Source organism: Microbacterium rhizosphaerae, from assembly GCF_034120055.1.
Taxonomy (GTDB): domain Bacteria; phylum Actinomycetota; class Actinomycetes; order Actinomycetales; family Microbacteriaceae; genus Microbacterium; species Microbacterium rhizosphaerae.
Window position 1 is genome coordinate 344,063 of the sequence record NZ_CP139368.1, and the last position, 56,519, is coordinate 400,581.

At 71.2% G+C, this 56,519-nt stretch carries 54 protein-coding genes (2 of these 54 running past the window's edge); 38 read left to right on the forward strand and 16 right to left on the reverse strand.

Annotated elements, in window-relative coordinates; genetic code table 11:
- Positions 1-234: the beginning of an alkyl/aryl-sulfatase gene (locus SM116_RS01600; protein ID WP_320942721.1), read on the reverse strand. 1,641 nt of this gene lie to the left of the window's left edge; 234 of the gene's 1,875 nt are visible here — the first part of the coding sequence; the start codon lies at positions 232-234; its stop codon lies off the left edge, out of view.
- A 125-nt stretch (positions 235-359) separates the two neighbouring features.
- Positions 360-770, reverse strand: coding sequence for a glucose-6-phosphate dehydrogenase (locus SM116_RS01605; protein WP_320942722.1), 411 nt, complete (start codon positions 768-770; stop codon positions 360-362).
- 61 nt (positions 771-831) lie between these two features.
- Here SM116_RS01605 and SM116_RS01610 point away from each other — a divergent pair, with 61 nt between their 5' ends.
- The gene (locus SM116_RS01610; protein ID WP_320942723.1) at positions 832-1,845 is read left to right on the forward strand and encodes a TrmB family transcriptional regulator; all 1,014 of its coding nucleotides are present in this window, start codon (positions 832-834) and stop codon (positions 1,843-1,845) included.
- A gap of 64 nt (positions 1,846-1,909) precedes the next feature.
- Here the strand turns inward: SM116_RS01610 and SM116_RS01615 are convergent, their stop codons facing one another.
- Positions 1,910-6,286, reverse strand: a complete 4,377-nt coding sequence (locus SM116_RS01615; protein ID WP_320942724.1) for a S8 family serine peptidase — start codon at positions 6,284-6,286, stop codon at positions 1,910-1,912.
- A gap of 224 nt (positions 6,287-6,510) precedes the next feature.
- Between SM116_RS01615 and SM116_RS01620 the strand changes: the two genes are divergently transcribed.
- Positions 6,511-7,749: an amidohydrolase gene (locus tag SM116_RS01620; RefSeq protein ID WP_320942725.1), complete on the forward strand. Its 1,239-nt coding sequence runs from the start codon at positions 6,511-6,513 to the stop codon at positions 7,747-7,749.
- A gap of 6 nt (positions 7,750-7,755) precedes the next feature.
- Here the strand turns inward: SM116_RS01620 and SM116_RS01625 are convergent, their stop codons facing one another.
- Positions 7,756-8,334: a TetR/AcrR family transcriptional regulator gene (locus tag SM116_RS01625; RefSeq protein WP_320942726.1), complete on the reverse strand. Its 579-nt coding sequence runs from the start codon at positions 8,332-8,334 to the stop codon at positions 7,756-7,758.
- Between the two features lie 83 nt (positions 8,335-8,417).
- Between SM116_RS01625 and SM116_RS01630 the strand changes: the two genes are divergently transcribed.
- Positions 8,418-9,293 (forward strand): SDR family oxidoreductase, encoded by an 876-nt coding sequence (locus SM116_RS01630; RefSeq protein ID WP_320942727.1) that lies wholly within the window; start codon positions 8,418-8,420, stop codon positions 9,291-9,293.
- 19 nt (positions 9,294-9,312) lie between these two features.
- Here SM116_RS01630 and SM116_RS01635 read toward each other — a convergent pair whose 3' ends face one another.
- Positions 9,313-10,473: a low temperature requirement protein A gene (locus tag SM116_RS01635; RefSeq protein ID WP_320942728.1), complete on the reverse strand. Its 1,161-nt coding sequence runs from the start codon at positions 10,471-10,473 to the stop codon at positions 9,313-9,315.
- A 245-nt stretch (positions 10,474-10,718) separates the two neighbouring features.
- Here SM116_RS01635 and SM116_RS01640 point away from each other — a divergent pair, with 245 nt between their 5' ends.
- A complete protein-coding gene (locus SM116_RS01640) occupies positions 10,719-11,120 on the forward strand; it encodes a UBP-type zinc finger domain-containing protein (protein ID WP_320942729.1) in 402 nt (133 codons plus the stop codon).
- Between the two features lie 6 nt (positions 11,121-11,126).
- On the opposite strand, the gene SM116_RS01645 is transcribed toward SM116_RS01640, so the two are convergent.
- Genes SM116_RS01645 through SM116_RS01655 form a run of 3 tightly spaced genes read right to left on the reverse strand, consistent with a single transcriptional unit; the run spans position 11,127 to position 13,190 of the window.
- Complete coding sequence (locus SM116_RS01645; protein ID WP_320942730.1) at positions 11,127-11,666, reverse strand: YaeQ family protein; 540 nt, start codon at positions 11,664-11,666, stop codon at positions 11,127-11,129.
- 28 nt (positions 11,667-11,694) lie between these two features.
- A complete protein-coding gene (locus SM116_RS01650) occupies positions 11,695-12,663 on the reverse strand; it encodes an alpha/beta hydrolase family protein (protein ID WP_320942731.1) in 969 nt (322 codons plus the stop codon).
- Positions 12,660-13,190 (reverse strand): HutD/Ves family protein, encoded by a 531-nt coding sequence (locus tag SM116_RS01655; protein WP_320942732.1) that lies wholly within the window; start codon positions 13,188-13,190, stop codon positions 12,660-12,662. Before SM116_RS01655 ends, SM116_RS01650 begins: the two co-directional genes overlap by 4 nt.
- Before the next feature lie 53 nt (positions 13,191-13,243).
- On the opposite strand from SM116_RS01655, the gene SM116_RS01660 reads away from it, so the two are divergent.
- The 3 genes from SM116_RS01660 to SM116_RS01670 are packed head-to-tail and all read left to right on the forward strand — an operon-like array spanning position 13,244 to position 17,132.
- Entirely contained in the window at positions 13,244-15,244 is a 2,001-nt protein-coding gene (locus SM116_RS01660) for an oxidoreductase (RefSeq protein WP_320942733.1), read from the forward strand.
- A 9-nt stretch (positions 15,245-15,253) separates the two neighbouring features.
- Complete coding sequence (locus SM116_RS01665; RefSeq protein ID WP_320942734.1) at positions 15,254-16,501, forward strand: alpha/beta fold hydrolase; 1,248 nt, start codon at positions 15,254-15,256, stop codon at positions 16,499-16,501.
- A 4-nt stretch (positions 16,502-16,505) separates the two neighbouring features.
- Positions 16,506-17,132 carry a class I SAM-dependent methyltransferase gene (locus SM116_RS01670; protein ID WP_320942735.1) on the forward strand — a complete coding sequence of 209 codons (627 nt, stop codon included), beginning with the start codon at positions 16,506-16,508 and terminating at the stop codon, positions 17,130-17,132.
- 8 nt (positions 17,133-17,140) lie between these two features.
- Here the strand turns inward: SM116_RS01670 and SM116_RS01675 are convergent, their stop codons facing one another.
- From SM116_RS01675 to SM116_RS01690, 4 genes are all read right to left on the reverse strand, one after another.
- Positions 17,141-17,509 carry a DoxX family protein gene (locus SM116_RS01675; RefSeq protein ID WP_320942736.1) on the reverse strand — a complete coding sequence of 123 codons (369 nt, stop codon included), beginning with the start codon at positions 17,507-17,509 and terminating at the stop codon, positions 17,141-17,143.
- A complete protein-coding gene (locus SM116_RS01680; protein ID WP_320942737.1) occupies positions 17,506-18,306 on the reverse strand; it encodes a dienelactone hydrolase family protein in 801 nt (266 codons plus the stop codon). Before SM116_RS01680 ends, SM116_RS01675 begins: the two co-directional genes overlap by 4 nt.
- Positions 18,306-19,676, reverse strand: a complete 1,371-nt coding sequence (locus tag SM116_RS01685; protein WP_320942738.1) for an FAD-binding oxidoreductase — start codon at positions 19,674-19,676, stop codon at positions 18,306-18,308. The genes SM116_RS01680 and SM116_RS01685 overlap by 1 nt, the downstream gene beginning before the upstream one ends.
- 519 nt (positions 19,677-20,195) lie before the next feature.
- Positions 20,196-20,621, reverse strand: coding sequence for a hypothetical protein (locus tag SM116_RS01690; RefSeq protein WP_320942739.1), 426 nt, complete (start codon positions 20,619-20,621; stop codon positions 20,196-20,198).
- A gap of 201 nt (positions 20,622-20,822) precedes the next feature.
- On the opposite strand from SM116_RS01690, the gene SM116_RS01695 reads away from it, so the two are divergent.
- The 4 genes from SM116_RS01695 (at position 20,823) to SM116_RS01710 (ending at position 23,354) form a co-directional block, all read left to right on the forward strand.
- On the forward strand, positions 20,823-21,863 hold the full coding sequence (locus tag SM116_RS01695; protein ID WP_320942740.1) for an alcohol dehydrogenase catalytic domain-containing protein: 1,041 nt from the start codon (positions 20,823-20,825) through the stop codon (positions 21,861-21,863).
- Between the two features lie 33 nt (positions 21,864-21,896).
- A complete protein-coding gene (locus SM116_RS01700; RefSeq protein WP_320942741.1) occupies positions 21,897-22,205 on the forward strand; it encodes a hypothetical protein in 309 nt (102 codons plus the stop codon).
- Positions 22,206-22,278: 73 nt separating this feature from the next.
- Entirely contained in the window at positions 22,279-22,953 is a 675-nt protein-coding gene (locus SM116_RS01705) for an acyl-CoA synthetase (protein WP_320942742.1), read from the forward strand.
- Positions 22,950-23,354 carry an amino acid transporter gene (locus SM116_RS01710; protein ID WP_320942743.1) on the forward strand — a complete coding sequence of 135 codons (405 nt, stop codon included), beginning with the start codon at positions 22,950-22,952 and terminating at the stop codon, positions 23,352-23,354. Before SM116_RS01705 ends, SM116_RS01710 begins: the two co-directional genes overlap by 4 nt.
- Before the next feature lie 78 nt (positions 23,355-23,432).
- On the opposite strand, the gene purB is transcribed toward SM116_RS01710, so the two are convergent.
- Together purB and SM116_RS01720 are read right to left on the reverse strand one after the other, a co-directional pair.
- Positions 23,433-24,812 (reverse strand): adenylosuccinate lyase, encoded by a 1,380-nt coding sequence (gene purB, locus SM116_RS01715; RefSeq protein ID WP_320942744.1) that lies wholly within the window; start codon positions 24,810-24,812, stop codon positions 23,433-23,435.
- 32 nt (positions 24,813-24,844) lie between these two features.
- Positions 24,845-25,354, reverse strand: a complete 510-nt coding sequence (locus SM116_RS01720) for a low molecular weight protein-tyrosine-phosphatase (protein ID WP_320942745.1) — start codon at positions 25,352-25,354, stop codon at positions 24,845-24,847.
- A 112-nt stretch (positions 25,355-25,466) separates the two neighbouring features.
- Between SM116_RS01720 and SM116_RS01725 the strand changes: the two genes are divergently transcribed.
- Positions 25,467-25,733: a hypothetical protein gene (locus SM116_RS01725; protein ID WP_320942746.1), complete on the forward strand. Its 267-nt coding sequence runs from the start codon at positions 25,467-25,469 to the stop codon at positions 25,731-25,733.
- Positions 25,730-27,025 carry a hypothetical protein gene (locus tag SM116_RS01730; protein WP_320942747.1) on the forward strand — a complete coding sequence of 432 codons (1,296 nt, stop codon included), beginning with the start codon at positions 25,730-25,732 and terminating at the stop codon, positions 27,023-27,025. The genes SM116_RS01725 and SM116_RS01730 overlap by 4 nt, the downstream gene beginning before the upstream one ends.
- A 5-nt stretch (positions 27,026-27,030) precedes the next feature.
- Here SM116_RS01730 and SM116_RS01735 read toward each other — a convergent pair whose 3' ends face one another.
- Positions 27,031-27,426, reverse strand: a complete 396-nt coding sequence (locus tag SM116_RS01735; protein ID WP_320942748.1) for a phage holin family protein — start codon at positions 27,424-27,426, stop codon at positions 27,031-27,033.
- Between the two features lie 71 nt (positions 27,427-27,497).
- On the opposite strand from SM116_RS01735, the gene SM116_RS01740 reads away from it, so the two are divergent.
- From SM116_RS01740 to SM116_RS01830, 19 genes are all read left to right on the forward strand, one after another.
- Entirely contained in the window at positions 27,498-27,650 is a 153-nt protein-coding gene (locus tag SM116_RS01740; RefSeq protein ID WP_320942749.1) for a hypothetical protein, read from the forward strand.
- A 40-nt stretch (positions 27,651-27,690) separates the two neighbouring features.
- Positions 27,691-29,433: an alkaline phosphatase family protein gene (locus tag SM116_RS01745; RefSeq protein WP_320942750.1), complete on the forward strand. Its 1,743-nt coding sequence runs from the start codon at positions 27,691-27,693 to the stop codon at positions 29,431-29,433.
- A gap of 52 nt (positions 29,434-29,485) precedes the next feature.
- Positions 29,486-30,604, forward strand: a complete 1,119-nt coding sequence (locus SM116_RS01750) for a histidinol-phosphate transaminase (protein WP_320942751.1) — start codon at positions 29,486-29,488, stop codon at positions 30,602-30,604.
- Positions 30,605-30,608: 4 nt separating this feature from the next.
- Positions 30,609-31,736, forward strand: coding sequence for a thiamine pyrophosphate-dependent dehydrogenase E1 component subunit alpha (locus SM116_RS01755; protein ID WP_320942752.1), 1,128 nt, complete (start codon positions 30,609-30,611; stop codon positions 31,734-31,736).
- Positions 31,733-32,758 (forward strand): alpha-ketoacid dehydrogenase subunit beta, encoded by a 1,026-nt coding sequence (locus SM116_RS01760; protein WP_320942753.1) that lies wholly within the window; start codon positions 31,733-31,735, stop codon positions 32,756-32,758. Before SM116_RS01755 ends, SM116_RS01760 begins: the two co-directional genes overlap by 4 nt.
- A gap of 137 nt (positions 32,759-32,895) precedes the next feature.
- Complete coding sequence (locus SM116_RS01765) at positions 32,896-34,272, forward strand: dihydrolipoamide acetyltransferase family protein (RefSeq protein WP_320942754.1); 1,377 nt, start codon at positions 32,896-32,898, stop codon at positions 34,270-34,272.
- Positions 34,273-34,325: 53 nt separating this feature from the next.
- On the forward strand, positions 34,326-35,876 hold the full coding sequence (locus SM116_RS01770; protein ID WP_320942755.1) for an SDR family oxidoreductase: 1,551 nt from the start codon (positions 34,326-34,328) through the stop codon (positions 35,874-35,876).
- 14 nt (positions 35,877-35,890) lie between these two features.
- A complete protein-coding gene (locus SM116_RS01775) occupies positions 35,891-36,802 on the forward strand; it encodes a metal ABC transporter solute-binding protein, Zn/Mn family (protein ID WP_320942756.1) in 912 nt (303 codons plus the stop codon).
- Complete coding sequence (locus tag SM116_RS01780; RefSeq protein ID WP_320942757.1) at positions 36,799-37,671, forward strand: metal ABC transporter ATP-binding protein; 873 nt, start codon at positions 36,799-36,801, stop codon at positions 37,669-37,671. The genes SM116_RS01775 and SM116_RS01780 overlap by 4 nt, the downstream gene beginning before the upstream one ends.
- Positions 37,668-38,528, forward strand: a complete 861-nt coding sequence (locus tag SM116_RS01785) for a metal ABC transporter permease (RefSeq protein WP_320942758.1) — start codon at positions 37,668-37,670, stop codon at positions 38,526-38,528. The genes SM116_RS01780 and SM116_RS01785 overlap by 4 nt, the downstream gene beginning before the upstream one ends.
- A 40-nt stretch (positions 38,529-38,568) precedes the next feature.
- Entirely contained in the window at positions 38,569-41,580 is a 3,012-nt protein-coding gene (locus SM116_RS01790) for an FtsX-like permease family protein (RefSeq protein ID WP_320942759.1), read from the forward strand.
- Positions 41,577-44,288 carry an FtsX-like permease family protein gene (locus tag SM116_RS01795; protein ID WP_320942760.1) on the forward strand — a complete coding sequence of 904 codons (2,712 nt, stop codon included), beginning with the start codon at positions 41,577-41,579 and terminating at the stop codon, positions 44,286-44,288. The genes SM116_RS01790 and SM116_RS01795 overlap by 4 nt, the downstream gene beginning before the upstream one ends.
- A 5-nt stretch (positions 44,289-44,293) precedes the next feature.
- Positions 44,294-45,196 (forward strand): ABC transporter ATP-binding protein, encoded by a 903-nt coding sequence (locus tag SM116_RS01800; RefSeq protein ID WP_425563228.1) that lies wholly within the window; start codon positions 44,294-44,296, stop codon positions 45,194-45,196.
- Positions 45,189-46,211 carry an ABC transporter ATP-binding protein gene (locus SM116_RS18415; protein WP_430438691.1) on the forward strand — a complete coding sequence of 341 codons (1,023 nt, stop codon included), beginning with the start codon at positions 45,189-45,191 and terminating at the stop codon, positions 46,209-46,211. The genes SM116_RS01800 and SM116_RS18415 overlap by 8 nt, the downstream gene beginning before the upstream one ends.
- A 156-nt stretch (positions 46,212-46,367) precedes the next feature.
- On the forward strand, positions 46,368-46,781 hold the full coding sequence (locus SM116_RS01810; RefSeq protein ID WP_320942762.1) for a Fur family transcriptional regulator: 414 nt from the start codon (positions 46,368-46,370) through the stop codon (positions 46,779-46,781).
- A 163-nt stretch (positions 46,782-46,944) separates the two neighbouring features.
- Positions 46,945-47,931, forward strand: coding sequence for a permease (locus SM116_RS01815; RefSeq protein ID WP_425563244.1), 987 nt, complete (start codon positions 46,945-46,947; stop codon positions 47,929-47,931).
- Positions 47,932-47,953: 22 nt separating this feature from the next.
- The gene (locus SM116_RS01820; RefSeq protein ID WP_320942763.1) at positions 47,954-48,688 is read left to right on the forward strand and encodes a TIGR03943 family putative permease subunit; all 735 of its coding nucleotides are present in this window, start codon (positions 47,954-47,956) and stop codon (positions 48,686-48,688) included.
- Positions 48,678-50,135, forward strand: a complete 1,458-nt coding sequence (locus tag SM116_RS01825) for a hypothetical protein (protein WP_320942764.1) — start codon at positions 48,678-48,680, stop codon at positions 50,133-50,135. The genes SM116_RS01820 and SM116_RS01825 overlap by 11 nt, the downstream gene beginning before the upstream one ends.
- A 23-nt stretch (positions 50,136-50,158) precedes the next feature.
- Positions 50,159-50,791, forward strand: a complete 633-nt coding sequence (locus tag SM116_RS01830; protein ID WP_320944223.1) for a DNA-3-methyladenine glycosylase — start codon at positions 50,159-50,161, stop codon at positions 50,789-50,791.
- Between the two features lie 24 nt (positions 50,792-50,815).
- Here the strand turns inward: SM116_RS01830 and SM116_RS01835 are convergent, their stop codons facing one another.
- The gene (locus tag SM116_RS01835; protein WP_320942765.1) at positions 50,816-52,456 is read right to left on the reverse strand and encodes an MFS transporter; all 1,641 of its coding nucleotides are present in this window, start codon (positions 52,454-52,456) and stop codon (positions 50,816-50,818) included.
- Between the two features lie 312 nt (positions 52,457-52,768).
- On the opposite strand from SM116_RS01835, the gene SM116_RS01840 reads away from it, so the two are divergent.
- The 6 genes from SM116_RS01840 to SM116_RS01865 all read left to right on the forward strand — a co-directional run.
- Complete coding sequence (locus tag SM116_RS01840; RefSeq protein WP_320942766.1) at positions 52,769-54,103, forward strand: HNH endonuclease; 1,335 nt, start codon at positions 52,769-52,771, stop codon at positions 54,101-54,103.
- A 268-nt stretch (positions 54,104-54,371) separates the two neighbouring features.
- Positions 54,372-54,608: a 50S ribosomal protein L28 gene (gene rpmB / locus SM116_RS01845; protein WP_018187658.1), complete on the forward strand. Its 237-nt coding sequence runs from the start codon at positions 54,372-54,374 to the stop codon at positions 54,606-54,608.
- Complete coding sequence (gene rpmG, locus SM116_RS01850) at positions 54,608-54,778, forward strand: 50S ribosomal protein L33 (protein WP_320942767.1); 171 nt, start codon at positions 54,608-54,610, stop codon at positions 54,776-54,778. The genes rpmB and rpmG overlap by 1 nt, the downstream gene beginning before the upstream one ends.
- Before the next feature lie 3 nt (positions 54,779-54,781).
- Positions 54,782-55,087: a 30S ribosomal protein S14 gene (gene rpsN, locus SM116_RS01855; RefSeq protein ID WP_320942768.1), complete on the forward strand. Its 306-nt coding sequence runs from the start codon at positions 54,782-54,784 to the stop codon at positions 55,085-55,087.
- A gap of 137 nt (positions 55,088-55,224) precedes the next feature.
- Positions 55,225-56,313, forward strand: coding sequence for an alpha/beta hydrolase (locus SM116_RS01860; protein ID WP_320942769.1), 1,089 nt, complete (start codon positions 55,225-55,227; stop codon positions 56,311-56,313).
- Positions 56,314-56,502: 189 nt separating this feature from the next.
- On the forward strand, positions 56,503-56,519 hold the beginning of the coding sequence (locus tag SM116_RS01865; protein ID WP_320942770.1) for an HU family DNA-binding protein. The gene runs 271 nt beyond the window's last position; only the first 17 of its 288 coding nucleotides appear in the window; it begins with the start codon at positions 56,503-56,505; its stop codon lies off the right edge, out of view.

Genomic DNA, 56,519 nt, shown 5'->3' on the forward strand with positions numbered 1-56,519 from the left:
TGACTGCCGCCAGAGGCTCGGGTGGACGGTGTCGGGGGATTCGCCCGTGAGGAAGTCGAAGCTGTCGGCATCCCACACCGTCTTGCCCTCCGCGTCGCGGATGAGGCACGGGCTCAGTGTGCCGACGAATCCCCGCTCGACCGCCTCGATATCGCGCGCATCCGCGAAGGGCAGCGATGCACGCGCCGCCGCCTGCTGTTCCACGATCGTCGGGTGCGCGTCGTTCTGGCCCACGATGTCCTCCAGGATGAGAGGCCGATGGGCGAGAGCGGTCCGCCCGACTTCAGCGTGGCATAGGGCGACCCCGCTTGTTAAGCGTCGAAGGCGTCCGCGGACGTGAACATCCGGAGAGGGATGCCTCAGCCGGCGCTGACAGCCTGCCCGCAGATGCCGCACACTCCCGTGGGCGGGACCTCGACGAAGCAGTCCGGGCAGATCGCCCGCGGCCGCTCGACGCTCGGCGTGCGGCGCGGCGCGCGCTCGACCGACGAGCGCGGAGACGAGCGGCGTGCGGCCGTGGCCGGAGGAGCAGGAGTCGCCGCCGGGGCCTCGAACACAGGGACATGCTCGGCGCAGTAGAACCGCACATCACCGTCGTGGTGGTTCGGGTGGTGGCCCTTGACCGCCCACAGCTCGGTGCGGGGCCACGGATCCGAGCCGAACCCGCATCCCGAGCACCGGGCCGGGTCGCCGGGCAGGATGTCGGCCACCAGCACCGGCGTGTTGAACGGGAGGGAGCCGCGCCAGTCCGCGCTCGAAGTCACCTTCATGTGCCACCATCTCCGCGGGCGAACAAACCCGTCCCGTTAACGGTAACCGTATAGTTGTGCCATGGCCGACCCCCGTGGCGGTTCGGTGCCGGTGGGCTCTCTCGCAGGCCTCGACGTCGATCCGAGCGCGGAACAGGTCTACCGGGCCATCGTTTCGGGCGGGGCTGCCGACCGCGCCGGCATCGCCGCCCGACTGAGGATGTCGCCCGCCGAGACGGATGCCCGGATCGCAGCACTCGCTCACGCGGGACTCGTCGACGTCGACGTCGACGGCCGCATCGAGGCGCTGCCGCCGACTCTGGCCTTCGGCGGTCTGCTCGCGCGGCGTGAGCAGCAGATCCGAGACGCCCGGGTGGCGCTCGATGAACTGGCCGACGAATACCGCCGAGCCCGTGAGCTGAAGGTCTCCGACGGCATCGAGATCGTTCGAGGCCGCCGAGAGATCGCCAGCTGGATCAACTACCTCCTCCTGTCCGGTAGCGAACAATTCCGACTGTTCGCCAAGCCGCCGTTCGCGGTCTTCGGCCTCTCCGAGAGCGACACCGAGCGCGAAGTGGCGGGCCGCGGTCTGCGCGAGCGGATCATCATCGAACGCATCGTGCTCGACGAGCCGGCGGCGGAGAAGGACCTGCTCACCTCCCTCGATCGCGGGCAGGAGATCCGGATGGTGCAGTCGCTGCCGGGGAAGCTTCTCATCGTCGACGACTCGGCGGCCATCGTGCAACTCGACGAGGGCGGGCCGGCGCACTCCGAGATCGCGGTCGTGCGGTCCGGCGGGCTACTGGACTGCCTGACGTTCAGCTTCGAGAGCCTGTGGCGCTCGGCGATGCAGCTGCGGGAGGGCCCGGGCGGCACCGTTGATCCTTCTCTCGTGTCGCCGAATGACCTCGCCGACCCGGCGGACCGCGAAGTGCTCACACTGCTGCTGGCCGGGTACACCGACGCCGCGGTCGCCATGCGACTCGGGATCAGTCAGCGGACGGTGCAGCGACGCGTCCGACGACTCATGGACTTGGCCGGGACCGACTCCCGCGTGCTCCTCGGATGGCATGCACGGGACCGCGGCTGGCTGTAGACGACACAGAACACAGCGTCCCGCCGAACCCGGTGCCGGCCCGGCGGGACGCCGTGGTGCGGATCTACTTGCCCAGATCCGCCGGGATGCTGAGCATCACGGTGCTGGAGGTCGCGCGGTTCGCGCCGCCTTCGCCGTAGATCATCAGCTGGTGGTGGTTGTTGATGTCGAAGCTGTAGGTCGGCAGGAAGTAGCTGCCCTCATCGACCGGGACCATGCCCGACAGGTCCCACAGCCGGCCCTGCGGATCCCACAGCGCGGACACCGCGAAGTCGGGGTCGAGTTCGACCGTTCCGAGGACCCAGCCGTCGTCGGTGACCTTCTCACCGGTCGCGTTGTACCCGTAGTCGGCGAGGCGCTTCATGCCGCCGGCCTGGGTCCACACGAACGCGTCGTCACCGCTGGTTCCGACGACCGTGCCGGAGGCGTTGACGTCATTGGCCTGCGCCGACGACTGCCCGGGCAGCGTGCCGAGGTCGTGCACGGCGCCGGTCGAGGCATCCCACGTCACCGCGTGCGGGGCGTGATCCGCCGCGAGCGAGTTGCCCACGATCATCCCGGCATCGTTGATCGCGCGCGGCTGATCGCCCGAGAGATCGGTCGACAGGTGGTCCAGCTTGCTGAACGTCCCGTCCGCGCTCCGGACGAACCCGTCGCTGTAGTTGTGGTACTTGCCGTCGGACTCCTTGATCGTCAGTTCCGAGAAGCCGGTGACCACCCCGCCGCCGTTGATGCCCGTGGCATATCCGGTCGTGTACGGCCGCCAAGCCGGAACGCCCAGCATGGACAGCGAGCCGTCCTTCCCCCACTCGGCCGGGACGTAGTGCATCGCGCTGTCGGTCACGATGCCGACCGCCGTCTGACCCTCGTTCATGGCGAGAGCAGATCCGTACTTGCTCGTGCCGAGGGCGAGGTTGGTCAGGCCGTCCTGCGCCGTCCAGATCGCCGGGGTCATGCGGGCGTTGTACTGCCGATCGCCGGCGACCACACCGCTGTCGTTCATGGCCGCACCGACGAACGGCGCGCCCCACTTGACCACGTCGAGCTGAGGCACGACGACCTTCGTGACCGCCACATCGGCCGCTCCGATGATCGTGCCGTACTGGTTGGCGACACGCACCCGGCCGACCATGGGGTCGCTCGTCAGCTGCCGCGCGGTGGCGGTCAGCGCCCCGACGACGGGCATGGACTGGCCAGACGCCAGGCCGAATGTCGCGTCGGACTTCGGCGCGACCGTGCCCTGACCGGTCGAATACATCTCCTGGTGGTAGTCGAACGTGACGCTGTCTGCGGGCACGGTGACACCGGCGACGACGATGAAATAGGTTCCGGGCTGCGGATCGTCGATGACGACGTGCTCGGGCGTATCGCCGGTCGCGGTGCTCTGGCCGATCGGGGCTCCGTTGAAGTACACGTACAGGTCCAGATCCGCCGAGGTCCGTGGCGTCAGCGTCGCGTCCAGGCGCGTCGTCCCCCGCGGGACGAAGAGCTGGTTCGCCGTGATCTGACCCTGCGAGACGGTCGAGAAGAGGTTGCGGACCGCTCCGACCTCGCCGGTCGCCACATGCGCGTCGACCGGGCCGAAGGTGTTCGTGCCCGTCGAGGTGACGTCCGTCGGAGCATTCATGGTCACCGAGTCCAGCGTCGTCCTCCCCGGGTTGAAGGTCATTCCCTGCAGTGAGACCGCGGCCGTGAAGGTGTTGACGTCCGTACCCGAGGTGCGGCGCGCCTCGATGACGAACTCCCACACGCCGGCCTTGGGCCGATAGACCGGCCGGGCGGTGGCGGTGCAGTTCCCCGGGTCGGTGTATCCGGTGTAGCAGTGGTTGCTCGCATTCGAGTCCGCCGGCATCCCGTCAGGATCGATGGGAAGGATGCGGACCTGGCTTCCCGCCGCGACCCCGGTGAGCGTCATCTGAAGCGCCTCGACACCCTCCGGCACCGCCACCAGCAGCGACGTGGCTCCCGTGCGCGGCAGGGTGCCGGAGGCGGTGACCGCGTAGTCGGGCGCGGCGAGAGGTGTGGTCGCGAGGACGGTGACCTCGACGAACTGGTCGATGCCGACCGTGGCCGGATCGTCGATCGTCATGATCGCGCTGTGCACGCCCGGAGTCGTCGCGGTCGCGGTGATCGTGACGTCGGCGGACTTGCCGGTCTGCAGGGGCACGGCGGCGCGGGCGCTGAAGGTGCCGTCATTGCCGATCCAGCCGATCCGATGGACGACGCTTCCCGAGGCGCCGCTCGTGCGCGTGACTGCGACCTTGTACGTCTTCGGGACGCCGGTGACCTGGCCCCCTTCGGTCGGCAGGCATCGGTTGTAGACGCCCGGGCCGCTGCTCGGGTTTGCCAGCATGCCCGACAGTGAAGTGCACACGGGAGCGGAGACCGACAGCTCGTTCACGGACACCGTCCGGGCGAGCTGCTTCCACGCGGCGACGGTATCGATGACCCCGGCGCCCTGCGCGATGGTCGGCACTCCGGGAATGGCCCGCGCAGTGCCGGTGAGGGCGGTCTTCAGCGCAGCCGGGCTCACGGTGACCGAACCGGCCTTGGCGGCCGATAGCAGGAGTGCTGCGGATCCGGCGACCTCGGGGGCCGCCATGGAGGTGCCGTTGAGCATGCCGTAGCCGGCCGGAAGGGAGTAGCCGGCCTCGGGAACGGGCTCGCCCGCGAGCCACGTGGGGATCGACGAGACGGCGGCGCCCGGAGCGGACACCTCGGGGGCGAGTTCGCCGTTCTCGGCGGGACCGCGAGAGGAGAAGCCGAAGATGTTCTCCTTCAGAGACACCTTCGACCCGTAGTCGGCCCACCAGGTGTCGGAGCTGACGGATGCCGCAACCGAGATGGCCTTCGTGGCGACCGACGGGGAGCTCACCGTGTTGGTGCCGAGCCCCGAGTTGCCGGCGGCCACGATGATCTGCACGCCGTACGTGTCGATGAGCTGGTTGTACAGCTGGGCGATCACGTCTGAGCCGTCGTTGAGTGCCGGAAGTCCGCCGACCGACAGGTTGACGACGTCGACGTGGTGGTTCGTGACGAGGTCGATCATGCCTTCGGTGAGCGCGGCCTGCGTGCAGCCGCCTCCCCACGTGCAGGCGCGGGCGGAGACGATCTGCGCGCCGGGCGCGGCTCCACGCATCTCGCCGCCGAACATCGACGTGCCAGCGATGATGCCGGCCACGTGGGTGGCGTGCGAGGCGACCGGGAGACCGATGTTGACGTAGTTCGCCGTCTTGCCGACGTTGCTCCCGCCCAGCGGCGAGAGGTCCACGCTGTCGCGGTACTGCACGACGAACGGAATCCGCTCATTGACCGCGGTCGCGGGGTTGTCGGCGCCGAAGTGCCCGATCTGGTGGTCGACGGCGTACGGCGTCATCGCCGGCTCGTCGGTGAAGTCCTGGTTGTTGTTCGAATCGACCCAGATCCTGTGCGTGGAGGGCTCATAGAGGACCCCGAACCGGCCGTTGGTGCTGCCGTCGTGGTCGAGGTCGCCGTTGAAGTCGCTGCCCAGGGTCGAGCCCTCATAGAAGTAGCCGAACTGGAAGTCGCCGCTGGGTGCCTTCCAGGTCTTCCCTGAAGAGGTGAAGGATGGGCCGCTCTTCGCGATCGACATCCGGATCCAGGTGCCGTCGCCGTCGGTGACGGGATCGGTCTCGGTCACCCAATCGGCGATCTTGGGCTTGCCGTCGCTCGTCTTCTGGAGTGCGGGGTGGTCGATGTCGACACCGGTGTCCAGCACACCGACGACGGTCCCGCGGCCGTCCCAGGTCGGGTTCGCGTCGGTGAAGGCGGTGGCGCCGGTCTCGCTGATGGGGAGATAGGGGTTGTCCGCAGGGGTGCTCGCGTCCGGGGCTGCGGGCCCGGCGGACAGAGCCCGCACGCCCGGGGTGCCGAGGTCCGGAACCGGGATCTTGTAGGTGCGGTCGAGGTCGATGGCCTTCACGATCGACATGCCGGCCAGGCCACTCACGCTGTCCGTCGGCACCGTCGCCCTGATGTAGCCCAGGCTGGCCGTCACCGAGCCGACGGTACCACCGGCCTTGCGCACGGCGGCGACGACATCGTCGGTCGCGCCCTTGCGGGCCAGCATCAGGACGGTGACCGTCTTCTTCTTCGCGGCCTGCGCCTGCTGAAGGAGCTTGGTGTCCGAATCGCCGAGCTTCGCGGTGGCATCCGACGAGGAGCTGGTCGAGTCGATCGGCTTGAACCCGGATCCCTGGTCGGGCTGATACGGGTCCGAGGTGCCGACCGAGCGTCCGTCCACCGCGGCCGACAGATGCCCGGGCGCCGGGATGCTCTGCCGACCTGGTGCGCCGGGGCCGTACGGATCGGGGGATGCCGAGCCGGCCGCGCCGAATGCTCCCGTCGGGGAGATCACCAGCCCTGCCACGACCAGCGCCGCGCATGCGGTGCCGATCAGTGTTCTACGTGTCCTCATCATGCTCCTTGGGGATTGGCCGGGGGGATCGGGTGTCGACGTCGACGTCGCGGGCTGGGGTGCCGCGAGCATCCGGCGATCCTGACGGCGGGGAACTCGCGTCCGAATCTGTCAGCGTGGCGAAGACAGGGTCAATCGAATCGCTCGGCGGTTAGGCGACATGTCGTCAATCCGCCCAGCCCGACCATCGTGGGGATCCGTGTTCGGCAGCGGCGTAGGTTGAAGGGATGACCCGCATCCTCGCCGTCACGAACGGCTATGTCGTCCCTGTCAGCTCCGACCCCATCGACAACGGCACGGTCGTGGTGACCGACGGTGTCATCACCGCCATCGGCGGATCCGGCACACCGATCCCCGAGGGGGCCGAGGTGGTCGACGCGTCCGGGAGCTGGGTGGTGCCCGGGTTCGTCGAGTCGCACGGACACCTCGGGGTGCACGAGGACGGCGAAGGCTGGTCGGGCAACGACACGAACGAGATGACCGATCCGAACGGCTCGCGCTTCCGCGCGATCGACGGCATCGACATCGAGGAGGTCGGCTTCCGCGACGCGCTCCGCGGCGGCGTGACGACGGTCGTCATCAAGCCCGGATCGGGCAACCCGATCGGCGGCCGTACGGTCGCCGTCAAGACGTGGGGCGGACGCACGGTGGATGAGCAGGTGCTCGCCCACGACGTCTCCGTCAAATCCGCGCTCGGCGAGAACCCGAAGCGGGTCTGGGGCGACAAGAGCAAGACGCCGTCGACGCGGCTGGGCGTCGCCTCCGTCCTGCGCGACGCCTTCGTGGCCGCGCAGGCCTATTCGCAGAAGCGGGATGCGGCGGCCGCCAAGGACGAGCCGTTCGAGCGCGACCTCGGCAAGGAGACGCTCGCGGCAGTGCTGTCGGGCGAACTGCTGTGGGACCAGCACTGCCACCGGCACGACGACATCGCCACGGCGATCCGCATCTCCGAGGAGTTCGGTTACGGGCTGATCGTCAATCACGGCACCGAGGCGCACAAGATCGCCGATGTCCTCGCCGAGAAGAACATTCCCGTGATCTTCGGCCCGCTGCTCACCTCCCGCTCGAAGGTCGAGCTTCGCGACCGCGCCATCGGCAACCTCGCACTCATCGCCGAGGCGGGCGTCAAGGTCGCCATCACCACGGACCACCCGGTCGTGCCGATCGACCAGCTGCGTCTGCAGGCGATCCTGGCGGTGCGCGACGGACTGCCGGCATCCACCGCCCTCGACGCGCTCACCCGGAACCCCGCCGAGATCCTGCGTCTCGATGAGCGCGTCGGCGCACTCGAGGAGGGTCGCGACGGCGACATCGTGCTGTGGTCGGGCGACCCGCTCGAGGTGGACTCGCGCGTGCAGCGGGTCTTCATCGAGGGTCGCGCCGTCTACGAGCCGGCTGATGGGGGCGACGCCCCGCGTGTGGTCGAGCGCTGGTCCCGATTCGGCCGGTCGTCCTGGATGGGCTGACCGGGATCAGCCGAGCGAGGCGCTCGCGGTGCGCAGGTCGTCGAGGGCGGCCAGGATGAGCTCCGCGAGCGCCTCGCCGTCGTCGCGATCGCCGACGGACCACTGCGCGAAGCCGCGCTTGAACGCGAGGACGCCGAGCTCCGCCGCGACATGGGCCGGCAGATCGGGGATGCCGCGGGCCTCCAAGGCATCCGTCATCGCCGCCGAGAGGCCGACGGACTTGAGGGCGTCGCGCTCCTGCAGCTCGGCGCTCGCCGAGATGGCGGCTGCGAGACGAGGCGCGAGCTCGCGGTTGAAGCGTCCCATGGCGAGGGCCGCATTCCGCAGACCGCCCGCCACCGCCTCGAGCGGCGAGGCTCCGTCCGGAGCATCGGCGATGCCCTCGCCGAGGAGCCTGCTCAGGGTCTCCTGGCCGGCGACGAGCACCTCGCGCTTGTCCGAGAAGTGCCGGAAGAAGGTGCTGCGCGTGACGCCCGCGCGCTCGGCGATCTGCGCGACCGTCGTCTCGTCGTAGCCCTGCTCGGTGAACAGGTCGGCGGCGGCGAGCACGAGGCGTTCGCGCGCGCCGGGTTCCCATCGAGCCATACTGGGAGTCTAGTTGATGCGACACTTATCCCATCACTCTGCTACAGTGATGGGACAATAGTCTCATCACTGAGGGGAGCCCCATGCGCGTCTTCATCACCGGAGGTACCGGCCTGATCGGCTCGGCCGTCGTCGCCGAGCTGCTCGGCCACGGCCACACCGTGCTCGCACTGGCGCGATCAGACTCGGCGGCCGGGGCGCTCGAGGCGGCCGGAGCCGAGCCCCTGCGTGGCAGCCTGGCCGATCTCGACACCCTGCGCGCCGGAGCGCGCCGGTCCGAGGGCGTCATCCACCTCGCGTTCGGCCACGACTTCACGACTCCGGAGGCGATCGCCGCCGCCATCGCCGAAGAGAATGCCGCCGTCGGCGCGATGGGGCAGGAGCTGGGCGGCACCGACCGTCCCCTCGTGACCGTGGCCGGAACACCCGCTGTGCCCGGACGCCCCTCGACCGAAGCCGATCCGCAGCCGGCCTCGGGGCCCGTCGCCGGCCGTGCCATCACGGTGCAGTCGGTGCTCGACCTGGCGGGCGCTCGCGGCATCGCGGTCCGGATGCCCCGGACGGTCCACAACAACGGCGCCGGCGGGTTCGCCGGCATCCTCACGCGGATGGCGCGCGCCTCGGGCGTCGCGGGCTACCCGGGCGACGGCGCGCAGCGCTGGCCTGCCGTGCACGCGCTCGACGCCGCCGCGCTGTTCCGGCTCGCTCTCGAGAGTGCACCCGCCGGCACCGCGTGGCACGCGGTCGCCGACGAGGGCGTGGCGGTGGCCGACATGGCCGAGGTGATCGGCCGTCGCCTCGAGGTTCCGGTGCGGTCCCTTCCGGTGGAGGCGTTCGGGCCGCTCGGCGTCGCGTTCGCGACCGACCAGCCGTCGTCCAGCGCGTACACCCGGGAGACGCTCGGATGGACGCCGACGCATCCCGGCCTGCTCGAGGACCTCGAGAACATCCAGCGCTGATCCGGCCGGACCGGCGCACTCACCCCGGGAGCGCTCGTCGCGCGCGGATCTCCGAGAGGGTGACGATGCCGACGACGACCGCCGCCGTCGCCGCGATGGCCCAGATCGCCGGGATGACGAAGGCCGCCGCGCCCACGACGAGCGGCAGTGCGAGCGCGGGCACCGCCCATGGCCGCACGGTGCGCCAGGGTCTCCCGTAGCGCAGCGAGATGGCGGCGTTCGTGCCGTAGAAGAGGATGACCCCGGCGCCGAGCGAGACCGCCGACGCCGGCAGCAGGGGTGCCTGCGGCGCGTCGATGGCGAGCGACACCGCGCCCGCGAGCATCATGATCCCGGCCACCAGGAGGAAGGGCAGGAACGCGACCGTCTCCACGACACCTCGGGCGTCGCCACGGCCGACGAGCTGCTCGAGACCGCTGCGCATCGCATCGATGCCGAACATGAACATCGCCCAGGCGAGTCCGGCGGTGACGACGAAGGCGAGCACTCCGACGACGGCCGACAGCGGAGTGAACGACTCCGAGACGGCGACGACGATCGCCAGGACGGACTCGCCGAGCGCGATGATCACCAGCGTGCCGAAGCGGTCGGCGAGGTGCTCGATGTTGATGGTGCCGATGCGCCGCAGCAGGCCGGGGGCGGATGCCACGAGCAGCGAGATCTCGATTGCGATGGCGATGGCCCACAGCACGAAGCGCAGCGGCGACGGCGTGAACGCCGACGCGAGCCAGATCACGCCGGTGCCGCCGTTGTATGCGAGCACCCGCAGCCGCGAGACGACTCCTGTGCTCCAGCTGCGCCGCACCCACAGCAGCAGCATGACGGCCCGCAGCGCCGCATTGCCGAGCGCGAACAACCATGCCCGCTCGCCGACCGCCTCCGGCGCGGCGACGGCGATCACCCCGACGGCGGCCATCGCGGACAGCATGTAGCCGGCCAGTGTGCGCCGCGACAGGCCCTCCTGGATGTTGATCGTGAAGGTGAGGTTCACCCACGACCACCAGACGGATGCGAAGAGCCCGAGGAAGACGCCGAGCTCCGCGAACGTGGGCTCGCTGCGCAGACCCGCCGACAACTGCCCGATCAGCGCCACGAAGACGAGGTCGAAGAACAGCTCCATCCAGTCGGCGCGCGACGCATCCCGTTCCTGGATGCGCAACGGCGCCGACCGGCGAGGCATGCGACCATCATGCCGCCGCCCACCCGCGGACGGCGGTCAGTCGTCGTGCTTGCGGCCGTAGCGGCGGATGTACTGCACCACGAAGACGACGAGTGTGCCCGCCAGGATGATGGCGGTGCTCGCGTACAGGAGCGACTGCTCCAGAGGGCTCACGACGTCAGACTAACCCGCCGTCACGGGCACGCGGGCGAGTGGGGCTGCCACGACGCTGTCCCGCCCGGTGAGCGCGGCCTAGAGTGGGCGCCATGGTCGACAGCGGAGTGGACAGCGACGCGGGCGGCGTCATCCGGATCGACGTCGCGGACGCGCCGCCGCCCTCGGGTACCGGATGCGTCGAGTGCGACGCCGTGGACGGCTGGTGGGTCCACCTGCGCCGGTGCGTCGAGTGCGGGCACGTCGGATGCTGCGACGACTCCCTCGAACGCCACTCCCGGCGTCATTTCGCGTCGACGGGCCACCGGTACATCCAGACCTTCGAGCCGGGCGAGGAATGGTTCTGGGATTTCGAGGCCGATGCGTACGTCGAGGGCTCTTCGCTGCCCCCGCCGCAGAGCCACCCCGCGACGCAGACCGTACCGGGGCCGGCCGATCGCGTGCCCGAAGACTGGCAGCGCCTGCTGCTGCAGCGCCGGATCGACGAGGGCTGACGCCCGTCAGGCGATCGGCGCGTCGCGGATCTCGGATGTGAGGCTCGTGCCGTTGACTTCGAGGTACGCGCGACGCTCCGTGACCGACAGCGTCAGCGCGTTGCGCCGCTCGACAGCCGCGGCCGCGGCGTCGATGAAGCCCGGCTCGAAGCTGTGCAGCACGACGGCCTCGGCGTTGTGGATCTTCTTGCCGGACCACTGCGCCGCCACCTTCACGGGGTCGCGGTGGGTGTAGACGGCGGCGCGGCCGGCGAGCTTGCTGCCGTAGTGGAGGCGCGCAGCATCCGGCGCCCCGACCTCGATCCAGGCCGTGACCGCGCCCGTGAGATCGCGGATCAGCACGGCGGGCTCGTCGGTCGCGGCCACACCCTCGCTGAACTCGATGCCCTCCTCGTACTCGAGCAGGTAGGCGAGCACGCGCGTCATCATGAAGGCGTCGGTCTCGGAGGGATGCCGCGCCACGCGCAGCGTCAGCGTCTCGTAGACGCCGCGATCCACGTCCGCCAGCTCGACGTCGAACGTGAGCATCGTCGCACCGGCAGCCATGAGCACTGAGCCTACCCGGCGGCCACGGTCAGCCCAGCGTCTCGCCCAGCCACTCGAGGATGTCGGCCATCGCCTCCGGATCCAGCTCGGCGGAGTCGTCGTTGTACGGCGTGCCGCGGCCGGCGAGCACCTCCTCGCGCGTGTGCGGCTCGTGCTTGAGCACGTGGTTCGCGTCGACGGGGAAGGTGAATGCGACGTTCGCCATGCCGGTCGCGGCCTCCTGCAGCCGGGCGCCATCGGCGTGCACGTCGATCTGGACGTCCTTGCCCCCGATCAGGACGAGCGTCGGGACCGTCACGCGCGGCAGCGAGTGCGTGGCATCCTCCGTCCACAGCTCGCGTGCGAACGGGAGGTTGGCGGGAGTCTCGAAGCCGGCGAACACCATCCGCACCTGCTCGGGCAGCCGCTCGTCCGGAGCGATCGGCTCACCCGCGGCGTATCGCCCCGCCGCCTGCTCGACGAGGGGGATGAGCTCGGGCGACCCGGCGAGCTGCTGCGACAGCTGCGCGACGACCACCGTGCCGATGGAGCGACCGGGCGCGCCCGTCAGGACGAGGGCGGAGAACGGATGCGCCTGCTCCGACGTCGCGTAGTGCAGCACGTGGAGGCATCCCTCGCTGTTGCCGAGACCCGCGAGGCGGGCAGCATCCACATCGGGATCGGCCGTCAGCCGCGCTGTCGCGGCAACCAGCTCGTCGAGGTGCGACTGCATGCTGATGCGCCCGATCATGGCGGGGAGGTTCTCGCGCACGTGCGGGCCGGACGCCCGCTTGTCGTAGCGCAAGGTCGCATAGCCGGTCTCGGCCAGCGCCTCCGCGATGAGTCGTGCGCTTCCGTTGGTGCCCGGAAGGAGCGGGGAGTTCCAGTCGCGGTCGGTCGGCCCGCTGCCGGCGACCAGCACGACGCCCGGGAACGGGCCTTCTCCGCGCGGCTTCACGATCGTGCCGAACATCGTGATGCCGTCCAGCACCCATGACACCTCGGTCGCGATCGTCATGACGGCGATCCTGCCCCTGCGCGGCCCGCGCGCGCGTCGCCGCGCACAACGAAGAGCGCGGACGGGATGTCGGCATCCTCCGTCAGCAGATCGAAGCGGCGCCAGCCCTCCCCGTCCTCGAGCGCGATGGCGGCGATGACGTCGTCGCTCCGCTCGCGACTCAGGCGCGGCGACCACTCCGATCTCTCGTCGACCATGAGGTTGACCGCGTGACAGCGACCCGTGAGAGCGACGAGCTGCGTGCGCGCATCGCCTTCGAACTGGAACGGGCGGCACTCGGCGCATTCGCGCTGCTCGTCGTCGACGGAGAGCATGACCGCTCCGCCGACGGGCACGAAGGTGCGGCGCATCCCCGGCAGCGGTGAGAACGTGCCCGGCTGCTCGAGGTCGGCGACGCTCAGCCGCCACCGCGCGCCCGGACCGCCGACGCCCTCGCTCTCGTCGAAGGCGACGAGCTCGGTCGTCGCGCCTCCTCCGTTGGCCCACGGCGTCGGGGGCAGGTCTGCGAATCGCTTCAGGATCGGCATGCGCTCACCGTACCCGCAGCGGGGCGGTACCGTCGCAGAGGAGAGGTGAGGCGATGTCGCACGCGCGGGTCGTGGATGCCGGCGAGGGCAGCCGCATCCTGCGCGCACCCCTGCGGATCGGCGCGTTCGAGGTGCGGAACCGGATCATGCAGGCTGCGCACTCCAAGCAGTACTCCGACCGCGTCGAGTCCGACCGCGAGACCGCGTACTTCGTGCGTCGCGCGCTGGGCGGGTGCGCGCTGTTCGTCGCGGGCAACCAGCTCGTGCACCCCACCGGATCGATCCGCAACTTCGAGGACGCGTTCCGTCCCGAGGCGGTCGACGCGGATCGACGGATGACGGATGCCGTGCACGCCGCCGGCGCGAAGATGCTCGTCCAGCTGAACCACCACGGAGCGCAGGCGCAGCCCGACGGCCCGTTCGGGCCGCGCTCGGTGTACGCGCCGTCGCGGTCGATCTCGCCGTCGACGGGGCGCGCGACGCGGGAGATGAGCACCGGCGACATCGCGGAGTTCGTGGAGGCCTGGGCCACGAGCGCCGAGCTCGCGCGGCTCGGCGGCTTCGACGGCGTCGAGATCCACATGGCGCACAGCTACCTGCTCCACCAGTTCCTGTCCCCGCTGTACAACGAGCGCTCCGACGCATATGGCGGCGACCTCGAGGGCCGCACCCGGTTCCCCCGCGAGGTGCTGCGCGCGGTGCGCGCCCGCGTCGGTGACGACTTCACGGTGGGCGTGCGGATCGTCGCGAACGAGTTCCATGACGGCGGCCTGGATGCGGGCGCCTGCCGGGACGTCATCGCGGCCTTGCGCGCCGAGGCGCGCATCGACTTCCTCGACCTCGCCGCGGGCGGGTACCACGACGTCCACTACGTCTTCCCGTCGTCGCCGATGCCGATCGCCTGGCTGCGCGACGAGACAGCCGCGGTGAATACCGCGAACCCCGACATCCCGGTCTTCGGCGTGGGTGCCGCGCTCTCCGTGGAGGCGGCGGCGGAGGTCGTGGAAGCGGGCATCGCCGACATGGTGGCGCTCACCCGGGGCCAGCTCGCCGACCCCGACCTCGCGCACAAGCTCCTCTCGGGACGGACCGACGAGATCGAGCACTGCATCCGGCTGAATCAGGGATGCCTCGGCCGCGGCAGCCGCGGACTGCCGGTCACGTGCACCGTCAATCCGGTGGCCGGGCGCGAGAGCGTGCGGCCACCGCGCCCACGCGCCGAACGACCCGGGCACTGGGTCGTCGTCGGCGGGGGGCCCGCCGGCATGCGGGCCGCGGTCGAGCTCGCCCGGGACGGGCATCGCGTGCGGCTGGTGGAGCGCCGCGACCGACTCGGCGGTCAGCTGCTGTCCGCGATGCGGGTGCCCGGCCGCGAGAGCATCGGTCTGCTCCTCGACGATCTTCAGCGGGATCTGCACGTCCTCGGCGTCGAGGTGCTCCTCGGAGTCCCTGCGCACGCGGTGGCGGAGAAGATGGATGCCGCGGACGGCATTGTCGTGGCGACGGGAGCCGCGCCGGCTCGCTTCGCGGTGCTGGGCAGCACCTGGACGGGCGGGATGCCGGCATCCGTCGTCGATCCGTTCACGGCCCTCGACCTGCCGGACCCCGTCGGCCGACGGGTGGCGCTCGTGGACTCCGACGGCACGGCCTTCGCCGCGGGCGTCGCGCTCGCGGTGGCCGAGCACGTGCAGCGGCTCGATGTCGTCACCGGGTTCGAGACGCCGTTCCCGCACGTCGGTCCCGGCTACGACAGGCAGCTCCTGCTGCGGCGGCTGATCGCCTCGGGACGCGTCACGCGGCGGACCGGTCGGAGCGTCGAGGGGCTTCCGGATGGCCGGCTGCGCGTCCGGGACCGGTTGTCGGGCGAGATCGAGGAGCTCGACGACCTGGATGCGGTGGTCGCCGTGGAGCCGCGGAGGTCTGTGCTGCCCGAGCGCATTCCCGCCGGCGCATACATCATCGGAGACGCGCACTCGCCCCGCGACATCGACGCGGCGATCCATGAGGCGGTGGAGACGGCGTACGCCGTCGCCGGCGTCGGAGGGCCCGAATAGGCTCGACGCATGTCCGTCACCACCCGCCGCATGCAGGACCTCACCGTCGAGGATCACACCATCACCGTCCCGCTCGTCTGGGGCGATGCATCCGATTCGCGCACCATCGACGTCCACGCGGCCGTCGTCACGCGAGAGGGCGGCGAGAGCCTGCCGTTCCTCGTCTTCCTGCAGGGCGGCCCCGGCAACGAGTCGCCGACGCCGTTCCACTCGCCGTCCGCACCGTCGTGGCTGGATGACGCACTCGCGCACCACCGCGTCGTGCTGATCGACCAGCGCGGCACGGGCCGGTCGACGCCGCTCGGCGATGCCGACCTGTCCCTGGGAACCGACGCCGTCGTGGAGCGCATCACCCACCTGCGGGCCGATTCGATCGTGCGGGACTGCGAGGCGATGCGCGAGCACCTCGGAGCCGCGACCTGGAGCGTTCTGGGGCAGTCCTTCGGCGGCTTCACGACGCTGTCGTATCTGTCGACGGATGCCGCGTCCCTCGAGCACGCGTACATCACCGGCGGCCTCAGCGCGATCGGCCGCCACCCCGATGAGATCTACGCGCTCACCTACGACAAGATGCGCACCGAGTCCGAGCGGTACTACCGGCGGTTCCCGGAGCACCGGGATGCGATGCGCCGTCTCGCCGATCTCGCTTACTCCGGCGGCATCGTGCTGCCGAACGGCGAGGTCGTGTCGGTGTCGCGGCTGCGTTCGCTCGGCATGCTCCTCGGCGGCAACGACGGGTGGCAGACCCTGTGGTCGCTTCTCGAGCACGATCCTCGGACGAACGCGTTCCGGTACGACCTGGCGGCGGCCCTCCCGTACGGTGCGCGGAACCCGCTGTACTACGTGTTCCACGAGTCGAGCTACGCCGACGGCTTCGCCACCCGCTGGTCGGCGGAGCGCGTCGAGCCGGACGACTTCCGCGACGACCCGACGCTGCTGACCGGCGAGCACGTCCGCCGCGAGTGGGCCGACACCGTGCCCGGCCTGCAGCCGTGGCGCGAAGTGACCCTGGCCGTCGCCGACGTCGAGTGGCCGCAGCTCTACGACGCCGAGAGGATCGCCGGGTCCGGGGTGCGCGGGGCGGCCGCCGTCTACGTGCACGACGTCTTCGTGCCGTGGGAGTTCTCGATGGAGACCGCGACGCTGGTGCCCGGCATCCATCCGTGGATCACGAGCGAGCACGAGCACAACGGGCTGCGTGCCGGCGCCGTGCTGCCGCGGCTCGTCGACCTGGCCCACGGCCTCCGGGTGCGCTGAGGCCGTGGAGACGCGGGAGGCGTACGACCTCGCTGCCGCGAACTACGCCGAGGAGATCCCCGACACGACGTTCGAGTCCGAGATCGATCTCGCGATGATCGGGCTCTTCGTCGAGCTGCTCGGCGAGCGGGTGCAGGTGCTCGACGCGGGCTGCGGGACCGGCCGGATGACGACCCATCTCCGGGCGCTGCATCCCCCACTCGAGCTCACCGGCGTCGACCTCTCGCCCGGGATGCTCGCCCAGGCCCGGGTCGCCGTGCCGGACGTCGAGTTCGTCGAGGGCGATCTGAGGGCGATGCCCTTCGCGGACGCATCCTTCGACGGCGTGCTCGCGTGGTACTCGATCATCCACACCCGGGACGACGGCCTCCCGGCCGTGTTCGCCGAGCTGCGCCGCGCGCTGCGGCCGGCGGGCCCGCTGCTGGTGGGGTTCCAGGCGGGCTCCGGCGAGCGTCTCATCCAGCACGCCTACGGCCACGACCTCGACCTCCTCGCCTACCGGCACGACGTCGACGCGGTCGCCGACGCCCTCACACAGACCGGGTTCGAGGTGCACACCCGGCTCGACCGCAGCCCCCGCGGCGAGTTCGAGCGCAGCCACCAGGGCTTCGTCCTGGCTGTCGCGTCGTAGCGGCCCGGTCAGACGAGGAGGACGAGCAATCCGAGCACGGCGCTCGCGATCGACGCGACGAGCATCACCAGCGCCGGGGCGAAGTTCTCCTTGCGGCGGACATGCACCGAGATCGCTCCGATCATGAGGATCGCAAGGCACACGGCCGCGGTCGGTGCGAGCAGCGGAAGGATGCCGGTCGCCAGTGGCACGATCAACCCCACGGCACCGAGCAGCTCGGCGGCGCCGAGCAGGCGGATGACGGGCGCCGAGAAGTCGTCGGTCCACGCGAGACCCATCGCACGCAGCCGGGGCTTCGGTACGAACGCCTTGAGCGAGCCCGTGCCGAGGAAGCCGATCGCCGCGAAGACGTTGACGATCCAGAGCGCGAGAATCACGACGTCAGCCTGTCGCGCAGGAACTCGACGACGCGGTCGCGGGCCGCGGCGGCCGAGTTCGGCGGGTCGGTGCGCACCTCGGTCGTGAGCACCGAGTGGGCGTGCGCCGAATAGCCGTCGGGGTTGCCCGGCGACGAGTCGAGCTCGATGACCTCGAACGCGTCGCCCAGACTGCGCCGCAGCGTCTCGAAGCGGGCGGCAGGGGCTGCCGCATCCTGGCTGAATCGCAGCCCGAGTACGCAGAGGCCGTCCGTACGTGTGCGCTCCACCACCGTCTGCAGCTCCGCGGGCGACATGCCCGGATCCGTCCGGCGGCTCGCGCCCACGGAAAAGGGCACCGACGGCTCGGCCATCACCGGCGCGTTCACGGTCGGCTCGACAGCCGTCGCGAGGGCGAAGCCGCCGGTGAAGCACATCCCGAGCACCCCGACGCCCGTGCCCGGTGTGCGCCCCGCGAGGTCCGCGGCGAGCGCACGCAGGTAGTCGGTCACAGGGCGGTGCGCGTTGCGGGCGAACGCGCGCATCTCGGCGGAGACGCATATGCGCGCGACCGTGCCGAGGACGTAGCCCACCGAGTCGCCGCGTCCCGGCGTGCCGAACAGCGACGGGATCACCACCGTGAACCCCGACCCGACGAGGTGGTCGGCCAGCCCGAGGACTTCGGGTGTGATGCCGGGGATCTCCGGGATCACGACGACCCCGGGCCCGTCGCCCTTCTCGTAGCAGTCGTGATTCAGCCCGTGCGCGGCGAACGGATACCGCCGCCAGCCGTCGAGCGTCGATGTCGGCGCGCCCATCAGCGGGCCTCGAAGATCGCGCCGGGATTGAGGATGCCGTCCGGATCGAGCGCGAGCTTGATCCGCTCGGCGATCTCGAGGGCGTCGTCGCCGATCTGCTCGCGCAGCCACGGCCGCTTCATGCGTCCGACGCCGTGCTCGCCCGAGATCGTGCCGCCGAGCGAGATCGCAAGCGACATGATCTCGCCGTAGGCGAGCTCGGCGCGCTCGGCGGCCACCGCGTCCGTCGGGTCGAAGACGACGAGGGGATGCGTGTTCCCGTCGCCCGCGTGGGCCAGCATCGCGATGGTGACCTCGCGGTCGCGGGAGATGGCATCCACTCCCGCGATGAGGTCGCCGAGCCGAGGCAGCGGCACACCCACGTCGGATAGCAGCAGTCGTCCACGGCGCTCGACGGCCGGAATGGCGGCGCGACGGGCGGCGGCCAGGGCCTCTCCTTCCGCGCGCCCGGTTTCGGCCACCTCGCAGGCGCCGTGCCGGCGGAAGGCGTCGATCATGAACGCCACATCGCGACCGTCGGGATCGAGATCGTCAGAGCCGCCCAGCACGAGGGCGGCGGCATCCCGGTCCAGGCCCCTGCCGAGCAGATCCTCGACGGCGTCGATGCACGTGCGGTCCATGTACTCGAGCAGCGACGGGCGGATCGTCGTCGAGATCTCCGCGATCGCCGCTGCCGCGGCCTCGATGCTCGCGAACCACGCCGCGACGATCCGCGGCGCCGGCGCGGCGGGCAGAAGCCGCAGGGTGATCTCGGTGATGACGCCGAGGGTGCCCTCGCTGCCGACGAAGAGCTTCGTGAGCGACAGGCCGGCGACGTCCTTGATGAGCGGCCCGCCCAGGCGCAGCGCGCGGCCGTCGGCGAGGACGACCTCGAGACCCAGCACGTAGTCGACGGTGACCCCGTACTTCACGCAGCACAGGCCGCCGGCGTTGGTCGCGATGTTGCCGCCGATCGAGCAGATCTCGTACGAGGCCGGGTCGGGCGGGTACCACAGGCCCTCCGCGGCCGCTGCGGCCTTCAGCTCGGCGTTCAGCAGACCCGGCTGCACGGTGGCGGTGCGCGTCGTCCGGTCGATGCGCAGGTCGCGCATGCGCTCCGTCGACAGCACGATGCCGCCGTCGACGGCGGATGCTCCGCCCGAGAGGCCGGTGCCCGCTCCGCGCGGAACGATCGGGATGCCGTGGGCGGCCGCCCATCGCACCACCGCCTGCACCTCGGCCGTCGTGCGCGGCAGCGCGACCGCGAGCGGAACGCCTGCCGTCGGGTCCAGCGCGCGATCCCGCCGGTACGCCTCGACGGCGTCCGCGCCGACGAGGAGTGCGTCGCCGGGCAGCTGGGCCGAGAGTTCGGCCAGGGCATCGGAGCTCATGACCCGATCGTAGGGCGCGGCATCCATCGACCGTCTCTCGACGGTGACAGCTGAGGCACCGCGCGGGCCGCTCATCTGTCACGATCCTGGGCTCGGGGCCGTGATGGTGACAGTTGAGCGAGCAGGAAGGCTGCGTGCAGGCTGTGTGCAGGCCGCTCATCTGTCACGATCCTGGGCTCGGGGCCGTGATGGTGACAGTTGAGCGAGCAGGAAGGCTGTGTGCAGGCTGTGTGCGGGCCGCTCATCTGTCACGATCCTCGGCTCGGGGCCGTGATGGTGACAGTTGAGGCTGTGTGCGGGCCGCTCATCTGTCACGATCCTGGGCTCGGGGCCGTGATGGTGACAGTTGAGGCTGTGTGCGGGCCGCTCATCTGTCACGATCCTGGGCTCGGGGCCGTGATGGTGACAGGTGAGCGAGCAGTGAGGCTGCGTGCAGGCTGTGTGCGGGCCGCTCATCTGTCACGATCCTCGGCTCGGGGCCGTGATGGTGACAGTTGAGCGAGCAGGAAGGCGGACCGCTCAGGCCGCAGCCTTGCGCACCAGGTCGGCGATCCGCTTCTCGGTCTCGGGGGTGAGAGCCGTCAGGGCGAATGCGGTCGGCCACATGTCCCCGTCGTCGAGCGCGGCCGGCGCCTCGAACTCGAACGTCGCGTACCGGACCTTGAACTTGCTCGACGGCTTGAAGAAGCAGACGACCTTGCCGTCCGCGTTCGCGTAGGCGGCGAAGCCGTAGTACGTCTTCGGGGCCAGGTGCGGCGCGGTCTCCGTCACGATGCGGTGCACGCCGGCGGCGAGCTCCTTGTCGAGGCCGTCGAGCTTGGCGATCGCCTCCTCGACGGCGGCGAGGCCCGCCGCGCGGTCCTTGCCCGCCTTCTCCTGGGCGCGCAGCTCCTTCGCGCGGTTCTTCACGGCGTCGCGCTCGATCTGCGACAGTGTCTCGGCCATCTCGCCACTCTCCTTGTTTGCGGGGATGACTCGATGCTAAGAGGGACCTCAAGGCGGGCGCTTCTCCGATCCTGACCGATCGATCGGACCTCGACCAAGGGGGGCGGATGGGAGGCCCTGCCGATGCCCCGACCGCAAGGGCCTCCCCATCCATTCCGAAACACGGTTGGCTGGAGTCAGTCCGCACCCGAAGGAGAAGCGATGCGCGCCACCGTCATGTACGCCGCCGGAGACGTCCGCGTGGAGGAGTTCCTGGACCCCGTGATCGAGCAGCCGACCGATGCGGTCGTGCGGGTCGTGCGGTCGTGCATCTGCGGATCCGACCTGCATCCGTACCACAAGCGCACCGCGGCGGACGGCCGCACCACCATGGGCCACGAGTTCGTCGGCATCGTGGAGGACATCGGCGACGACGTGACGACCGTGAAGCCCGGCGACTTCGTCATCGGGCCGTTCGCCTGGTCCGACGGGACGTGCGAGTTCTGTCGTGAGGGGCTGCAGACCTCCTGCGTGCACGGCGGGTTCTGGAACAACGGCCGCGGAGTGCTCGGCGGTCAGGCCGAGGCGGTCCGCGTGCCGCAGGCCGATGGCACGCTGGTCGCGGTGCCGGGGGTCGACGAGTCCTCCCCCCTCCTGCCGTCGCTCCTCACCCTCTCGGACGTCTACGGCACGGGCTGGCATGCGGCAGTCCGCGCGGGCGTGACGGAGGGCGACACGGTCGTCGTGGTCGGCGACGGAGCCGTGGGTCTCCTCTGCGTGCTCTCGGCGCGTCGGCTCGGCGCCGAGCGGATCATCCTCATGGGCCGTCACGAGGACCGCACCGAGCTCGGCCGCCGGTTCGGGGCGACGGATGTCGTCTCCCAGCGCGGCGAGGAGGGCATCGCCGCCGTGCGCGAGCTGACCCCCGACGGCTACGGAGCGAAGCGCGTACTCGAGGCCGTCGGCTATGCGCCCGCCTTCGAGCAGGCGATCGGCGTCGTGCGGCCAGGCGGGGTCATCAGCCGCGTCGGCGTGCCGCAGTACGTGGAGGCGCCTGTCGGCGGTCCGGTCTTCTACCGGAATGTCACGGTGACCGGCGGTCCGGCGCCCGTGCGCGCCTATATCGAGCACCTGCTGCCGTCTGTGCTGGACGGATCGGTGGACCCCGGACTCGTGTTCGACCGGACGATCGCGCTCGAGGACGTCGCCGACGGCTACCGCGCGATGGACGGCCGTGAGGCGCTGAAGGTCATGATCGCCTGATCTCCGCTGTGGGACGCGTGGCACGATGAGGGCATGACCGACGTGCCCGAGATCTCGGCACTCGCGATCAATGTCGCGATCCCTGAGCAGCTGCAGTGGACCGACGAACGGCGGGGGGAGGCCTTCCGCCTGCTCACGATCACCGTGCGGATGCTTCCCGACGGCACGCTCGCGGCGAAGGCGTACGGCAGGCCGGTCGCCGGCGGACGGGGCGGTTACGTGTCTTTCCGCGTGCCCGACCGCCCCGAATTCACGGAGCTCATCGAGTCCGCGGCCACCCGCGCCGGGGCGTTGTGGTCCGCTCACGGCGGCCTCGGCCGCGCGGTGGCCGAAGGCACCTGAACGCCCGCCGAAGGGCCGTCGTCGCGCGCGACGTAGACTGGAGGCATCCCCTCTTTCCGAACGAGGAACTCCCGTGCCGTCACGCCCTGCCGCGCGCACCCTCGAGGTGCGCCACCTGCAGCTCATCCGCGCGCTGCTGGCAGCCGTCGCGGCGATCATGATCACCTTCAGCGCCGACCACGGCGCGGGCTACGGGCTGTCCGTGTTCAGCGGCTACGTGGTGACGCTCGGCCTGGTCCTGCTGCTGGGTGCGTGGATGATCTACCGCAAAGGCTCCCGCGCCGCGGTCCTCAGCATCGGCATCCTGTCCCTCGTCGCGGGAATGGTCACGGGCGTTCCCGTCTACCGCTCGATCACCTTGTTCTTCGTGGTCGTGATCGGCTGGGCTCTCGTGTCCGGACTCATCGAGGGCATCTCGGGACTGCGAGGGATGCGTCGCGCCGCGGCGTCCGGCGATCGGATCGCCCGTTCCGACGCTCGTGACGGCCTCGTCGTCGGCGCGATCACCGTCCTGCTCGGCCTCGGCCTGCTGCTGGTTCCCGCGCAGTACAGCCTGAACTACGTCATCGCCGAGGCCCACCGGAGCTTCACGCTCACCGGCATCGCGATCGCCGTCGGCATCTTCGGCGGCTATGCGGCCGTCGTCGCGGTCTACCTCGGCATCGCCGGCCTGTCGCCCCGCCGCTCGGCGCCCGTCGTCGATGCTGCGCAGGTCGCGGCCCACCCCGACTCGGAGGAGTCCGCATGAGCGACCACCCCACGCGCCGCGATCTGATGAAGCCCGTCCAGCTGCTCGGGCTGGCCTTCCTCGCCGCCGCGTTCGCGTTCGTCGTGACGCTGATCTCGATGGGCTTCTTCCAGCAGCGCTTCCGGGACCAGTCGCTGCACGCGCTCCAGGTCGCGGGCATCGTCGGTGGCATCACGTTCATCGCGACGCTGCTCATCATCGCGCTGCTGATCCTCGCCGTCGACCCCGCGCAAGTGGCGAAGCCGATCGACCGGGCTGTGCTGCTGCCTCCCGAGGACGAGACGGCACGGGATGCGTCGGCCCCCACCGCCACTCAGGCGAACACCGCGCAGACCACCGCAGCGCCCACCGAACCCGGCACGCCGAAGCCCGCCGAGGGCGAGGAGCCTCGCCGCTCCTGATCTCCGGGCGGGCGTTCGCCGTTCCACGTGAAACGGCGTCGGCGCTCGGGATTCGGGCGTCGGCGATCAGCACTCGCCTCAGGCGTCGGCGACCAGCTCTGCGGCGAGGCCGGTGTAGCCGGCGGGCGTGAGGGCGAGCAATCGCTGCTTCGCCGCATCCCCGATGTCGAGTCCGCGCACGAACTCGGCGAGCTCGGCAGCGCCGACGCGCCGCCCGCGGGTGAGGTCCTTGAGCAGCGCGTAGGGGTCCGAGATCGACGACCGGCCCGCCACGATCTCTGCGCGCACCACCGTCTGGATCGCCTCCGCCAGCACTTCCCAGTTCCCGTCGAGGTCGTCCAGGAGCACCTGCTCGGACAGCGAGATCTCGCCGAGCCCGCGCAGGAGGTTGTCGAGCGCCAGCAGCGAATGGCCGAAGGCGACGCCGATGTTGCGCTGCGTGGTCGAATCGGTGAGGTCCCGCTGCATCCGCGAGGTGACGAGGGTGGAGGCGAGCGTGGCGAACAGCCCGCCCGCGATCTCCAGGTTCGCCTCGGCGTTCTCGAACCGGATCGGGTTGATCTTGTGGGGCATCGTCGACGATCCGGTGGCTCCGGCGACCGGGATCTGCGCGAAGTAGCCGAGCGAGATGTAGGTCCAGACATCCGTCGCGAGATTGTGGAGGATGCCGCCCGCGTGACGCGCGCGGTCGTAGAGCTCGACCTGCCAGTCATGCGACTCGATCTGCGTCGTCAGGATGTTGAAGCCGAGGTCGAGCGACTCGATGAACTCGCGCGAGACGAGCGGCCAGTCGACCTGCGGATCCGCGGCGACGTGCGCAGACCAGGTTCCCGTGGCTCCCGAGAACTTCGCGAGGAACTCGGATGCCGCGACCTGCGCGGCTACGCGTTCGAGGCGCCACGCGAAGACGGCGAGCTCCTTGCCCATCGTCGTCGGCGTGGCGGGCTGGCCGTGCGTGCGGGCGAGCATCGCGGCATCCTTGTGCTGCTCGGCCATCTTCCTGAGGGCCGCGATCACCTGACGGAGCTTGGGCAGCCAGACGTCGTGCACCGCACGCTTCACCGTGAGGGCGTACGCCGTCGAGTTGATGTCCTCGCTCGTGCACGCGAAGTGCGTGAGCTCCGCGATGCCGTCCAGGCCGAGGCTCGACAGGCGGTCGCGCACGAGGTACTCGACGGCCTTGACGTCGTGACGGGTGACGGCTTCCTTCTCGGCGAGCCAGTCGATCTCCTCCTGGCCGAAGCTGAGGTAGAGGGAGCGCAGCCGGTCCTTCTGGACCTCCGACAGCCGCGACGTGCCGAACAGCGCGCGGTCGGTCAGGGCGATGAGCCACTCGACCTCGACCTCGACCCGGGCGCGGTTGAGCCCTGCCTCCGACAGGTACTCCGCGAGGGGCGCGACGGCGGCACGGTAGCGGCCGTCGAGGGGGCTGAGGGGCTGCGTGGGGAATGAGGTCACGGGAGTCCTGACGCGAGGCGAGGCCCCGGGCGCTACACCGCGGGGCGGATCGCGGGTTCGAGCTGCCGGAAGAGCGACCGGCACGCACTTTCGATCATACCGAGCACCTCGTCGAACATCTCGGCCCCGGCGTAGTACGGGTCGGGCACATCCTGGCGCCCGTGCGCCTCGGGGTCGAAGGCCAGCAGCAGCGCGATCTTCTCCTCGTCGCCCTCGCGGCGCGCCCATTGCCGCAGGATCCGCTCGTGGGTCCGATCCAGGGCCACCACGAGATCGGCGTCGGCGAAATCCGCCGCCGTGAACTGGCGCGCACGATGCGTGGCCCCGTCGTAGCCGCGGCGTTCGAGGGCCTCGATGGTGCGGGAGTCTGCGCGCTCCCCGACATGCCAGTCCCCCGTGCCCGCGCTGACCGACGAGACGCGGTCGCCGAGGCCGGCGGATTCCGCGAGCGAACGGAACACGACGGCCGCCATCGGCGAGCGGCAGATGTTGCCGGTGCACACGAAGACGACACGGAACGGGTGCCGGGGGGTCGCCGTCATACCTCGATTCTGGCCGCTCCGCGTCTCTTCCACAGCCCGCATCGAGCGAAGCCACTCCACATCGGCCGGGAGGACGGGTCGGCGGATGCGGCGCGCCCGCGACGATGGGCGGATGCCGACCCCCGACACCGACCTCATCGACGTCGTCCGCGCGCGCCTGCAGGGCATGGGACACGAGCTCGACGCGTTGCGCGCCCGGACGAGGACGCTCGCAGACGAGACGCGGTGGCGCTCCGCGGCGTTCCCGCGATTCGCCGAGCAGCTGGCGGCGCTCGGCGACGACCTCGCGCGCATCGACGCCGAGGCGGACGAGCTGCGGCACGACCTCCTGCGCGCCCGCGCCGCGTCGCTCGCCACCCCGGCGGGGGTATGCCGATGAGCGACGACATCGACATCCGCAGCGGCGGGGCGATCGCTGTCGACACCGACCGGCTGCGGGCAGGCGCCCGAGGCTGCCGCGAGGTGGCGAACAGGCTCGACGAGTTGCAGCGCTCGGCGCTGCACGAGGCCGTGCAGCTCACCGCCCGGCTCACGCTGGGTGGGGTGGTGCCCCGAGTGTGGGCGATCGCGTGGCGTCTGCAGCGAGCCGCGCATGAGGCGGCCGCCCTCGCACAGCGGCTGGCGCACCTGGCGACCGTCTACGAGATCGTCGAGCTCGACGTCGCCAGGCGAGCCGCCCGCGGGGAGGACGCCCGGCGCGTCGAGCTGCGGCTGCGCGAGCTGATCTCCGGTGACCCTGCGGCGGCGACGGATGCGCAGGGCATCGAGGCCGACTGGAAGACGGGCGGCATCGATGCGGTGGCGGGGCAGTACTCGGCGTTCGGCGTCGCCTTCGGACTCGGCGGTGCGGCGACTGTCGGCGGCGTCGTACGGGGCATGGGCACCCTGATCGACACCGTCGGCGCCGGCACGATACCCCGGAGCGCGGTGCTGGCCGGCGCGCGCCAGCCGGTGCGGCTGCGCAGGCTCGACGGGCCGCCGCATCACTTCACGCCGCCGGCGTCGCTCCAGGACGCCGCATCCCGCATCCCGCGGGGGGATGCCCGCGTCCGCGTCGAGAAGTACGCGATGCCCGATGGCAGCAACCGCTTCGCGCTGTACGTCGCCGGCACGAACACGAAGGGCGGCGCGCGCGAGGCGTGGGACTGGGACTCGAACCTCGAGCTGTACGGCGGGCGCCGCTCGGCATCCTTCGACGCGACCGAGGAAGCACTGCGCGCGGCCGGCGCCGAGCCCGGTGACGCGATCTACGAGTTCGGGCACTCCCAGGGCGGCATGATCGCCGGCCACGTCGCCCTCGAGGGCGGGTACGACACGCGTGCGCTCGTCACGTTCGGCTCACCCACCGAGGCGCAGGTGGATGCCGGCACTCTCAGCGTGCAGCTGCGGCACACCGACGATCCGGTCGCCGCGCTCGCGGGCGGCGGCTCCGCCGGACGCGTCGGCGCGGCGGACAGCGTCGTGGTCCAGCGGTTCGCCGATCCGGCTGTCGGGGTCGGCGACATCGACCTCGCGTCGCACCATCTGGACACCTACGAGCAGACGGCGGCGCTCTTCGACCGCTCCGACGACGCGCGCGCCGGTGCCGTGCGCGAGCGGCTGCACGAGCTCAGGGGCGCGGCATCCGTCCAGGCGTTCGACTTCGCCGTCGAACGGGTGTCACCGAAGTGATCCGCTCAGGCGCGGCGGTGCTTGGGGCGCAGGAAGATGCCCGCGACCCAGTTGATGATCGTGATGACCAGCGCGGCGACGACACCCCACCAGAAGCTGTCGACGCGCAGGCCCCAGTTCCACCAGTGCGTGAGCCACGCCGTCAGCCACAGGAGGAACCCGTTCACGATCAGCGAGAAGAAGCCGAGGGTGATGATGTAGATGGGGAAGGTCAGCACCCGCAGCACCGTGCCGATGAGCAGATTCACCAGCGCGAAGATCGCACCCACGATGAGGAAGGTGAGGATGACCTGCCAGACCTCACCGGGCGCGAACGGGACGACGGTGACCTCCAGCGCGGGTATCAGCGTCACGATCCAGATCGCGAACGCATTGACGACGATGCGGATGAGGATTCCCATGCGGGGAGTCTGCCACAACGGCCCGGGCTGACATCCGTTCATCGACGGCAACAAGGAGCGGATGGACGCTGATGGTGGCCTTCCTCTGGATCAACGGCGTGCGGCACGATATGACGACGGATGTGGGGTTCGACCTCGTCATCGGTGTCGCGGAGGGCGGGATCGGTCTCGAGCGGGCCGCGGCGACCATCGACGCGCACACCGTCGAGCGCGCAGCGCAGTGACGGAACCGGCCGAGCAGCGGGATGAGGGGGACGCGGCGGGATGGATGACGGTGGCGCAGACGAGACGCCGGACAACGGAGCACGCTCGGCGTCCCGGCGGGAGTTCCTGAAGCGCGCCGGAATAGGGGCTGCCGGCGCGGCCGTCGGCGCGAGCGCTGTCGGTGCGGCCTGGGCGATCTCGGAGTCCGGCACTCAGCCGACCAGCACGACGGACGACACATACGGGTTCAGCCCGCTGCCCCCGCGTCACGAGCCGGGGTTCGATCACGTCGTGGTGATCATGTACGAGAACCGCAGCTTCGACCACATCTTCGGTCGCCTCTACGCGGACCACGAGCTGAGGGCAGGCCAGCAGTTCGAGGGACTGCAGACCGGGAACTACGCGAACACCGCCCCCGACGGCACAGTCGTCCCGGCGCACGTCTACGCGGGCCCGACGGACGTCGTGATGGCTCAGCCCGACCCCGATCCCGGCGAGCATTATCCGCACGTCAACACGCAGCTGTTCGGCACCGTCGACCCGCCGGCGAACGCGGAGTTCTGGCAGAACGGCTTCGCGCCGCCGTGGAACGAGCCCGAGGACACCGCGCATCCCACCATGTCGGGCTTTGTGACGGACTACGTCGCCAACTTCCGCGCCGAGCGGGGCGTCGACCCGACCGTGGCGGAGTACTCGCGGGTCATGGGCGGCTTCTCGCGCGAGATGCTGCCCGTGTTCTCGACGCTCGCCCGATCGTTCGCCGTCTACGATCACTGGCACTGCGCGGTGCCGTCGCAGACCTTCTGCAACCGCTCGTTCTTCCACGCGAGCACGTCCCACGGGTTCGTCACGAACGACGAGGGCGGCGCGGCGAAGTGGTTGAACGCGCCGGCGGTCCCGACGATCTTCAATCGCCTCGAGGATGCGGGCAAGACCTGGCGGGTCTACTACGACGCCCGGCAGATCGTGTCCATGACCGGCTTCCTCCATGCCCCTTCGATCGAGAAGTACTGGCGGACGAACTTCCGCGGGATGGAGCAGTTCGCCGAGGACTGCCGGACAGGTCGCCTCCCCGACTATGCGTTCATCGAGCCGCGGCTGATCTTCGACCACAACGACATGCATCCGCCGGGGAGCCTGCCGGCGGGCGCGCGCGGCTATGACGCGGCGATGTCGGATGTGCGGGCTGCGGAGGTGCTGCTCGCCGACGTCTACGCGGCGGTGCGCGGGGGCCGGAGCACGACCGGCTCCAACGCGCTGAACACGGCGCTCGTAGTCACCTTCGACGAGCACGGGGGCATCTACGACCATGTGCCGCCGCCGGCCTCGTCGTCTCCGTCCGGCAGGCGCGAGCCCGGCGAGATGGGCTTCACGTTCGATCGGCTCGGCGGTCGCGTGCCGACCTTCGTCGTCTCGGCGTACACGGCCGAAGGCACGATCGTGAACGACCCGATGCACCACGCCTCGGTCATCCGGACCATCGTCGACCTGCACGGGCTCGAGCCGCTGACCCATCGCGACGACGACTCGCGCGGCATCCGGAACGCCGTCAATCTGACCATCCCGCGGCAGCCCCAGCTGTGGCCCGATGTCCCGCGCCCGTATGTTCCGCCCAACCCCGAGCACACGACCATCGCGCCGTCCGACGAGGTCCGCCGGCGCCCGCTCACGGCTCCGGCCAAAGGCCTCCTCGGCCTGCTGCTCGCGCGCTACGAACCCGAAGCGCCCGAGCCGGTGTCGTACGGCGATGCCTACGACATCCTCGACAGGCACGGCCGCGAGCTCTTCGGCGTCGGTGATTGAGCGCTCGGGGCAGCACCTTCACGCTCTCCGCGACCGCTCTTAGACTCGGACGGTGACCTCCGACATCCCCGTGAAGATCCGCCCCGAGATCGCGGCCCTCCCGCCGTACAAGCAGGGACGGCAGGCCGGCGCCGACGCGTTCAAGCTCTCGAGCAATGAGAACCCGTTCGACCCGCTTCCCGGCGTGATCGAGACGGTGCGGTCGCAGACGGCGCTCAACAGGTACCCGGACGCGACGGCGTCCCGGCTGCGCGAGCGGCTCGCCGCGCGCTTCGGCGTCACGCCCGACGAGGTGCACATCGGCGCCGGCAGCGTGTCGATCCTCGCGCAGCTCCTGCTCGCCGCCGCCGGCCCGGGCGACGAGGTCGTCTACGCGTGGCGCTCCTTCGAGGCGTACCCGGGGCTCGCCGCCGTCGCCGGCGCGAAGAGCGTCCTCGTGCCGATCACCGACGATGGGCGTCACGACCTGCAGGCGATGGCGGATGCCGTGACCGGCCGCACGCGCGCGGTCATCGTGTGCTCACCCAACAACCCGACGGGGCCCATCGTCACGCAGGCCGAGTTCGACGCCTTCGTCGAGCGCGTTCCCGCCGATGTGCTCGTCATCCTCGACGAGGCCTACGCCGAGTTCGTCACCGACGCCGATGCCGTTGACGGCGAAGAGGTGTTGGCATCCGGACGCCACCCGAACGTCGTGGTGCTCCGCACCTTCTCCAAGGCGTACGGGCTGGCGGGTCTGCGGGTCGGTTACGCCGTCGGGCACAGCCGCATCCTGGATGCCGCCCGCTCCACCGCGATCCCGCTCTCCGTCACCGCCCAGGCCGAGGTCGCGGCGCTCGCGAGCCTCGACGCCGAGGCGGAGCTGATCGAGCGCGTGGCGTCGATCGCCGTCCGCCGGGACCAGCTGGTGGCGGCCCTGCGGGAGCAGGGATGGCGCGTGCCCGACGCGCAGGGCAATTTCGTCTGGCTCAGCACAGGCGCGGAGACGCTCGCCGCGGCGCAGGCGTTCGAGGAGGGCGGGGTGATCGTCCGGCCCTTCGCCGGAGACGGCATCCGCATCAGCGTCGGCGAGGCCGAGGCCGTCGACAGGGTGCTCGAGATCGCCGCATCCGTCGTCTCGGGCCTGCCCGAAGGGCATTCCGGACGCGGAATCAGTGGGGGTCTAGCGTAGAGGGATGATCCAGCCCGCTGACCCCGCGGTCGTCCGCGTTCTGGCCGCCGATGGCACGATCGCACCGACGCCGGCGGCGGAACGGTATCTCTCCGCGATCGACGCGCTGACCGACCAGCAGCTCGAGGACTTCTATCGGGACATGGTCGTGATCCGCGCCTTCGACCGGCAGGCCACGAACCTCCAGCGGCAGGGCCAGCTCGCCCTGTGGCCGCCGAGCTACGGGCAGGAGGCTGCCCAGGTCGGCTCGGCGCGGGCCGCCCGCGCGCAGGACCACATCTTCCCGTCCTACCGCGAGCATGTGGTCGCCCGCATCCGAGGTGTCGATCCGATCGGCATCATCGGCCTGATGCGCGGCATGACCCACGGCGGGTGGAACCCGAACGACCCCGCCAACGGCAACACGCACATCTACACGCTCGTGCTCGGCTCGCAGACGCTGCATGCGACCGGTCTGGGGATGGGCCTCGTCTTCGACGGACGCTGCGGCACCGGCGACCCGGACCGCGACGAAGCCGTGATCGTCTACTACGGCGACGGCGCGTCCAGCCAGGGCGACGTGCACGAGGCGATGGTGTTCGCCGCATCCTTCCGCACCCCCGAGGTGTTCTTCCTGCAGAACAACCAGTGGGCCATCTCGGTGCCGGTCGCCACGCAGTCGCCGGTGCCGCTCGTGCGGCGCGGCGAGGGCTATGGCATGCCGAGCATCCAGATCGACGGCAACGACGTGCTCGCGAGCTACGCCGTCACCCGGGCGGCGCTGGACGAGGCGCGCGCCGGCGAGGGGCCGCGCGCCATCGAGGCCGTCACCTATCGGATGGGCGCGCACACCACGAGCGACGACCCGACGAAGTACCGCACCTCCGCCGAGGAGGAATCGTGGGCGCTGCGCGACCCCATCGTGCGCATGCACGCGTTCCTCGAGGGCAAGGGCGCGTCGGCCGCCTTCTTCGACGATGTGGATGCCGAGGCCCGCGCGGTCGCCGACGACATCCGCGAGCGCACCGTCGCCCTGGGCGCGATCCCGGTCGGCACGATGTTCGACCATGTGTACTCCGAGCCGCACCCGCTCATCGTGGAGCAGAAGGCCTGGCTCGCCGAGTACGAGGCTTCTTTCGGGGAGGGCGCATGACCATCTCGACGACCGCGGCCATCGACGACGCCGATGCCGCACCCGCGATCCAGACCATGCCGCTCAGCAAGGCGCTCAACGCCGGCCTGCGTCGTGCGCTGGCCGAGAACGACCGCGTCCTGCTGATGGGCGAGGACATCGGCCCGCTCGGCGGTGTATTCCGGATCACCGAGGGGCTGCAGGCCGAATTCGGGCCGAACCGCGTGATCGACACCCCGCTCGCCGAGTCGGGCATCGTCGGTACGGCGATCGGGCTCGCCATGGCGGGCTTCCGGCCGGTGTGCGAGATCCAGTTCGACGGCTTCGTGTTCCCCGCGTTCGACCAGATCACGTCGCAGCTCGCGAAGATCACGAACCGCCACGAGGGTGCGCTGTCGATGCCCGTCGTCATCCGCATCCCCTACGGCGGGCACATCGGTGCGATCGAGCACCACCAGGAGAGCCCGGAGGCGTACTTCACCCACACACCCGGGCTCCGGGTCGTCGCGCCGTCGACGGCGAACGACGCCTACTGGATGATCCAAGAGGCGATCGCCTCCGACGACCCGGTGATCTTCCTCGAGCCCAAGTCGAAGTACTGGCAGAAGGGCGAGGTCGACCTGACCGCCCCGGCGCTTCCGCTGCACGCCTCCCGGATCGTCCGCCGCGGCACCGACGTCACGCTCGTCGGCCACGGCGCGATGGTGACGACGCTGCTGCAGGCCGCCGCGCTCGCGGAGTCCGAGGGAGTCTCGGCCGAGGTCGTCGACATCCGCTCGCTGTCGCCGATCGACTACGGACCGATCCTCGACTCCGTGCGTCGAACGGGCCGCATGGTCTACGCGCAGGAGGCGCCCGGCTTCACGTCGGTCGGCTCCGAGGTGGCCGCGACCGTCATGGAGAAGGCGTTCTACGCGCTCGAGGCCCCGGTGCTGAGGGTGTCGGGCTTCGACACCCCCTTCCCGCCGGCGAAGCTCGAAGGCGTGTTCCTCCCGGATCCCGACCGCATCCTCGAGGCCGTCGACCGCGCCCTCGCGTACTGATGGCCGGGCGGCGGGCCGTCGTCTCCGTTCGGGATTCAGTCCCGGGCGTGCGATGTGCGCGCTGCACACGGCGTGTCGCGGCACCTGACGACCAGGCAGACTGAATCCCGAACCGCGTCCGTGCGAAAGGACAGCACATGAGCCCCCAGACGTTCGTCCTCCCCGATGTCGGCGAGGGCCTCACCGAGGCCGAGATCGTGTCGTGGCGGGTCGCCCCGGGCGACGAGGTCGCCGTCAACGACGTCCTCGTCGAGATCGAGACCGCGAAGTCGCTCGTCGAGCTGCCGTCGCCGTTCTCGGGCGTCGTGGGCGACATCCTCGTGGACGAGGGCAAGACGGTGGATGTCGGCACGGCGATCATCACGATCGAGCCGACGGTCGTCGGCTCGACGGGCTCAGGGACGGGTGCCGACGAGACGATCGGCCGCTCGGAGCACGGAGCGCCGGTCGCACCACCCGCGGCCGAAGAAGGCGGCGCCGTGCTGGTGGGCTACGGCACGGGCGGGCAGGTCACCTCCCGCCGCCGCCCCCCGCAGAAGACCGCGCAGGAGCGGGTCGAGGCCTCCGTCGGCGTCATCGCCAAGCCGCCGATCCGCAAGCTCGCCCGCGACCTCGGGGTCGACCTCGTGGCAGTCGTGCCGACGGGCCCGGCCGGCGAGGTCACGCGGGACGACGTCATGAGGCAGGCGTCGCAGGCCAGCGTGTTCCGCAACATCCAGACCCCCGAGTGGTCCGAGGTCCGCGAGGAGACGATCCCGGTCGCCTCGTCGCCGGAGCCTCTCGACGAGGCGCCGTCGACGACGTCCGCCGATGCCCGTGAAGAGACCATCCCCGTCCGCGGGGTGCGCAAGGCGGTCGCGAGCGGCATGGTCCGCAGCGCATACTCTGCGCCGCATGTGTCGGTCTGGACGGATGTGGACGCCACTCGCACGATGGAGCTCGTCAAGCGGCTCAAGGCGTCGACGGACTTCGCCGATGTGAAGGTCTCGCCCCTGCTGATCATGGCGCGGGCCGTCATCTGGGCCGTGCGTCGCACGCCCATGGTCAACGCGGCATGGGTCGACACCGACGACGGTGCGGAGATCCGCGTGCGCCACTACGTGAACCTCGGCATCGCCGCCGCGACGCCGCGCGGCCTGCTGGTCCCGAACATCAAGGACGCGCAGAACCTCAACACCCGCGAGCTCGCGCGGGCGCTCGAGAAGCTCACGGTGACCGCGCGCGAGGGCAGGGCCACGCCGGCCGACCAGCAGGGCGGCACGATCACGATCACGAACATCGGCGTGTTCGGGATGGATGCGGGCACCCCGATCATCAACCCCGGTGAGGCCGGCATCATCGCGATGGGCGCGATCCGGCAGAAGCCCTGGGTCGTGGACGGAGAGGTCCGTCCGCGGTGGGTGACGACGGTGTCGGGCTCGTTCGACCACCGAGTGATCGACGGCGACGGCATCAGCCGCTTCGTGGCCGACGTCGCATCCGTCCTCGAGGAGCCTGCGCTCCTGCTCGATTGATCCGGCGCGGCGACGGGCTGTCGCGAATCCATTTTGCTAGCTAGGCTAGCGAAATGGACGCGGAACATCTCGAACTCGGTTCACCGACCGGGCGGGAAGACGCCCTGCGGGCTGTCGAGCAGGGCGGTCGCATGCCGTCCGTGCTCGTGCTCGGCGCCACGGGGTACATCGGCGGGCGGCTGGTCCCTCGCCTGCTGAACGCGGGCTACCGGGTGCGGGTCCTGGCGCGCAGCGCCGCGCGCGTCGCGGCGTTCGACTGGGCGAACGGTGTCGAGGTCGTCGAGGGGGATGCCGCGGACGCCGCCGCGATGGCGCAGGCCGTCGAGGGCATCGACATCCTGTACTACCTCGTGCACTCGATGTCGGCGGGGAGCGGGTTCGAGGACGCCGATCGCCGCGTCGCGCAGACCGTCGCCGACGCGGCGGCCGCCGCATCCGTCTCGCGCATCGTCTATCTCGGGGGTCTGCATCCCGACGGGCCGCTGTCGCGGCATCTGCGCTCGCGCGTGGAGGTCGGCGAGATCCTCCTCGCGAGCGGCGTGCCGACCATCGTGCTGCAGGCGGGGGTCGTCATCGGGTCGGGCTCCGCGTCGTTCGAGATGGTGCGGCACCTCACCGAGGTGCTGCCGTATATGCCGGCTCCGAAATGGGTGCGCAACCGCATCCAGCCGATCGCGGTCCGGGATGTCATGCACTACCTGCTCGGGGCGGCGCGTGTGCCCGCCGACGTGAACCGGACGGTGGACATCGGCGGCCCGGACGTCCTGCGGTACGGCCAGATGATGAACGGCTACGCCGTCGAGGCGGGTCTGCCGCAGCGGCCGATCGCCGCACTTCCCGTGCTCACCCCGCGCCTCGCGTCGCACTGGGTGAATCTCGTGACGCCCATCCCGCGCTCCATCGCCCGGCCTCTCGTCGAGTCGCTGCAGCACGACTGCGTGATGCGCGATCACGACGTGGACGCGCTCATCCCACCGCCGGTGGGCGGCCTCACGCCGTACCGGCGCGCGGTCGCGCTGGCGCTGGCCCGGCTCGAGGTCGATGCCGTCGAGACGAGCTGGCAGGATGCCGAGGTCCTCGGCGTGCCGAGCGATCCGCTGCCGAGCGACCCCGAGTGGGCCGGGCGGACGGTGTTCACCGACGTCCGCGAGGAGGAGACGTCGGCCTCGCAGGAGGAGCTGTGGGCCGTCATCGTCGGCATCGGCGGCGTCAACGGCTGGTACTCCACACCGCTCCTGTGGGCGATGCGCGGATGGCTGGACAAGCTCGTCGGCGGCGTCGGGCTCGCGCGCGGCCGCCGCCGCCAGGCGAGCCTCGCCGTCGGCGACGCCCTCGACTTCTGGCGCGTGGAGGCCGTCGAGCCGGGACGGATGCTGCGCCTGCGCGCCGAGATGCGAGCACCGGGTCTCGCGTGGCTGGAGCTCTACGCCGAGCCGCACGGTGCCGGCGCACGCTACCGGCAGCGGGCGGTGTTCTTCCCCAGCGGACTGGCCGGGCGGCTCTACTGGGTGGGGCTGCTGCCGTTCCACGGAGTGATCTTCCGCGGGATGGCGAACAGGATCACGGCGACGGCCGCAGCCGATTTTGAGAACCATTATCAATAACGTACGGTGGTGGAGTGAAGAAGCTCACCCTGTTCGGAGTCGCCGCGCTCGCCGCATCCGTCCTCGCCCTCGCAGGGTGCTCGAGCGGCGCGCCCGTCGACGACGGCAACGTGCACGTCGTGGCGTCGACAGATGTCTACGGCCAGATCGCCGCCCAGATCGGGGGCGACACGGTCTCGGTGAAGTCGCTGATCTCGTCGCCCAGCCAGGATCCGCATGAGTTCGAGCCGTCGGCATCCGACCAGCTCGCCGTGAACCGTGCGGGACTCATCCTGCAGAACGGTGCCGGGTACGACGCGTTCATGACGGGGCTGATCAAGGCGAGCGGGACGAAGGCACCCGTGTTGACGGCCGCGATCTACAACAGCGCCTGGCCCGGAGGCGACCCGGCGCATGCACCCGACGGCTTCAACGAGCACGTCTGGTACGACCCGGCGACGATGACGACCTTTGCGACGGCGACCGCCGAAGAGCTCGAGAATCTCGTGCCGAACGCCTCCGCTGCGATCAAGAAGCGGCTGGCGACGTTCATCGCCGAGACGGGGACCCTCAGTGCGGAACTCCGCGATATCGCCACCAAGCACAGCGGCGAGGATGTCTTCGCCACCGAGCCCGTGCCCGTCTACATGACCGAGGCGGCAGGGCTCGTGGATGTCACGCCGACCGCGTTCAGCGAAGCGGTCGAAGCCGGATCCGACGTGCCGCCCGCGACGCTGCTGAGCGCGCGCGACATTCTCCGGAGCGGTCGGGTCAAGGTCGTGGTGGTGAACGCGCAAGCGGGCGGCGCCGAGACGACCACGGTGATCGACGAGGCGAAGCGGCTCGGCATCCCGGTCATGTCCGTCACGGAGACGCTCCCGCGCGGGCTCACCTACAGCGACTGGATGCAGCGGAACGTCCTCGCCCTCGCCAAGGCCCTGTCATGACCGCCGACCCGCTCGAGATCCCCGACCCGCTCGAGATCAGGGGTGCCGCGCTGCGGCGCGGGGGCAGAACGCTGTGGAGCGGCCTCGACCTCACGGTGCATCCGGGTGAGCTCATCGCCGTGCTCGGGCCGAGCGGCTCGGGCAAGACGACGCTGCTGAGGTCGATCCTCGGCCTGGAGCGGCTCTCCGAGGGCGAGATCGTCGCGCTCGGCACCGTTCGACAGGCTCAGGGGCCGGCCGGAAAGCCCGGCAGCCGGCGGATCGGCTACGTGCCGCAGCAGCGGCCGCTGCCGCGCGATACCGCGCTGCGCGGCCGCGACCTCGTGGGGCTGGGCGTCGACGGCCACCGCTTCGGCTTCCCGATCCCGCGGCGCGGGACGCGCACGCGGGTCGACGAGCTGATCGACGCCGTCGGCGGCACGGCGTTCGCGGATCGACCGGCCGGCACCCTGTCGGGCGGTGAGCAGCAGCGCCTGCGCGTGGGGCAGGCGCTCGCCGACAACCCCCGCCTGCTGCTGTGCGACGAGCCGCTCACGAGCCTCGACCTCGCGAATCAGCGTGCGGTCGTGACGCTCATCGACCAGCACCGCCGGGATGCGCAGGCCGGCGTGCTGCTCGTCACCCACGACATCAACCCGATCCTCGGGCAGGTCGACCGCATCCTGTATCTCGCGCACGGACGCTTCACGCTCGGGACTCCGGACGAAGTGCTGCGCACCGAGGTGCTCACGAGCCTGTACGGCGCGCCGGTCTTCGTGCTGCGCGCCGGCGGAAGGCTCGTCGTCGTCGGCGCCCCGGATGCCGAGGAGGCGCACCACCACGCCGGCGACCACGACCACGACCACGACGGGGAGGGGGCGCACGCGTGAGCTGGAACGATATCTGGAACGCGATGTTCGGCGGCCTGCCGGACTACGGCGCCATCCTCGAGCTCGTCGCGAACTCCGTGTGGGCGGGCGCGATCCTCGGGCTCGTCGGAGGGCTCATCGGCGTCTTCGTGATGCAGCGCGACATGGCGTTCGCCGTGCACGGCATCAGCGAGCTGTCCTTCGCCGGCGCCGCGGCGGCGCTGCTCTTCGGCTTCGACGTCGTGACGGGCTCGATCATCGGCTCGATCATCGCGGCGGCCATGATCGGATGGCTCGGCGCGCGCGCCCGCGACCGCAACTCGATCATCGGCGTGCTGATGCCGTTCGGGCTGGGTCTCGGCATCCTGTTCCTGTCCCTCTACAACGGGCGCAGCGCCAACCGGTTCAGCCTGCTGACCGGGCAGATCGTGTCGGTGCAGTCCGGCCAGCTCGGGTGGCTCGCCGGCATCTCGATCGTCGTGCTGCTGGGCCTGCTGCTCGTGTGGCGCCCGCTGCGCTTCGACTCGCTCGACCCGCAGGGCGCCGCAGCGCGAGGCGTGCCGGTGCGCGCCGTGTCGCTGCTGTTCATGCTGCTGCTGGGCCTGATCGTCGCCGTCTCGGTGCACATCATCGGCGCGCTCCTCGTCATGGCGCTGCTCGTGACCCCCGCTGCGGCGGCGATGCGGATCGCCGCGGGACCGCTCGCCGTGCCGCTTCTCGCCGCACTGTTCGGCCTGGTCTCGGCGGTCGGCGGCATCATGCTCGCGATCGCCGGCACGCTGCCGGTGAGCCCCTACATCACGACCGTCTCGTTCGTGATCTACCTCGTGTGCCGCGCCGTCGGCGCCCGGCGCGATCGCGTCAGCCGCGCCGAATAGCGGTCCCGCCTTCGTCCAATCGATGTCGTAGGCTTCACGCGTGCGTCTGTGGATCCGTCGGTCCGCGGCGCGGGCGAGTCTGCTCACCGCCATGGCGGCGGTGTGCCTCGTCGTCGGGTGTCTCGCGATCACGATGATCGGCGCCGTGATGCTGACGCAGGCGCCCGCGGTCCGCGAGACGCTGTCGCACGCGCCGGTGCGAACGAGCGGGGTCGAGGCGCAGACGCCCGTCGAGGACGACCGGGCGGCTCAGGATGCGGCGGTGCACAGGCGCGTCGCATCCCTGTTCCCGGGACTCGGCATGCGCATCGCGACGCGAGTCGACACGACTCCGCTGGGGCTGTCGGCGGCCGACGCCGCGAAGGCCGGGGTCGCGTCGGTCGTCCTGCTGCAGGACGACGCAGCGGTGAGCGACGCCATCCGGACGACATCCGGCGACGCGGCCGTCGGCGACGGCGCGGTCGCGATCCAGGATGCGGCGGCGAAGCGCTTCGGACTCGCCGTCGGAGACGCGATCACCATCCCGTCCTCGAACGGCGACGTGACGCTCGAGGTGACGGCGACCTGGCTGCCGCGGGACCCGGCGGCGCCCATCTGGTTCGGAGATCCGAGCGTCGTGCGCGGCGAGGCCGACGACGCCGTCGGACCCTTCATCGTGGATGCCGCGACGCTGGCCCGCTTCAGCACCGTCCCGATCGTCAACTGGATCGTCACCTCGCCCGACGACATCGCACCGGCGGAGGTCTCGACGCTCGCCTCCGGGTTCGACCGGCTCCCCGCCGCCCTGGGCGCCGACCCGGCGGTCACGTCGTCGCAGGTGACGGTCGTCGGCGACGGCGCGCAGACCGCGCACAGCATGCAGGACGCGATGGATGCCGCAGCATCCGTCCTCCCGCTGCCCGTCGCGATCCTCGCGGTGGGGACGGTGCTCGCGCTCGTCCTGCTCGCACGCCTCCTCACGGATGTGCGGGCGGCGGAGACGACGCTGCTGCGCGCCCGCGGGGCGGCGATCGGTGTCGTCGTCCGGGCCACGGCGGTCGAGTCCACGGTCGTGTCGCTCGTCGGGACAGCCGTCGGGACCGGCATCGCGCTGCTCATCCTCGTGCTCGTGTACGGACGGATGCCGCCGCCCTGGGTCGCCGTCGTGCCGCCGCTGCTCGTCGTCGTCGCGGCGGTGGCCGTCGGCGCGGCGGTGGCCTTCGGAGCCGCCCGGTCGGCGCTCGGTGCGGCGCCGGAGTCGGGCCGCGCGCGTTCGGCTGTGTCCGCGGGGCTCACCGTGCTGGTCGTGCTCGCGGCGGCCTTCGCGCTGTGGCGCTTCCTCGGTGAGCCGGCGTCGGGCGTATCGGACGCGGCGGCGATCCTCGCGCCTCCGCTCGCGTTGCTCGCGGCCGCCCTCATCGGACTCGCGGCGTTCGGCCCGCTCGCGCGCGTGTTCGATGCGATCGGCGCCCGCGCGCACCGGTTCGATGTCACGCTGCCCGCGCGGCAGCTCGGCCGCGGGCTCGGCTTCTTCACCGCCCCTGCGGCGCTGGTCGTGCTCGCCATCGCCGCAGGCGTCCTGGGCGCGGGCTACCAGGGCACCTGGACGGCCTTCAACCGATCGGCGGCCATCGCGGTCAACGGATCGGACCTCCGCGTGGACACGGCATCCGTCGGTCCGCTGCGCACGGCCGGCGATTCGATCACAGCGCCCGTGTACGCAGCGCTGCCGGGGGCGACCGCTGCCCTCCCGGTCATGGTCGTGCCGGCGGCGATCGGGGACGCGCAGGTGTCGGTCGTCGGGGCGGCGTCCTCGCGGCTCGCCGCGGTGGAGGGCGTTGCCGCCGCGTCGCTCGACCTGGCCGCCATCCGCGCGGCCCTCCCGGCTCCGCGGACGGCCGGCGAGCCGGCGCTGCCGCGCGGCGCGGCGGCCCTCGACGTGTCGACGAGCACGAACGGCGCGGCAGCCCAGGCCACCCTGTGGCTGTGCGACGACGGCGGCGAGCTGATCCCCCTCGCGGTGCCGTCCAGCGGATCGGTGCGGGTCGACGTTCCGGCGGCGACCGGCCGATGGCGTCTGGTCGCCGTCGACGTGACGACCGGCGGCGCGGGAACCTGGACCCTGGACGGTCTCGGCGCGGTGAGCCCCGGCGGGACGACGGCGCTCCTCGGCTCCGCGTCCGGCTGGAAGGTCATTCCCGAGCCGTTCGGCACGCCGGCGGGAGCCACGGCTGCCAGCAGCGGGATCGGGATGCAGACCCCCTCCCTGATCGGGACGACGGCGCGGCTCATGCCGGGCACAGCCGTCGCGCCGGCCGTCGTGCTGACCGATGCCTTCGCGAGCGCCCACGGCCAGAGCCGCGGCTCCTCCGTCGACGTCGAGGGCGACTGGTGGTCGGTGACCGCCGACGTGACGGGAACCGTGCCGGTGGTTCCGGGCACGTCGGAGGACCGGTCCGTCCTCTTCGATCTGCCGACGCTGCAGCGCGCGATCCTCCGGGCCAGCTCGACCCCGACCGGCGCGAACCAGGCGTGGGTCGCCAGCGACGACCCCGGCGCCGTGCTGCCGCTCGCGCAGCGCGTCTCGGGCGGGTCGGCGTCGGTCACCGTCGCGGACACCGCGTTCGCCGCCCGGTTCGTCGGCAGCGCCTTCGTCGGCCTCGCCCTCGGCGGGCTCGCCGTCATCGCGCTCGCGATCATCGCGCTCGCGGCGGTGGCCGCCGCGCTCCTGCGTCGGCGGCGCAACGAGATCGTGGTGCTGCGCGCCCTCGGCTTCAGCGCACGACAGCAGGTGCGCACACGGAGGGCGGAGCTGTCATGCATCGCCATCGCCGCCGGGGTGCTCGGAGCCCTCGCCGGGATGGTCGTCACGTGGCTCGTCGCGCCGGCTCTCGCGCGCCGGACGGTCGTCAACGCGCCCGATGCGCTCCCGGCGCCCGTCGCCGTCGATCTCGTGTGGCTCGCGGCCGCGGTCGTCGTCGCCGCGGTGGCCGCGGCATCCGTCATCGCCGTCTACGGCGGCGCCATCCGGCGCCAGGCCGCCGACACCGAGTACCGCGAGGAGACCCGATGAGGCTCCTCCTCAAGCAGTGGGCGGCGTTCCGCGGAGCGCTCATCGCGCTCGCGGTCGTCGTGCTCGTGGCGACCTTCGCTGTCACGGCGTGGCCGCGAGCGGTCACCGGGCTGCTCACGCGCGACGTGCAGTACCGCGTCGATGCTCCCCCCGCGGGCATCACCGCGGTGCAGACCAGCGTGCACGCGCTGCCGGCGCCTGTCGACGGCTCTCTCGTCGGCGGCTCGGGCGGCTGGGTGTGGGATTACTTCGGATCGACGCTCGAGGGCACATACAGGTCGATGTCTCAGCCGCTGCGATCGGCCCTGCAGGCCCCGCAGTGGACCGCCCGCACGGCTCCGCTCGCCACGTCGGGCCCCCGGGCGGCAACCCAGTACCAGCTGCAGCTCGAAGCGTTCGCGCAGCTGCGCGAGGAGGCGAGGCTCATCAAGGGCACGTGGCCGGCGGCGTATGAACCACATCTCCGGCCTGCCCCCGCCGACGTGGGCTCGCTGCCTGCGGGGGTCGTCTACCCGTCCCGGATGGTCCCGACGACGGCGCCGATCGAGATCGTCATGACCGCCGATTCGGCCACAGCGATGAGCTTCGCGGTCGGCGACACCCGGCCGCTCTCGATGGGCCTGAGCGCACAGCCGGTGAAGCTCGTCGGCATCGTCGAGCCGCGCGACCCGTCCTCGCCGTACTGGGAGCTGCAGTTCCAGCGCGCGCATCCGTCCGATGTGCAGCTCGGTGATGCCGGCTCGCGCATCACGGCGACCGCCTGGCTCGACCCGGCACCGTGGGGCAGGATGCAGTTCTCCTTCACGAGCGATGCCCTCGGGTGGTTCGGTGCGAGAGCGGAGGCGATCACCTGGCCGAACCTCGCATCCGTGCGCGCGCAGCTCGCGGCCTTCCTGTCGAGCTCGCACGAAGGAACCGGCGGCTGGGTGCTGCTGCGCTACACCACCCAGTTCGACGAGGTGCTCGCCGGCCTGCAGTCCGGCGGCGCCTCGTTGCAGACGCTCCTCATCCTGCTGGCGACCGCGCCCCTCGGTGCGGCCGTCGCCGTGCTCGTGCTCGGCGCGGAGCTGCTCGTGGACCGGCGCCGCGCGGTCCTCACACTGCTGTCGGCGCGCGGGGCGTCGGCCTGGTGGATCCGCAGCCGCATGGCGATCGAGGGTCTCGTCGCCGCGATTCCGGCGGCCGTCGTCGGCGCCGTCGCGGCCGTGCTCGTCACGTCCGGGCCGGTGGATGCTGCCGCCGTGGCGGGCGCAGCATCCTGTGCCGTCCTTCCCGCCGTGATCCTCGCCGCCCTGGCGCGCCCCGCGGAGCGCGCGCCCCGGCCGCGCCGCCGGCGGTGGCGCTGGGTGCTGGAGGTGCTCGTTCTCGCGGCGACAGCGGTGGCCGTCTTCGCCCTCGTCGAACGCGGTGTCCGACCGGACGGCGTCGATCCGCTGCTTGTGCTGACGCCCCTGCTCATCACGCTGAGCGCGGCGGTCGTCGTGCTGCGGCTGTACCCGCTGCCGCTGCGGGCGCTGCACGGTGCGCTTCGCAGGGGCCGCGGCGCGATCGGCCTGATCGGGGCGTCCCGCAGTGTGCGCGGCATCCGGACATCCCTCATCCCGGTACTCGTGGTGCTCGTCGGCGTGGCGACAGCCGTCTTCTCGGCCGTCGCGTTCCAGACCGAGCGCGCGGGTGTCACGCAGGCGGCGCTCGCCCACGCGGGTGCCGACGTCAGCGTCGGCGACGACGGACTCACGACCGCCCAGGCGGCCGGCATCCGCGCCGTCGCCGGTGTGTCGGAGGTCGGCGTCATCCGCAGTGCCGGCTATGCGGGCATCTCGAACGGCGGCGGATCCGACTTCGTCGAGGTGCTGGTCGCCGACACCGCGCGGCTGTCGCAGATCCAGGCAGGGCTGCCGGAGGACGTGCGCGTCCCCGACCTCACGCACACGGTCGACGGGAAGACGCCCATCGTCGTGGGCAACTGGGAGGAAGCGACCGGTCCGGGAGACGTGACCCTGACGACGGACGCCGAGACGACGGCCCGCATCGTCTCGGCGACGACCTCCCTCGGCGCGGCGGCGCCGAACTCCGCCTGGATCCTCGTCGACGCGGCGCACGTGCCCGACGGGCTGGATGAGCCCGCGCCGAGCGGCGCACTCGTGGCCCTCGACTCGGCCCATGCCCGGGGGGAGGATGCGGTGACGGCCACGGCGGCGATCGCGAAGATCGTCGGCTCGGGCGCGACGATCGACAGCGCGGCCGCGCAGGCGGAGGTCATCCGCGCAGCCCCCGCCGTCGCCGGAGTCGAGACCGCGCTGCTGATCGCCACCGCGCTCGGGGCGGCGCTGGCCGTCATGGCCCTCGTCCTGACGCTCGTGACGGGCGCGCGGGAGCGGCTGCGCCTCGTCGGCACGCTGCGCACCCTCGGGTTCGACCGCCGCCAGACCACCGGGCTCGTGGTGTGGGAGGTCGCGCCGATCCTCGCGACCGGCCTCGTCGGAGGACTCGTCGCAGGCCTCCTGCTGCCGTTCGCCGTGCTGGTTCCGCTCGACCTGTCGTCGCTCACCGGCGGCGCACAGCCCCCGATCGCCGGCGACCCGATGACGATCTCGCTCGTCCTCGCGGTGTTCGTCGTCGTGGTCGCAGCCGCGGTGGCTCTCGCGGTGTGGATCGCATCGACCCGCAGCCCCGCATCGGTGCTGCGGGTGGGAGAGGAAGAATGACGCTCATGGAACCGGCCATCCTGTGCACGGACCTCGTGCGCATCTACTCGACCGACGGGGTCGAGGTGCAGGCGCTGCAGGGGCTGAACCTGCGGGTCGACCCCGCCGAGATGGTCGCGATCGTCGGCGCGTCAGGCTCGGGCAAGTCCACCCTGCTCGGCATCGTGTCGGGACTCGACCGGCCGACGGCGGGGTCGGCGGTCGTCGCAGGCTCCGACCTCACGACCATGACCCGCACGCAGCGGCTCGCCTACCGCAGGCACACGGTCGGATTCGTGTGGCAGCAGACCGGGCGCAACCTGCTGCCGTACCTCACGGCGGCGGAGAACATCGCGATGGCGCGGACGGTCGCCGGTGGGAAGCGGGATGCGGCGGAGGAGAAGCGTCTGCTCGAGCTGCTCGAGGTCGAGGATGTCGCCGACCGCATGCCCGCCCGGATGTCGGGGGGCCAGCAGCAGCGCGTCGCCATCGCGGTCGCGCTCGCCAACAGCCCCACGGTGCTTCTCGCCGATGAGCCGACCGGCGAGCTCGACGAGTCGACGAGCGCGGAGGTGCTCGAGGCGATGCGCGGCGTCAATCGCGAGCTCGGGGTCACGACCCTGATCGTCACCCACGACCCGACCGTGTCGGAGCATGTGCGCCGCACCGTGCAGATCCGCGACGGCCGCACGTCGACCGAGACGCTGCGCCGCGCCGGTGACGGCGGAGAGCACGTCATCGCCGAGGAGTTCGCGGTGATCGACCGCGTCGGCCGTCTGCAGCTGCCGCGCGAGTATGTCTCCGCGCTCGAGCTGCACGAGCGTGTGCGCCTCGCCCTCGAGCCGGACCACTTGACGGTGTGGTCCGGGCACGAGAAGCCGCGGGCCCAGGATGCGGGAACCCCGCGCGAGGAGGACGCCCATGAGTGATGACGCCCCGGTCCCCGAGCCCGCCCCGGTCCCCGAGCCCACTCCGGTCCCCGAGCCCACCCCGGTCCCCGAGCCTGTCGAGGGGTCGCGCCCGGTCCCCGACCCCGCCCCGGTCCCCGAGCCCACCCCGGTCCCCGAGCCTGTCGAGGGGTCGCGCCCCGCCCCGGTCCCCGAGCCCACCCCGGTCCCCGACCCCACCCCGGTCCCCGACCCCACCCTCGTCCCCGAGCCCACCCCGGTCCCCGAGCCCGCCCCGGTCCCCGAGCCTGTCGAGGGGTCGCGCCCCGAACCGCCTCTCCGGCGGCGAGGCCGCGGTCTCGCACCCACGCGCACTCCCGTCCTGCGCGCCGACGCGGTCACGCGTGTGTTCGGCGACGGTGCCGCGCAGGTCGTGGCTGTCGACGGCGTGAGCCTCGAGGTCGGCGCCGGGGAGCTGCTCGTCGTCAAGGGCCGCTCCGGCAGCGGCAAGACGACCCTCCTGAACCTGCTCGGCGGACTCGACCGCCCGACGGGCGGCTCGGTGCACCTCGGCGACCTCGAGCTGAGCTCGGCGTCCGAGGCGCGGCTCGTCGAGACCCGGCGGAGCGATCTCGGCTTCGTCTTCCAGACCTTCGGGCTGATCCCGGTGCTGTCGGCGGCGGAGAACATCGAGGTTCCGCTGCGCCTGCTGGGCGTGGATCCCGCGGAACGCGACGCGCGCGTCGCCGAGCTTCTGGATGCCGTCGGCCTCACGGCACAGGCATCCCAGCGCCCGCCGGAGCTGTCGGGCGGGCAGCAGCAGCGGGTGGGCATCGCCCGTGCGCTCGCGGCCCGGCCTCGAGTCCTGCTCGCCGACGAGCCGACGGGCCAGCTCGACAGCATGACCGGCTCGGCGATGATGGACCTCCTCGTCGACCTCGTCCATCGCGAGGGCGTCGCCGCTGTCGTCACGACGCACGACCCGCTGCTGATGGCCCGCGCGGACCGCGTGCTCGAACTCCACGACGGCCGCGTCAAGGAGCCGGACGCAGCCTGACCCCCCTCGCGAACCCACGCTCGATTCCCGACCCCACATCCGTTTCACGCGCATCGCGTGTGGGTTCGGGAAAGAAGTGAGGGCTCGCGAACGAGGCGCAAGGCCGCTGTGACCGCTCCCACCACATCCCCAGCGCTCGCGCGTAGACTCCCGCGGGTGGCACAGCGGAACACGTGGCAGCGCGAGCGCGTACGCGAGGCTCTCGCCGATGCCCAGGGCTTCGTGAGCGCGCAGTCGCTGCACGCGACCCTGCGCGATGAGAACACGGGCATCGGACTGGCGACGGTGTATCGGGCGCTGTCCGGGCTCGCGGCGCAGGGCGAGGCCGATTCGCTCCAGTCGCCGGACGGCGAGGCGCTGTACCGTGCGTGCACATCGACGGGTCACCACCACCACTTGATCTGCCGATCCTGCGGACTCACGGTCGAGATCGCCGCCACGGACGTCGAGCAGTGGGCGCGCCAGACCGCGGCCTCGCACGGCTTCACGCAGGCCGAGCACGTGGTGGACATCTTCGGACTCTGCGCGACGTGCACCGCAGCGCGGAACCTCGAGCGTGACGCAGACTGATCCGTCGTCGGGGCTCCGTCGACGGGACTACCGCTCATCCCTGAGCGGATCGCCGACGAGCCCCGAATCCGGCGCGGCGGCCACGGTACCGGAGCCCACGCCCGCCCCCGCCGTCGCCACCACGACCCCGCCCGCCCCCGCGTGGACGCCGAAGACCGCGCGCATCGGGCCGACCTTCAACGGCCGCGCCGCGGGCGGCATCCTCGTCGGCCTGGCCATCGTGGCCGCCCTCTTCGCCCTCGACACGCTCGTGCAGGGGCCGCCGCTGCCGACGCGCCTGCAGGACGGCCTCACCCTCTCCATCAGCGTCCTGATCGAGTCGCTGCCGTTCGTCGTGCTCGGGGTGATGCTGTCGATCGTCGTGCAGGTGTGGGTCCCGCCGGGTGCGATCGAGCGATGGATGCCGCGCGCCGGCTGGGCACGGCGGCTGACGCTGTCTCTGCTCGGCATCATCGTCCCGGTGTGCGAGTGCGGCAACGTGCCCTTCGCCCGCGGCCTCATGATGCGCGGGTTCTCGGTCGCCGAGACGCTCACCTTCCTCGTGGCGGCGCCCATCGTCAGCCCGATCGTCATCATCTCGACGTACCAGGCGTTCGGGTTCAGCGACGGCATCCTGATCGCCCGCATCCTGGGCGGCTTCGTCATCGCGAACCTCATCGGGTGGCTGTACGCGCGCCACCCGAACCCCGACCAGCTGCTCACCGAGCGCTTCCGCGCGACGTGCGAGATCGTCGAGCACGAGGAGGGCGGCAAGTGGCGCCGCAGCGCCGCACAGTTCTTCATCGAGCTGCGCGCCGTGATGCCGGCCCTCATCATCGGCTCGGCGCTCGCCGGCGCCGTGCAGGTGCTCGTCCCGCGCCAGGCGCTCCTCGCCATCGGCTCGAACCCCGTGCTGTCGATCGTCGCCATGATCGCGCTCGCGATGATCGTGTCGATCTGCTCCAACGTCGACGCGTTCTTCGCCCTGTCGTTCGCGTCGACCTTCACGCCGGGCGCGATCACCGCTTTCCTCATCGTCGGACCACTGGTCGACGTCAAGATGCTCGCGCTCCTGCGCACGACGTTCACCACCCGCGTGCTCGTCGGCATGGTCGTGACCGTCGTCCTGTCGGCCTTCGCCATCGGGATCGGGGTGAACCTCCTTGCGTAGCATCCGTCGCAGGTCCCTCGCGGTGAGGTGGCTCGGCGCGGGCCTCGCCGCCATCCTCGCCGTCGTCACCCTCGCGCTGTTCGCCACGGGTCGCCTCGGCCTGTACGTCAACCCGGCCAGCAGCTGGTTCGCCGTCTCGATGGCCGTCGTGCTGCTCATCGGCGCTGTGCTCAGCTGCGCCCTGCCGCTCGGCGCCGAGGATGACCATGGCCACGACCACGGCGATGACCATGACCATGATCACGAGGAGAGCAGGATCGGCGTGGGCATCGCGCTCACCGGCGGGGCGGTGGCATCCGTCGTCGCCGTCGCCGTCCTCGTGACTCCGCCGGCGACGCTGTCCGCCCAGCTCGCGATGTCGCGGGATGCGGGCGCCCCGCCGCTGTTCGCCGGATCCGACACCGTGAGCCTCGCCGTCTCGGGCGACACCTCGCACTTCGGCGTGGGCGACTGGGCCGCGGTGTTCGCGACCGCGACCGACACGGACTCGTTCGAGGGCGACCCGGTGACGCTCACGGGCTTCGCCACTCCCGCCGCGAACGGTTCGAGCTTCGATCTCACCCGCCTCGTGATCACCCACTGCGTGATCGACGCCCGCCCGGCGAGTGTGCCGATCGCCGCCTCGGGACACGTGCCGTCGACCGGCGCGTGGGTCACCGTGACCGGCAAGGTGCGCACGACCCGCGGCGGCACGCTCGAGATCGATGCGACGAGCGTGCAGCCCGTGCCGCAGCCGAAGGACCCGTATGAGTACTGACGGCGCCCGCCGGACTCGCACGTCGCAGCGGCGCGGTGGGCCCCCGCCGGCCGCGGCTCGCCGCACCGCGAAGCGGCGTGGCTTCGTGGTCGGCTTCGCGGTCGTCGCCGTCGGTCTCGTCGGGGTGAGCCTCGTCGGCGCCGCGGTCAGCACGCTGCAGGGCCCACGGGTCACCGCGACGCAGAGCGACCCCGCAGCGGCGGTCGAGGCATCCGGCTCCCGGGTGATCCTCACGACCAACCAGATGCTCCACAAGGTCGAGCCGTCGCAGGTGACCGTGACCCCGGCGACGCCGTTCACCGTCGACACGTCGGGCCGCAGCGTCGGCGTGCGCTTCACACTCCCGTTGCACGACCGCACCGCGTACACGGTGACGATCAAGGACGTGGAGGGATACGGCGGCGGCCCGGCGACCACGCTCGCCACCGACTTCCGCACGCCCTCGATGGACGTCTACCTGCTGCAGCGCAGTTCGACCGGCGACACCATCCTGCGCACCGGCCTCGACGGCAAGGCGGCGCACGTCGTCTTCCGCCACGCCCACATCGAGGATTTCCGGGCGACGAGCTCGCACCTCGTGGCATCCGTCGCCGACTCCGCCGGCAACGCGCACCTCATCGTGACCGACCTCGACGGAAAGCACGCGCGCGAGCTGCCGATGCCGGGTGACGGCACCATCCTCGATCTGCAGAGCGCCGACCGCGGCGAGCTCATCGGCTACACGTACTCCGACGCGCAGCTGGGCAACGGCACCGCACGCGAGAGCGTCCTGTACACGGCATCCCTGAAGGATGCGGCGGCCAGAGCCAAGCCGACCGCGGTGCCGGTGAGCGGCACCGAGCACCGCATCGCCGACTGGCGCTTCGTGCCCGACACCGACCGCATCCTGCTCCTCACCTACGACGGCCGGCTCATCCTCGGCGGCGCGACGGGCAAGGGCGCCGACCTCGGCACCGCGACGACCATCGACGGCATCGCGCGCGGCTCGTCGAAGGCCGTCATCGAGCGGCCCGACGGAATGTTCACGGTCGACCTCACGAACGGCAAGCAGTCGCCGCTCGCCGACGCCACAGGCGTCGTGGGCACGCAGGGGGTCGTCACGCCGCTGCCGTCCGCCGGCACGGCCCGGCCGTACTCGACCATCGACGCGTCGGGCGTCGTGGAGGGGACCACGGTCACGATCGTCGGCGACGACGGACGCGCGACACCCGTCTTCCAGGTGCCGGGAACGGATGCGGTCGTCCAGACGTGCGCCTCGCCCAGCGGCCGCTACCTCGCGGTCGTCGTGAGCCCGGACGTCGTGAACAACCCGTTCGACAGCTACGGCCTGCCGATGCCGCACACGGTCGTCACACACCTGATCGATCTCGGCGCGAAGACGCAGGTCTCGGCGCTGCGCGGCTTCGCGATCTCGTGGTGTCAGGTCCCCCCGCAGGCGGTGCAGTGAGTCTCGTCGCCGCGACCCGCGAGATGCTGCTCGGCCTGCCCGCCGACACCGCCCCACGCCTGCTCGGCGGCGTGCTGCGCGTCACGTTCGGCGGTGCCGCCGTCGCGGTGCGCCTCACCGAGGTCGAGGCGTATCACGGCAAGGGCGTGGGCGACCGGCCGGACCTCGGCTCCCATGCGCGGATGGGCCGCACGGCCCGCAACGCGACGATGTGGGGCGAACCCGGCCACCTGTACGTCTACCTCAGTCACGGCATCCACTCGTGCGTCAACGTCGTGTGCGGTCCCGAGGGACAGGCAGGGGGAATCCTGCTGCGTGCCGGCGAGATCGTCGAGGGCGCCGAGACCGCCTTCGCACGACGGGCTGCAGCGCGCACCCCGCGCGACCTCGCGCGCGGACCGGGGCGACTCGGGGATGCTGTGGGCCTGCGCCATCCGGTCCACGACGGCATCGACGCCGTCACCGGGGCCGTGCAGGCGGGAGCGACCGCTCGGCTGCTGCTGCCGACCGAGCCCGTCGAGGGGATCGCCGCAGGCCCGCGTGTCGGCGTGGCCGGCGAGGCGGGGACGGATGCCTTCCCGTGGCGCTTCTGGATCGCCGGCGATCCGACGGTGTCCGCTTTCCGCTGGGGCCGCGGCGCGGCGCCGGCGCCCTGACTCGGGTGCCGCCGGCGCGGTCGGTCAGGCGGCCGCGGCCGCGGAGTCGTCCGTCGCCTCTTCCCCCGCCTCGGGCGGCACGGGCAGCTTCGACGGCAGTCCGGACGACAGCAGCAGCCCGAGCAGCGTCAGCGCGAAGACGAAGAAGAGCGCCTGGCGCAGCGACTCGACCTGGGTGTCCGCGTAGAGCTGGGCGACCTCGGTGGCCGATGCACTGTCGACGCCCGCATCCGTCAGCATCTTCTCGGCCTGCTGCTGCGACACGATCGGCGCGCCCTTGGAGGCGGCGGCCACGACGTCCGCGCGCACGGTGTCGTCGATCGCGCTGCTGTGCTGCACCGCGTCGGTGAAGCCGGATGTGAGCAGGAGGATGAACACCGAGCCGACGATGGCCGTTCCGAACGACGACCCGAGGTTCTGGAAGGTGCCCTGCAGGCCGCCGACCTCTGACGTGTCGGACTGATCGACGGCCGACATGTTGACATTGCCGAGCTGGGAGGCGAGGAGGCCGAAGCCGGCCCCGACCACGAACATCCCGGTGGCGAACAGCCAGTCGGCGAGCTCCGGCTGCACGGCGACGAAGACGAGGAACACCCCGAGGCCGAGGATGAACTGCCCGATGCGGCCGATGTTCCTCGCGGTCCGCACGGTCGCCATGCGCGATCCGAGGACGGAGAACAGGATGAGGCCGACCGACAGCGGGAGGATCTTCAGGCCGGTCTCCAGAGCGTTGTAGCCGAGGATCGTCTGAAGGTAGACCGGGATGACGAAGAAGAGCGCCGCGATCGCGAAGTACTGCGCCAGGAACATCGTCAGCCCGCTGCGCAGGGCGGGGATGCGCAGCATGCTGACCTTCAGGAGCGGCACCCGCCCGGTGCGCTCCAGATGCTGCTGGCGCTTCACGAACCACCACAGCACGACGATCGCCAGGAGGATCAGATACATCACGGGCGAGATCCCGAACGGAGCGATCGCCTGACCGTTCACGACGGGCGGGTCGAGCGGGATGAACCAGCCCCATGTCTTGCTCTGCAGGATGGCGTAGACGAGCATCGCGAGGCCTGCCGCGGACAGCACGACGCTCAGCAGATCGATGCGCAGCTTGCGGTCGCCCGGCACATCCTTGATGCGGCCCGACACGATCAGGACGAGGGTCATGACCAAGGCCTCGGCCAGGAAGACATAGCGCCACGACGAGTAGGTCGTGACCAGCCCGCCGATGAGGGGCCCGGCGGCGGCCGCCCCGCCGGTGACGGCACCGAGCACGGCGAACGCCACGACCCGCGCGCGGCCCTCGTAGTTGATGGCGGCGAGGGCGGCGATCGCGGGGATGACGAGCACCGCGCCGAGGCCCTCGACGAGCGACCAGCCCAGCATGAGCACGGCCAGGTTGGGGGCCAGGGCGGTCGTCAGCGAGCCGATGCCGTAGACGATCGAGCCGATCCGGAAGGCGGGGCTGCGCCCCCACCGGTCGCCGAGCTTTCCGCCGGTGAGCATGAAGGCCGCCATCGTGAGGGCGTAGAACGTGATCGCCGCCTGCATGCCGGAGATGTCCGTGCCCAGGTCGTGCGCCACCGTCGAGATCGAGACGTTCATCACCGTGCTGTCGAGAACCATGACGAACTGCGACACGCTCAGCAGGATGAGTACGAACCATTTCCCCATGCGTGAACAGTAGTGCCCGGCCCTCGCCTGGTGAGGGCGACGCAGCCACGAACACCGACGGAGCTCGCCGTCGAGCGGGCCGTCGCCCCAGGCTCCCGTCGTGTTCTCGGGCGCGGCCCCCCCATCCGGCTGTCGCCGCGTTCCCCGGCGGTGGCCCGCTCGACCGTGACCGAGGCATCCACGCATCCGTCCTCATGCAGCTGATGATGGATGTGGGACTGCGCGACCGGCCGCCGCACGCTGAGCAGTTTCTATCGAATAGAGAAGCGAATCACCCTGGACACTGACGTATCTATGTTCTAAGCTGGTGTCATGGAGACCAGCCCGCTCGACGGCATCGCTGAGGCGCTTCGCGCTCTCGCGGCCGTGGGCGGCGATCGCCCCGCAGCCGCCTTGACACCCGCCGAACTGGTGGCGGTGAACCAGGCATTCGGGGCGCTCAAGCGCCATGTCGATGCTGCCTTCGCGCCCGTCGCGGCCGAGATCTCGCGGCAGTCGCGTCGGGAACTCGGAAAGGACTCGCTCGCGAAGAAGCAGGGTTTCGCCTCGCCGGCCGTGCTCATCTCGACCACGAGCGGCACCAGCGTGGGTGAGGCGGTGCGCATCGTCCAGGTAGGAGAGGCGACGGCGCCCCGCGTCTCGCTGACGGGCGAGGCCCTCCCGGCGAAGCGTCCGCACGTCGCCGACGCCGTGGCTGCGGGGTGGATCGGCATGACGGCGGCCGCCGCGATCGTGAGCCTGCTCGACCGGCTCGCCGTTCGCGTCGACCGAGCGCGACTCGACGACGCCGAGCGGCAGCTCGCGGGGCTCGCTCCCGGCCTTCGCCCGGACGAGCTCAGCAAGCTCCTCGCGCGTGCCGAGGCGCATCTCGACCCCGACGGCGTCGAGCCACGGCACGAGGCGCTGCGAGCAGACCGATCCCTCGTGCTGCAGGAACGGGACGGGATGCTGCTTCTCACGGGCAAGCTCGACCCCGAGACGGCTGCGCCGGTCCACGCGGCGATCCACGCGCTCGTCGGAGATGCGCTGCGGCGCAACGAGCACGCCGACGAGGGCGAGCCTGATCTGCGGTCGGTGAAGCAGATGCAGGCCGACGCGCTCGCCGACATCTGCCGCCACGCGATCGGATGCGCCGGCGTACCCACGGGGCCGACCGCCACGGTCGTCGTGCGGATCGACTTCGCCGACCTGCAGGCCGACGCCGGCATCGCCACGATCGACGGCATCGCCCAGCCCGTGCCGGCATCGGCGGTCCGCCGTCTGGCCGCAGACGGCCAGGTCATCCCGTGCGTGCTGGGCGGTGAGAGCGAGATCCTCGACTGGGGACGCGCGAAGCGCCTCTTCACCCCCGCGCAGAAGCTGGCGCTCGCGGAGCGCGACGGCGGATGTGTGTCCTGCGGAGCGCCACCCGCCTGGTGTCACGGTCACCACCTCGCATGGTGGGATCGCGACGGCGGACGCACCGACCTCGAGAACGGCGTGCTGTTGTGCACCGGATGTCATCACCGCCTGCACGCCGATGGGTGGGAGATCCGAGTCGACGGTCCCGGAACGGAGGCGAGGGTGTGGCTCATCCCGCCACCCTGGATCGACGCGCAACGGACCGCACGCCTCGCCGGCAGGTCGCGCTACACCCTCACCGCATGAACCGGTCTGCGGGGGAGCGGCGCGCTCGGCTACGGGCGGGCGTGGCGAGAGCACGGCCCGCTCGGGGCTCGGCACGGGCGGGAGTCGAATCCCGCCCGTGCTAGACTGACTCTTCGTCTGCGCGCACTCCTGCGTGCAGTTCGTGTTTCGTTTCGCTCCGCTGACTCAACGACCGGTACTTCCGGGCGTGGACAGGGCGCGCGTGCGGAATGCAGACAAGGGATCTTGGGTGGGGCCGTCCGGCCCCACGGTAGTGAAGGAGTCACCAATGGCAGCAGTGTGCCAGGTGACCGGAGCGGTTCCCGGCTTCGGTCACAACATCTCGCACTCGCACCGCCGGACGAAGCGCCGCTTCGACCCGAACGTGCAGAAGAAGACCTATTTCGTGCCGTCGCTCGGCCGTAAGATCACGCTCAACGTGTCCGCCAAGGGCATCAAGGTGATCGACGCGCGCGGCATCGAGTCGGTCGTGAAGGACCTCCTCGCGAAGGGTGTGAAGCTCTAATGGCGAAGAAGGCTCAGGACGTCCGTCCGATCATCAAGCTACGTTCGACCGCGGGCACGGGTTACACCTACGTCACGCGCAAGAACCGCCGCAACAACCCCGACCGCATCGTGCTCAAGAAGTACGACCCCATCGTGCGCAAGCACGTCGAATTCCGAGAGGAGCGCTGACCCATGGCGAAGAAGAGCAAGATCGCTCGCAACGAGCAGCGCAAGGTCGTCGTCGAGCGCTACGCGGCCAAGCGTGCCGAGCTGAAGAAGCAGCTCATCGACCCGAACTCGACCGACGAGCAGCGCGAGGCCGCTCGCATCGGCCTGCAGAAGCTGCCCCGCAACGCGTCGCCGGTGCGCCTGCGCAGCCGTGACGTCATCGACGGCCGCCCCCGCGGTGTCCTGACCAAGTTCGGCATCTCGCGTGTCCGCTTCCGCGACATGGCGCACCGTGGCGAGCTGCCCGGCGTCACCAAGTCGAGCTGGTAAGCCAGTCCGCACGAGACACTGCGAGCTGGTAAGCCGGCCCGCACAGACACCGCGAGCTGGTAAGCGATCGCTTCGGAACGGCCGGAGCCCCTCGGGGCTCCGGCCTTTCCTCGTTTCGGCCGCCGTAGAATCGCCGGATGCCGCTCGACCCGTTCTTCGCGCAACGGCTGCGCACGCATCGGCGCTACCTGTTCGACAAGGCCCTCGGCGACCTGAAGCGCAAGCTGCCGTGGGCATCGCTGACCGCGAGCGCGAAGACCGCGACGGATGCGGCGCCCGCATCCCTCTCGGCACCGGCGAAGGCCGCCCCCCGGCCCGCCCCGTCCGGCCCGCGTGAGGCCCGCGCCCGGCATCGCCGGGCCGCGCTCGGCTGGGACCGCACCGAGCAGAAGACCGTCGGAACCCCCGGCCCGGATCTGCGCACGTCCGAGCACATCGTGCCCGTCCCCGGGTACCCCGACGTGCGCGTGCGCATCTACCATCCCGACGCCGTCGACGCCGTCCCGGCCTGCCTCACGTTCTACGGCGGAGCGTTCCGCATCGGGGGCATCGACTATCCGACGACGGATGCGGCGCACCGGCGGCGGGCCGCCGCATCCGGTGTCGCCCAGGTCGCCGTCGACTATGCGCTCGCTCCCGAGCACCGGTACCCGACGCAGATCGAGCAGGCCTACGCCGCGCTCGAGTGGCTGTTCGCGAACGGGGCCGACCTCGACCTCGACACCGGCCGCGTCGCGGTCGACGGCGCGAGTGCGGGCGCGTGCCTGGCGGCCGCGCTGACACTGATGAACCGCGACAGGGCGCAGCATCCGATCCGCCTGCAGATCCTCGAGGTCCCGGTGGTCGACCTCACCGGCCGGCACATCGATCTGGGCGCGACGTGGGCCGTCGGCATCCCGAGCCCGATCGTCACGCGCGAGCTGCGCTCGGTGCGCCGCACCTACCTCGGCGCAGAGGAGCGCGCCCGCGAGGCGTACGCATCACCGCTGCTGGCCGACTCGCATGCGGGGCTGCCGCCCGCGCTGATCCTCACCGCAGAGTACGACCCGCTCCGGCGCCACGGCGAGGTCTACGCGGCCGCTCTGCGCGCGGCGGGCGTCGAGGCGAGCGCGACGCGCTACCTCGGTGTGACCCACGACATCGCCATCTTCACCGGTGTGCTGGCGGCGGCGAGGCGCTGGGAGGCGGAGGTCGTTTCGGCCCTTCGCACCCTCCACGAGGCGTAACACAGGCCACATTCGTCACATCGATAGCGGCGACACGCCGCCGAGATGACGCCATCCGGGCGGAGTTCCGCGTAATTCCGCGGAATCTCGGTATATTCGAGGGCGGTCGAACCGACCAGCCGGGGGCGCAGTCCTCTGGTCCGTTGCAAGAAGGGCGATCGTTCGTCGGTCGCTCCGGAGGACAACCACATGGCTGACAAGTCCAT

Coding starts and splice junctions, on each gene's coding strand:
- SM116_RS01740 (WP_320942749.1), top strand. CDS start 27,498: ATGGTGGCCTTCCTCTGGATCAACGGCGTGCGGCACGATATGACGACG.
- SM116_RS01665 (WP_320942734.1), top strand. CDS start 15,254: ATGTCCGTCACCACCCGCCGCATGCAGGACCTCACCGTCGAGGATCAC.
- rpsN (WP_320942768.1), top strand. CDS start 54,782: ATGGCGAAGAAGAGCAAGATCGCTCGCAACGAGCAGCGCAAGGTCGTC.
- SM116_RS01620 (WP_320942725.1), top strand. CDS start 6,511: ATGACCCGCATCCTCGCCGTCACGAACGGCTATGTCGTCCCTGTCAGC.
- SM116_RS01795 (WP_320942760.1), top strand. CDS start 41,577: ATGAGGCTCCTCCTCAAGCAGTGGGCGGCGTTCCGCGGAGCGCTCATC.
- SM116_RS01710 (WP_320942743.1), top strand. CDS start 22,950: ATGAGCGACCACCCCACGCGCCGCGATCTGATGAAGCCCGTCCAGCTG.
- SM116_RS01700 (WP_320942741.1), top strand. CDS start 21,897: ATGACCGACGTGCCCGAGATCTCGGCACTCGCGATCAATGTCGCGATC.
- SM116_RS01800 (WP_425563228.1), top strand. CDS start 44,294: ATGGAACCGGCCATCCTGTGCACGGACCTCGTGCGCATCTACTCGACC.
- SM116_RS01605 (WP_320942722.1), bottom strand. CDS start 770: ATGAAGGTGACTTCGAGCGCGGACTGGCGCGGCTCCCTCCCGTTCAAC.
- SM116_RS18415 (WP_430438691.1), top strand. CDS start 45,189: ATGAGTGATGACGCCCCGGTCCCCGAGCCCGCCCCGGTCCCCGAGCCC.
- SM116_RS01680 (WP_320942737.1), bottom strand. CDS start 18,306: ATGGGCGCGCCGACATCGACGCTCGACGGCTGGCGGCGGTATCCGTTC.
- SM116_RS01645 (WP_320942730.1), bottom strand. CDS start 11,666: ATGGCTGCCGGTGCGACGATGCTCACGTTCGACGTCGAGCTGGCGGAC.
- SM116_RS01830 (WP_320944223.1), top strand. CDS start 50,159: ATGCTGCTCGGCCTGCCCGCCGACACCGCCCCACGCCTGCTCGGCGGC.
- SM116_RS01765 (WP_320942754.1), top strand. CDS start 32,896: ATGAGCCCCCAGACGTTCGTCCTCCCCGATGTCGGCGAGGGCCTCACC.
- SM116_RS01780 (WP_320942757.1), top strand. CDS start 36,799: ATGACCGCCGACCCGCTCGAGATCCCCGACCCGCTCGAGATCAGGGGT.
- SM116_RS01610 (WP_320942723.1), top strand. CDS start 832: ATGGCCGACCCCCGTGGCGGTTCGGTGCCGGTGGGCTCTCTCGCAGGC.
- SM116_RS01695 (WP_320942740.1), top strand. CDS start 20,823: ATGCGCGCCACCGTCATGTACGCCGCCGGAGACGTCCGCGTGGAGGAG.
- SM116_RS01690 (WP_320942739.1), bottom strand. CDS start 20,621: ATGGCCGAGACACTGTCGCAGATCGAGCGCGACGCCGTGAAGAACCGC.
- SM116_RS01650 (WP_320942731.1), bottom strand. CDS start 12,663: ATGACGATCGCGACCGAGGTGTCATGGGTGCTGGACGGCATCACGATG.
- SM116_RS01745 (WP_320942750.1), top strand. CDS start 27,691: ATGGATGACGGTGGCGCAGACGAGACGCCGGACAACGGAGCACGCTCG.
- rpmG (WP_320942767.1), top strand. CDS start 54,608: ATGGCGAAGAAGGCTCAGGACGTCCGTCCGATCATCAAGCTACGTTCG.
- SM116_RS01755 (WP_320942752.1), top strand. CDS start 30,609: ATGATCCAGCCCGCTGACCCCGCGGTCGTCCGCGTTCTGGCCGCCGAT.
- SM116_RS01725 (WP_320942746.1), top strand. CDS start 25,467: ATGCCGACCCCCGACACCGACCTCATCGACGTCGTCCGCGCGCGCCTG.
- SM116_RS01770 (WP_320942755.1), top strand. CDS start 34,326: ATGGACGCGGAACATCTCGAACTCGGTTCACCGACCGGGCGGGAAGAC.
- rpmB (WP_018187658.1), top strand. CDS start 54,372: ATGGCAGCAGTGTGCCAGGTGACCGGAGCGGTTCCCGGCTTCGGTCAC.
- SM116_RS01835 (WP_320942765.1), bottom strand. CDS start 52,456: ATGGGGAAATGGTTCGTACTCATCCTGCTGAGCGTGTCGCAGTTCGTC.
- SM116_RS01625 (WP_320942726.1), bottom strand. CDS start 8,334: ATGGCTCGATGGGAACCCGGCGCGCGCGAACGCCTCGTGCTCGCCGCC.
- SM116_RS01730 (WP_320942747.1), top strand. CDS start 25,730: ATGAGCGACGACATCGACATCCGCAGCGGCGGGGCGATCGCTGTCGAC.
- SM116_RS01660 (WP_320942733.1), top strand. CDS start 13,244: ATGTCGCACGCGCGGGTCGTGGATGCCGGCGAGGGCAGCCGCATCCTG.
- SM116_RS01735 (WP_320942748.1), bottom strand. CDS start 27,426: ATGGGAATCCTCATCCGCATCGTCGTCAATGCGTTCGCGATCTGGATC.
- SM116_RS01760 (WP_320942753.1), top strand. CDS start 31,733: ATGACCATCTCGACGACCGCGGCCATCGACGACGCCGATGCCGCACCC.
- SM116_RS01655 (WP_320942732.1), bottom strand. CDS start 13,190: ATGCCGATCCTGAAGCGATTCGCAGACCTGCCCCCGACGCCGTGGGCC.
- SM116_RS01860 (WP_320942769.1), top strand. CDS start 55,225: ATGCCGCTCGACCCGTTCTTCGCGCAACGGCTGCGCACGCATCGGCGC.
- SM116_RS01630 (WP_320942727.1), top strand. CDS start 8,418: ATGCGCGTCTTCATCACCGGAGGTACCGGCCTGATCGGCTCGGCCGTC.
- SM116_RS01720 (WP_320942745.1), bottom strand. CDS start 25,354: ATGACGGCGACCCCCCGGCACCCGTTCCGTGTCGTCTTCGTGTGCACC.
- SM116_RS01635 (WP_320942728.1), bottom strand. CDS start 10,473: ATGCCTCGCCGGTCGGCGCCGTTGCGCATCCAGGAACGGGATGCGTCG.
- SM116_RS01685 (WP_320942738.1), bottom strand. CDS start 19,676: ATGAGCTCCGATGCCCTGGCCGAACTCTCGGCCCAGCTGCCCGGCGAC.
- SM116_RS01615 (WP_320942724.1), bottom strand. CDS start 6,286: ATGATGAGGACACGTAGAACACTGATCGGCACCGCATGCGCGGCGCTG.
- SM116_RS01825 (WP_320942764.1), top strand. CDS start 48,678: ATGAGTACTGACGGCGCCCGCCGGACTCGCACGTCGCAGCGGCGCGGT.
- SM116_RS01840 (WP_320942766.1), top strand. CDS start 52,769: ATGGAGACCAGCCCGCTCGACGGCATCGCTGAGGCGCTTCGCGCTCTC.
- SM116_RS01640 (WP_320942729.1), top strand. CDS start 10,719: ATGGTCGACAGCGGAGTGGACAGCGACGCGGGCGGCGTCATCCGGATC.